General features: G+C 71.1%; 63 protein-coding genes, 2 tRNA genes, 1 other RNA gene and 1 riboswitch. Of the genes, 15 read left to right on the forward strand and 51 right to left on the reverse strand.

Annotated elements, in window-relative coordinates; genetic code table 11:
- Nucleotides 1-607 precede the first annotated feature (607 nt).
- Genes IEX47_RS15950 through IEX47_RS15960 form a run of 3 tightly spaced genes read left to right on the forward strand, consistent with a single transcriptional unit; the run spans nt 608 to nt 3,553 of the window.
- On the forward strand, nt 608-2,188 hold the full coding sequence (locus IEX47_RS15950; RefSeq protein ID WP_188785014.1) for a replication initiator: 1,581 nt from the start codon (nt 608-610) through the stop codon (nt 2,186-2,188).
- A complete protein-coding gene (locus IEX47_RS15955; RefSeq protein WP_188785015.1) occupies nt 2,175-2,378 on the forward strand; it encodes a helix-turn-helix transcriptional regulator in 204 nt (67 codons plus the stop codon). Before IEX47_RS15950 ends, IEX47_RS15955 begins: the two co-directional genes overlap by 14 nt.
- A complete protein-coding gene (locus tag IEX47_RS15960; protein ID WP_188785016.1) occupies nt 2,378-3,553 on the forward strand; it encodes a site-specific integrase in 1,176 nt (391 codons plus the stop codon). The genes IEX47_RS15955 and IEX47_RS15960 overlap by 1 nt, the downstream gene beginning before the upstream one ends.
- A gap of 88 nt (nt 3,554-3,641) precedes the next feature.
- Here IEX47_RS15960 and IEX47_RS15965 read toward each other — a convergent pair.
- Nucleotides 3,642-3,714 (reverse strand) — tRNA-Lys (locus IEX47_RS15965).
- Nucleotides 3,715-3,847: 133 nt separating this feature from the next.
- Here IEX47_RS15965 and IEX47_RS15970 point away from each other — a divergent pair.
- Nucleotides 3,848-4,678, forward strand: coding sequence for an SDR family oxidoreductase (locus IEX47_RS15970; RefSeq protein ID WP_188785017.1), 831 nt, complete (start codon nt 3,848-3,850; stop codon nt 4,676-4,678).
- Between the two features lie 67 nt (nt 4,679-4,745).
- Here IEX47_RS15970 and IEX47_RS15975 read toward each other — a convergent pair whose 3' ends face one another.
- The 9 genes from IEX47_RS15975 to IEX47_RS16015 are packed head-to-tail and all read right to left on the reverse strand — an operon-like array spanning nt 4,746 to nt 13,156.
- A complete protein-coding gene (locus tag IEX47_RS15975) occupies nt 4,746-5,045 on the reverse strand; it encodes a GroES family chaperonin (RefSeq protein ID WP_188785069.1) in 300 nt (99 codons plus the stop codon).
- Nucleotides 5,046-5,086: 41 nt separating this feature from the next.
- The gene (locus IEX47_RS15980; protein ID WP_229662935.1) at nt 5,087-5,338 is read right to left on the reverse strand and encodes a DUF3618 domain-containing protein; all 252 of its coding nucleotides are present in this window, start codon (nt 5,336-5,338) and stop codon (nt 5,087-5,089) included.
- Between the two features lie 30 nt (nt 5,339-5,368).
- Nucleotides 5,369-6,508, reverse strand: coding sequence for a glycosyltransferase (locus IEX47_RS15985; RefSeq protein ID WP_229662936.1), 1,140 nt, complete (start codon nt 6,506-6,508; stop codon nt 5,369-5,371).
- Nucleotides 6,505-7,665: an acyltransferase family protein gene (locus IEX47_RS15990; protein ID WP_188785018.1), complete on the reverse strand. Its 1,161-nt coding sequence runs from the start codon at nt 7,663-7,665 to the stop codon at nt 6,505-6,507. Before IEX47_RS15990 ends, IEX47_RS15985 begins: the two co-directional genes overlap by 4 nt.
- Nucleotides 7,662-8,885: an acyltransferase family protein gene (locus tag IEX47_RS15995; RefSeq protein ID WP_188785019.1), complete on the reverse strand. Its 1,224-nt coding sequence runs from the start codon at nt 8,883-8,885 to the stop codon at nt 7,662-7,664. Before IEX47_RS15995 ends, IEX47_RS15990 begins: the two co-directional genes overlap by 4 nt.
- Entirely contained in the window at nt 8,882-10,255 is a 1,374-nt protein-coding gene (locus tag IEX47_RS16000; protein ID WP_188785020.1) for a hypothetical protein, read from the reverse strand. Before IEX47_RS16000 ends, IEX47_RS15995 begins: the two co-directional genes overlap by 4 nt.
- The gene (locus tag IEX47_RS16005; RefSeq protein WP_188785021.1) at nt 10,252-11,352 is read right to left on the reverse strand and encodes a glycosyltransferase; all 1,101 of its coding nucleotides are present in this window, start codon (nt 11,350-11,352) and stop codon (nt 10,252-10,254) included. The genes IEX47_RS16000 and IEX47_RS16005 overlap by 4 nt, the downstream gene beginning before the upstream one ends.
- Complete coding sequence (locus tag IEX47_RS16010) at nt 11,349-12,542, reverse strand: lipopolysaccharide biosynthesis protein (RefSeq protein WP_188785022.1); 1,194 nt, start codon at nt 12,540-12,542, stop codon at nt 11,349-11,351. Before IEX47_RS16010 ends, IEX47_RS16005 begins: the two co-directional genes overlap by 4 nt.
- Complete coding sequence (locus IEX47_RS16015) at nt 12,539-13,156, reverse strand: YveK family protein (protein WP_188785023.1); 618 nt, start codon at nt 13,154-13,156, stop codon at nt 12,539-12,541. The genes IEX47_RS16010 and IEX47_RS16015 overlap by 4 nt, the downstream gene beginning before the upstream one ends.
- A gap of 143 nt (nt 13,157-13,299) precedes the next feature.
- On the opposite strand from IEX47_RS16015, the gene bcp reads away from it, so the two are divergent.
- The 3 genes from bcp (at nt 13,300) to IEX47_RS16030 (ending at nt 14,448) form a co-directional block, all read left to right on the forward strand.
- Nucleotides 13,300-13,776, forward strand: a complete 477-nt coding sequence (gene bcp / locus IEX47_RS16020) for a thioredoxin-dependent thiol peroxidase (protein WP_188785024.1) — start codon at nt 13,300-13,302, stop codon at nt 13,774-13,776.
- A gap of 59 nt (nt 13,777-13,835) precedes the next feature.
- Nucleotides 13,836-14,351, forward strand: a complete 516-nt coding sequence (locus IEX47_RS16025; RefSeq protein WP_188785025.1) for an HNH endonuclease signature motif containing protein — start codon at nt 13,836-13,838, stop codon at nt 14,349-14,351.
- A 15-nt stretch (nt 14,352-14,366) separates the two neighbouring features.
- A tRNA-Leu gene (locus tag IEX47_RS16030) sits at nt 14,367-14,448 on the forward strand.
- A gap of 65 nt (nt 14,449-14,513) precedes the next feature.
- On the opposite strand, the gene IEX47_RS16035 is transcribed toward IEX47_RS16030, so the two are convergent.
- The 7 genes from IEX47_RS16035 to IEX47_RS16065 all read right to left on the reverse strand — a co-directional run bounded on the left by IEX47_RS16035 (nt 14,514) and on the right by IEX47_RS16065 (nt 20,634).
- Complete coding sequence (locus IEX47_RS16035; protein ID WP_229662937.1) at nt 14,514-15,083, reverse strand: 1-acyl-sn-glycerol-3-phosphate acyltransferase; 570 nt, start codon at nt 15,081-15,083, stop codon at nt 14,514-14,516.
- 24 nt (nt 15,084-15,107) lie between these two features.
- Nucleotides 15,108-16,745, reverse strand: a complete 1,638-nt coding sequence (gene abc-f, locus IEX47_RS16040; RefSeq protein WP_188785026.1) for a ribosomal protection-like ABC-F family protein — start codon at nt 16,743-16,745, stop codon at nt 15,108-15,110.
- A gap of 4 nt (nt 16,746-16,749) precedes the next feature.
- Complete coding sequence (locus IEX47_RS16045) at nt 16,750-17,376, reverse strand: non-canonical purine NTP pyrophosphatase (RefSeq protein WP_188785027.1); 627 nt, start codon at nt 17,374-17,376, stop codon at nt 16,750-16,752.
- Nucleotides 17,369-18,079 (reverse strand): ribonuclease PH, encoded by a 711-nt coding sequence (rph, locus tag IEX47_RS16050; RefSeq protein WP_188785028.1) that lies wholly within the window; start codon nt 18,077-18,079, stop codon nt 17,369-17,371. Before rph ends, IEX47_RS16045 begins: the two co-directional genes overlap by 8 nt.
- A complete protein-coding gene (locus IEX47_RS16055; protein ID WP_188785029.1) occupies nt 18,076-18,873 on the reverse strand; it encodes an SGNH/GDSL hydrolase family protein in 798 nt (265 codons plus the stop codon). The genes rph and IEX47_RS16055 overlap by 4 nt, the downstream gene beginning before the upstream one ends.
- Nucleotides 18,874-18,943: 70 nt before the next feature.
- Complete coding sequence (locus IEX47_RS16060; protein ID WP_188785030.1) at nt 18,944-19,732, reverse strand: ABC-2 transporter permease; 789 nt, start codon at nt 19,730-19,732, stop codon at nt 18,944-18,946.
- Nucleotides 19,729-20,634 (reverse strand): ABC transporter ATP-binding protein, encoded by a 906-nt coding sequence (locus IEX47_RS16065; RefSeq protein WP_188785031.1) that lies wholly within the window; start codon nt 20,632-20,634, stop codon nt 19,729-19,731. The genes IEX47_RS16060 and IEX47_RS16065 overlap by 4 nt, the downstream gene beginning before the upstream one ends.
- A 129-nt stretch (nt 20,635-20,763) precedes the next feature.
- Here IEX47_RS16065 and IEX47_RS16070 point away from each other — a divergent pair, with 129 nt between their 5' ends.
- Nucleotides 20,764-21,909 carry a sensor histidine kinase gene (locus IEX47_RS16070; RefSeq protein ID WP_188785032.1) on the forward strand — a complete coding sequence of 382 codons (1,146 nt, stop codon included), beginning with the start codon at nt 20,764-20,766 and terminating at the stop codon, nt 21,907-21,909.
- Nucleotides 21,906-22,565 carry a response regulator gene (locus IEX47_RS16075; protein WP_229662945.1) on the forward strand — a complete coding sequence of 220 codons (660 nt, stop codon included), beginning with the start codon at nt 21,906-21,908 and terminating at the stop codon, nt 22,563-22,565. Before IEX47_RS16070 ends, IEX47_RS16075 begins: the two co-directional genes overlap by 4 nt.
- A 7-nt stretch (nt 22,566-22,572) precedes the next feature.
- Here IEX47_RS16075 and IEX47_RS16080 read toward each other — a convergent pair whose 3' ends face one another.
- The 7 genes from IEX47_RS16080 to IEX47_RS16110 form a co-directional block, all read right to left on the reverse strand.
- Complete coding sequence (locus tag IEX47_RS16080; RefSeq protein ID WP_188785034.1) at nt 22,573-23,331, reverse strand: MBL fold metallo-hydrolase; 759 nt, start codon at nt 23,329-23,331, stop codon at nt 22,573-22,575.
- A 71-nt stretch (nt 23,332-23,402) separates the two neighbouring features.
- Entirely contained in the window at nt 23,403-24,365 is a 963-nt protein-coding gene (locus tag IEX47_RS16085) for a PLP-dependent cysteine synthase family protein (protein ID WP_188785035.1), read from the reverse strand.
- 43 nt (nt 24,366-24,408) lie between these two features.
- Nucleotides 24,409-24,687, reverse strand: a complete 279-nt coding sequence (locus tag IEX47_RS16090) for a MoaD family protein (RefSeq protein WP_188785036.1) — start codon at nt 24,685-24,687, stop codon at nt 24,409-24,411.
- Between the two features lies 1 nt (nt 24,688).
- Nucleotides 24,689-25,129, reverse strand: coding sequence for a M67 family metallopeptidase (locus IEX47_RS16095; RefSeq protein WP_188785037.1), 441 nt, complete (start codon nt 25,127-25,129; stop codon nt 24,689-24,691).
- A 67-nt stretch (nt 25,130-25,196) separates the two neighbouring features.
- Entirely contained in the window at nt 25,197-25,784 is a 588-nt protein-coding gene (locus IEX47_RS16100; protein WP_188785038.1) for a DUF2017 domain-containing protein, read from the reverse strand.
- Complete coding sequence (gene clpS / locus IEX47_RS16105; RefSeq protein WP_188785039.1) at nt 25,781-26,071, reverse strand: ATP-dependent Clp protease adapter ClpS; 291 nt, start codon at nt 26,069-26,071, stop codon at nt 25,781-25,783. Before clpS ends, IEX47_RS16100 begins: the two co-directional genes overlap by 4 nt.
- A 97-nt stretch (nt 26,072-26,168) precedes the next feature.
- Nucleotides 26,169-27,464: a choice-of-anchor P family protein gene (locus tag IEX47_RS16110; RefSeq protein ID WP_188785040.1), complete on the reverse strand. Its 1,296-nt coding sequence runs from the start codon at nt 27,462-27,464 to the stop codon at nt 26,169-26,171.
- 197 nt (nt 27,465-27,661) lie between these two features.
- Between IEX47_RS16110 and nemA the strand changes: the two genes are divergently transcribed.
- From nemA to IEX47_RS16130, 4 genes are all read left to right on the forward strand, one after another.
- A complete protein-coding gene (nemA, locus tag IEX47_RS16115) occupies nt 27,662-28,759 on the forward strand; it encodes an N-ethylmaleimide reductase (RefSeq protein WP_268238992.1) in 1,098 nt (365 codons plus the stop codon).
- Nucleotides 28,760-28,897: 138 nt separating this feature from the next.
- Nucleotides 28,898-29,707, forward strand: a complete 810-nt coding sequence (locus tag IEX47_RS16120) for an ABC transporter substrate-binding protein (protein ID WP_188785042.1) — start codon at nt 28,898-28,900, stop codon at nt 29,705-29,707.
- A gap of 10 nt (nt 29,708-29,717) precedes the next feature.
- A complete protein-coding gene (locus IEX47_RS16125; protein WP_188785043.1) occupies nt 29,718-30,512 on the forward strand; it encodes an amino acid ABC transporter permease in 795 nt (264 codons plus the stop codon).
- 1 nt (nt 30,513) lies between these two features.
- The gene (locus tag IEX47_RS16130) at nt 30,514-31,263 is read left to right on the forward strand and encodes an amino acid ABC transporter ATP-binding protein (protein WP_188785044.1); all 750 of its coding nucleotides are present in this window, start codon (nt 30,514-30,516) and stop codon (nt 31,261-31,263) included.
- Nucleotides 31,264-31,326: 63 nt separating this feature from the next.
- On the opposite strand, the gene IEX47_RS16135 is transcribed toward IEX47_RS16130, so the two are convergent.
- From IEX47_RS16135 to IEX47_RS16145, 3 genes are all read right to left on the reverse strand, one after another.
- Nucleotides 31,327-33,141 carry a DEAD/DEAH box helicase gene (locus tag IEX47_RS16135; protein WP_444544085.1) on the reverse strand — a complete coding sequence of 605 codons (1,815 nt, stop codon included), beginning with the start codon at nt 33,139-33,141 and terminating at the stop codon, nt 31,327-31,329.
- The gene (locus IEX47_RS16140) at nt 33,138-33,416 is read right to left on the reverse strand and encodes a DUF3039 domain-containing protein (protein WP_373289243.1); all 279 of its coding nucleotides are present in this window, start codon (nt 33,414-33,416) and stop codon (nt 33,138-33,140) included. Before IEX47_RS16140 ends, IEX47_RS16135 begins: the two co-directional genes overlap by 4 nt.
- A 166-nt stretch (nt 33,417-33,582) precedes the next feature.
- Nucleotides 33,583-34,128, reverse strand: a complete 546-nt coding sequence (locus IEX47_RS16145) for a hypothetical protein (RefSeq protein WP_188785045.1) — start codon at nt 34,126-34,128, stop codon at nt 33,583-33,585.
- Nucleotides 34,129-34,286: 158 nt separating this feature from the next.
- Between IEX47_RS16145 and IEX47_RS16150 the strand changes: the two genes are divergently transcribed.
- Nucleotides 34,287-35,015 (forward strand): TetR/AcrR family transcriptional regulator, encoded by a 729-nt coding sequence (locus IEX47_RS16150; RefSeq protein WP_188785046.1) that lies wholly within the window; start codon nt 34,287-34,289, stop codon nt 35,013-35,015.
- Here the strand turns inward: IEX47_RS16150 and IEX47_RS16155 are convergent.
- The 12 genes from IEX47_RS16155 to ftsE all read right to left on the reverse strand — a co-directional run bounded on the left by IEX47_RS16155 (nt 35,002) and on the right by ftsE (nt 44,060).
- Entirely contained in the window at nt 35,002-36,003 is a 1,002-nt protein-coding gene (locus tag IEX47_RS16155; protein WP_188785047.1) for a DUF3048 domain-containing protein, read from the reverse strand. The two genes, IEX47_RS16150 and IEX47_RS16155, sit on opposite strands and share 14 nt — an antisense overlap.
- Nucleotides 36,004-36,121: 118 nt before the next feature.
- Nucleotides 36,122-36,610: a C40 family peptidase gene (locus IEX47_RS16160; protein WP_188785048.1), complete on the reverse strand. Its 489-nt coding sequence runs from the start codon at nt 36,608-36,610 to the stop codon at nt 36,122-36,124.
- A gap of 2 nt (nt 36,611-36,612) precedes the next feature.
- Nucleotides 36,613-36,769: riboswitch (cyclic di-AMP (ydaO/yuaA leader) on the reverse strand.
- Nucleotides 36,770-36,960: 191 nt separating this feature from the next.
- Nucleotides 36,961-37,713: an SDR family NAD(P)-dependent oxidoreductase gene (locus IEX47_RS16165; RefSeq protein ID WP_188785049.1), complete on the reverse strand. Its 753-nt coding sequence runs from the start codon at nt 37,711-37,713 to the stop codon at nt 36,961-36,963.
- 81 nt (nt 37,714-37,794) lie between these two features.
- Nucleotides 37,795-38,199 (reverse strand): HIT family protein, encoded by a 405-nt coding sequence (locus tag IEX47_RS16170; protein WP_188785050.1) that lies wholly within the window; start codon nt 38,197-38,199, stop codon nt 37,795-37,797.
- Nucleotides 38,200-38,217: 18 nt separating this feature from the next.
- Nucleotides 38,218-38,820: a transglutaminase-like domain-containing protein gene (locus tag IEX47_RS16175; protein WP_229662938.1), complete on the reverse strand. Its 603-nt coding sequence runs from the start codon at nt 38,818-38,820 to the stop codon at nt 38,218-38,220.
- Between the two features lie 94 nt (nt 38,821-38,914).
- Nucleotides 38,915-39,287: a transfer-messenger RNA gene (ssrA, locus tag IEX47_RS16180) on the reverse strand.
- A gap of 80 nt (nt 39,288-39,367) precedes the next feature.
- Complete coding sequence (locus IEX47_RS16185) at nt 39,368-39,622, reverse strand: hypothetical protein (protein WP_188785051.1); 255 nt, start codon at nt 39,620-39,622, stop codon at nt 39,368-39,370.
- A gap of 22 nt (nt 39,623-39,644) precedes the next feature.
- Nucleotides 39,645-40,559 (reverse strand): amidohydrolase family protein, encoded by a 915-nt coding sequence (locus IEX47_RS16190; RefSeq protein WP_188785052.1) that lies wholly within the window; start codon nt 40,557-40,559, stop codon nt 39,645-39,647.
- A 6-nt stretch (nt 40,560-40,565) separates the two neighbouring features.
- Nucleotides 40,566-41,045 (reverse strand): SsrA-binding protein SmpB, encoded by a 480-nt coding sequence (smpB, locus tag IEX47_RS16195; protein ID WP_188785053.1) that lies wholly within the window; start codon nt 41,043-41,045, stop codon nt 40,566-40,568.
- Between the two features lie 86 nt (nt 41,046-41,131).
- Entirely contained in the window at nt 41,132-42,400 is a 1,269-nt protein-coding gene (locus IEX47_RS16200) for a murein hydrolase activator EnvC family protein (protein WP_188785054.1), read from the reverse strand.
- A gap of 52 nt (nt 42,401-42,452) precedes the next feature.
- Nucleotides 42,453-43,361 (reverse strand): permease-like cell division protein FtsX, encoded by a 909-nt coding sequence (gene ftsX, locus IEX47_RS16205; protein WP_188785055.1) that lies wholly within the window; start codon nt 43,359-43,361, stop codon nt 42,453-42,455.
- A gap of 9 nt (nt 43,362-43,370) precedes the next feature.
- Complete coding sequence (ftsE, locus tag IEX47_RS16210; RefSeq protein WP_188785056.1) at nt 43,371-44,060, reverse strand: cell division ATP-binding protein FtsE; 690 nt, start codon at nt 44,058-44,060, stop codon at nt 43,371-43,373.
- A gap of 128 nt (nt 44,061-44,188) precedes the next feature.
- Between ftsE and IEX47_RS16215 the strand changes: the two genes are divergently transcribed.
- The gene (locus tag IEX47_RS16215) at nt 44,189-44,830 is read left to right on the forward strand and encodes a hypothetical protein (RefSeq protein WP_188785057.1); all 642 of its coding nucleotides are present in this window, start codon (nt 44,189-44,191) and stop codon (nt 44,828-44,830) included.
- 60 nt (nt 44,831-44,890) lie between these two features.
- On the opposite strand, the gene IEX47_RS16220 is transcribed toward IEX47_RS16215, so the two are convergent.
- The 12 genes from IEX47_RS16220 to ligD (IEX47_RS16275) form a co-directional block, all read right to left on the reverse strand.
- Nucleotides 44,891-45,532, reverse strand: a complete 642-nt coding sequence (locus IEX47_RS16220; protein WP_188785058.1) for an alpha/beta fold hydrolase — start codon at nt 45,530-45,532, stop codon at nt 44,891-44,893.
- 29 nt (nt 45,533-45,561) lie between these two features.
- Nucleotides 45,562-46,674, reverse strand: a complete 1,113-nt coding sequence (gene prfB / locus IEX47_RS16225) for a peptide chain release factor 2 (protein ID WP_188785059.1) — start codon at nt 46,672-46,674, stop codon at nt 45,562-45,564.
- 160 nt (nt 46,675-46,834) lie between these two features.
- Nucleotides 46,835-47,269 (reverse strand): pilus assembly protein TadG-related protein, encoded by a 435-nt coding sequence (locus tag IEX47_RS16230; RefSeq protein ID WP_229662939.1) that lies wholly within the window; start codon nt 47,267-47,269, stop codon nt 46,835-46,837.
- Nucleotides 47,266-47,730 carry a TadE/TadG family type IV pilus assembly protein gene (locus IEX47_RS16235; protein WP_188785060.1) on the reverse strand — a complete coding sequence of 155 codons (465 nt, stop codon included), beginning with the start codon at nt 47,728-47,730 and terminating at the stop codon, nt 47,266-47,268. Before IEX47_RS16235 ends, IEX47_RS16230 begins: the two co-directional genes overlap by 4 nt.
- Complete coding sequence (locus IEX47_RS16240) at nt 47,727-48,116, reverse strand: TadE/TadG family type IV pilus assembly protein (protein WP_188785061.1); 390 nt, start codon at nt 48,114-48,116, stop codon at nt 47,727-47,729. The genes IEX47_RS16235 and IEX47_RS16240 overlap by 4 nt, the downstream gene beginning before the upstream one ends.
- The gene (locus IEX47_RS16245; RefSeq protein ID WP_308423286.1) at nt 48,091-48,303 is read right to left on the reverse strand and encodes a hypothetical protein; all 213 of its coding nucleotides are present in this window, start codon (nt 48,301-48,303) and stop codon (nt 48,091-48,093) included. Before IEX47_RS16245 ends, IEX47_RS16240 begins: the two co-directional genes overlap by 26 nt.
- 50 nt (nt 48,304-48,353) lie before the next feature.
- Nucleotides 48,354-49,286: a type II secretion system F family protein gene (locus tag IEX47_RS16250; RefSeq protein ID WP_188785062.1), complete on the reverse strand. Its 933-nt coding sequence runs from the start codon at nt 49,284-49,286 to the stop codon at nt 48,354-48,356.
- On the reverse strand, nt 49,283-50,134 hold the full coding sequence (locus tag IEX47_RS16255; RefSeq protein WP_188785063.1) for a type II secretion system F family protein: 852 nt from the start codon (nt 50,132-50,134) through the stop codon (nt 49,283-49,285). The genes IEX47_RS16250 and IEX47_RS16255 overlap by 4 nt, the downstream gene beginning before the upstream one ends.
- 1 nt (nt 50,135) lies before the next feature.
- Nucleotides 50,136-51,431, reverse strand: a complete 1,296-nt coding sequence (locus IEX47_RS16260; protein ID WP_188785064.1) for a TadA family conjugal transfer-associated ATPase — start codon at nt 51,429-51,431, stop codon at nt 50,136-50,138.
- Between the two features lie 163 nt (nt 51,432-51,594).
- Nucleotides 51,595-52,842, reverse strand: a complete 1,248-nt coding sequence (locus IEX47_RS16265; RefSeq protein WP_229662940.1) for a mechanosensitive ion channel — start codon at nt 52,840-52,842, stop codon at nt 51,595-51,597.
- A gap of 118 nt (nt 52,843-52,960) precedes the next feature.
- Complete coding sequence (gene ligD, locus IEX47_RS16270; RefSeq protein WP_188785065.1) at nt 52,961-53,863, reverse strand: non-homologous end-joining DNA ligase; 903 nt, start codon at nt 53,861-53,863, stop codon at nt 52,961-52,963.
- Complete coding sequence (gene ligD, locus IEX47_RS16275; RefSeq protein WP_229662941.1) at nt 53,860-54,759, reverse strand: non-homologous end-joining DNA ligase; 900 nt, start codon at nt 54,757-54,759, stop codon at nt 53,860-53,862. The genes ligD (IEX47_RS16270) and ligD (IEX47_RS16275) overlap by 4 nt, the downstream gene beginning before the upstream one ends.
- Nucleotides 54,760-54,777 lie beyond the last annotated feature (18 nt).

The following is a 54,777-nucleotide window of genomic DNA, read 5'->3' on the forward strand; positions in this document are numbered from 1 at the left end:
TCACCGAGGAGGTCGCCATCAGCGCCTAGCGACACGCCCGACGGAGGATTCGTTTCGTACACCACGCCTAGGGACTTGACCCGTCGTAGCCGGCCTCCGCCTCGTCCGACCAGTCCTGGATCTGCTCCTCGGTGACCGGGACGCCCTTGATCGTCTCCATGCATAAATCGTAATACGAAATTCCGACCGGTCAAGGCTGCCGCCAGCGGAGTTATCCACAGGGCACCGGCGCCCGATCATGGACCGATGTCGAGGGCCCGTGCTTTCCTCTTCGGGCAGGGATCACCACACACAAGAAAACTGATGGCCTACATGGCAGAGGGGTCGGCTCCCTCACCCCGGGTAAGAACGCCCAGACAAAAACTGATAGCCGCTACCAAACACACACACCAAGCGAAGCAGCACCGATCCCCGCGCAAGCCCCACCGAAAACTACCGGTCGGGCTTGGCCTGCCCTTGGCGTTGGAGCGGTCGCTACGCCTCGGGATCCCCCACCCCACGAGAGGAAGCGGACCGCACACCAGGTCCCACCACGAACCGGGTGTGCCGCACGAGGTCGACCGCCGTAGTTCGTGCGGCACACCCTCCCAAGGGTGGTGAACAGCCAATGGGCACCGCAGCACGCGCCAACCTGCTCACCCTCATCCCCCGGCTCCTGCCCGACGCCATCCCCGACATGCGTAGCGAGCCGATCCCGGACCTTCCCCCGGTCACCGACCGGCAACGCCAGCAACTGCTCGCCGAGCTCCGCTCCCCGGGCAACAACGACTTCGCCGACGCCCTCGCCGCCACCGGCAACTGCTCCCGCCCGATCCGGCTGATCGGCTCCTCCATGCGGGTCGACACCACCACCGGCGAGATCGTCTCGAGCTTCGCCAGCGCTGAGCAGCCCCTCAGCGTCCTGCACGTCCCGTGCCGCAACCGCCGCGCGTCGAAGTGCCCCTCCTGCTCCCGCACCTATGCCGGTGATGCCTACTGGCTGTTCCGCACCGGCATCTCCGGCGGGAAGACGATCCCGCCGCGGGTGCGGGACAACCCGCTGGTCTTCGCGACCTTCACCGCCCCCTCCTTCGGCGCCGTCCACGGGCACCGCGACGGACCGTGTCGCCCCCGCCGAGGCAACCAGATCTGCGAGCACGGCCGGCCGATCGGCTGCTCCCGATGGCACGCGAAGGACGACCCGCAGGTCGGGCAACCACTTTGCGCGGACTGCTACGACTACACCAGCCACCTTCTGTGGCAGTGGTGGGCACCGACCCTGTGGCAGCGGTTCAACGTGGCGATCAAGCGGACCATTGCCAAGCACCTCGGCGTGCCGGGCTCGATGTTCACCGAGCACGCGTACGTGAACTACGCCAAGGTCTCCGAGCTCCAGGCCCGCGGGGCCATCCACTTCCACGCCATGGTCCGCCTCGACGGACCCAAGAGCGCCCGGGGCTACGAACCCGCCCCCGACAGCGTCGACGCCCAGGTCCTCGCCCGACTCATCAAAGAAGCCGCCGAGTCCGTGCGCCTGGAAGTGCCCGGGGCCACCCCCGACGACGTACGCCGCGTCCTCTGCTTCGGGGCGCAGCTCGACGTCGTCGAAGTCCACCCCGGCAGGCGCGAGGACGCCCCGGACGAGGCGATCACCGATGACCACGTCGCCCGCTACCTCGCGAAGTACGCCACCAAGTCCGTCGCCGACTGCACCGTCGTCGGGAACGCCCACCACGCCCGGCTGCGGGCCACCGCGTACGCCCTGGCCGAACGCAGCACCGACGCCACACCGGCATGGGAGGCCATCGGACAACCGGCCCCGTACGAGCGGATGAACCGCGCCGCGCACGAGCTCGGCTTCCACGGCCAGTTCGCCACCAAGTCCCGCATGTTCGGCCTCACCTTCACCCAACTCCGCACCGCCCGCCGCCGCGTCCGGATCCTCGAAGAACGCGCTCGCGCCACCGGTGAAGTCCTCGACCTCGCCGCCCGCGAAGCCGAGCTCTACGCCCGTGATGCCCTCGACGACGAGACCACCGTGGTCATCTCCCAATGGACCTACGCCGGCACCGGCTGGGCCAACGAAGCCCAAACCCTCCTCGCCAACGCCTCCGCCGCCGCAGCCCGCGAATACACACGGGAGGAAGCAGCAGAACGCAGGAACCAGTCCACCAACTCTCGGGGAGATCAGCACCATGAAGACGAATGAGCACGATGACGACGACCGGCTGTGGTCGGTCACGGACGTCGCCAGGTACCTCGGCGTCTCGAAGAACACGGTCTACTACTGGCGGTCGGAGGGCCTCGGGCCCAGGTCGCGGCGGATCGGGAAGCACGTCCGCTACCGGCGCGAGGACGTGATCGCGTGGGTCGACGCCCAGCCCGAGCGGGTGGCGTGATGACCCGCCGACGGATGCAGCCCGGCGAGAAGGGCGAGATCTACTACGAGCCGGTGCCGACTGGCTGGAAGGCCGCGCAGTACTTCCGGGACCACTCCGGTCGTCGACGTCGTGGCACCGGGATCGGGTCGACCAAGACGATCGCGCGGCGGAACCTCCGCGCCAACATCGAGGCTTCCATGGCGGTCGGTGGCGGCGGCTACCTTCCGACGACGAAGTTCGAGGTCGCGGTGCGGGACTGGCTGGCCACCATCCAGGCCGCTGCCGAGAAGGGCTCCCGCTCCCCCACGACGTACGACACGTACGAGCGCAGCGTTCGGGTCCACGTCCTGCCGGCGCTGGGCCAGGTCCGGCTCTCCGACCTGACGACCGGCACCTTCGACCGGTTCCTCGCGGACCTGCACCAGCGGACGGGCTTCGCGACAGCCAAGACGGCACGCACGGTGCTCAACGGAACGTGCGGCCTGCTCATGCGCCGCGACGTCCTGCGGACGAATCCGATGCGCGACGTCGGCCGCATCGAGAAGGGCGAGTCGTCCGCTCCTCGTGCGCTGACGCTCGACGAGGTCCATGCGCTGCTCGACGTCTTCGACGCCAGCGACTACGCCGGCCGCAAGGACCTGCCGGATCTCGTGAGGTTCTTGATGGCGACAGGAGTGCGGATCGGGGAAGCGCTCGCGATCCGCTGGGCCGACGTCGACCTCCAGGCGGGCATCGTGATCGTCGAGGCGACCGTGGTCCGGGTGCGCGGCCGGGGGCTCGTGCGGAAGTCGACCAAGTCCGACGCCTCCGACCGCACCCTCCGTCTGCCGGAGTGGGCGGTCGAGCTGCTGCAGCGTCGGTTCACCGGTCAGGACCTGCTCGCGCCGGTCTTCCCCGACAGTCGCGGCGGGTGGAGGGATCGCAGCAACGTCGGCCGCGACATCCGCGTCGTGCTCCGTGACTCGGCGTACGGCTGGGTCCGCTCACACACCGCCCGGCGCACCGTGGCGACGATCCTCGACCTGCAGGGGATGAGCGCCCGTGCGATCGCCGACCAGCTCGGACATGCCCGGCCGTCGATGACGCAGGACGTCTACATGGGCCGACGGGTGGTGTCAGGAGCCGCGAGCCATCTCGAGGGCCTGGCGCCGGTCGTCCAGATGCCGCCGAAGAGCGCCGAAGACACCGCATGACGCGCGCCAATGTGACCACTTATGTGACCACCGCAGCGGAAATGACTGAGGGCCTGACCGCATTTCTGCTGGTCAGGCCCTCGTCTTGTACGCCATCAGGGACTCGAACCCCGAACCCGCTGATTAAGAGTCAGCTGCTCTGCCAATTGAGCTAATGGCGCCCGTTGAAGCGAGGTAAACATTAGCAGCGGACGAGCGCGGGGTGAAATCGGGGTCGCGTTGCCTGCATCACTGCGCCCGAGAGCCTCGCCACGTGCGCCCCCGCGCCCGCCCGCTGGCCCCTACGATCACGGCATGAAGAACGTCGAAGGCAAGATCGTCCTCATCACCGGCGCCGCGATGGGCATGGGCAAGCTGTACGCCGAGCGCGCGGTCGCCGAGGGCGCCCTCGCGGTGGTCCTGTGGGACATCAACCGCGCGGCCCTCGCCGAGACCGCCGACCAGCTGCGCCAGGCCGACGGCACGACCGAGGTCCACACCTACCTCGTGGACGTCTCGGACCGCCACGCGATCGAGGCCAACGCCGCGCTCGTCCTCGAGCAGGTCGGCACCCCCGACATCCTGATCAACAACGCGGGCGTCGTGCGGGGCAACAAGTACTTCTGGGAGACCGACAACGCGGCCGACACGGAGTTCACGATCCGGATCAACACCCTCGCGCCGATGTTCATCACCCGCGCGTTCCTGCCCGCGATGATCGAGAGCGGCCGCGAGGGCCGCCTGGTCAACGTCGCCAGCTCCGCCGGCTTCGTCGGCAACCCCCGCATGGCTGCGTACGCCGCGTCGAAGTGGGGCGCGATCGGGTTCTCCGACTCGGTCCGCCTCGAGCTCGACCAGGCCGGCCTCAAGCAGCTCAAGGTCACCACGGTCTGCCCCTACTACGTGAAGACCGGCATGTTCGAGGGCGCGAAGTCCGGCCTGCTGGTCCCCCTCCTCGAGCCCGACCACGTCGTCGACGAGGTGTGGAAGGCGATGCGCAAGGGCACGCCGTTCGTGGTGCTGCCCAAGACCGTGCTGGTCAACGAGGCGATCAAGGGCCTGCTGCCGACCGGCCTGCGCGACCTCTTCGTCGGCAAGGTCATCGGCATCCACAAGAGCATGGACGAGTTCAAGGGCCGCGACTGACCCGGGCGCTCCAACGACGAACGCCGCGTCCCGGTCCGGGGCGCGGCGTTCTGTGTCGTGCGTGGGGTCAGAGGTAGAGGCCGGTCTCGGCCTCGCCGAGTCGGTCGGCAGCCACGGCGTGGACGTCCTTCTCGCGGAGCACCACGTAGAGCTCGCCCTGGACCTCGACCTCGGCCTTCTCCTCCGGGTCGAACAGGACGCGGTCGCCCGGCTCGACGGACCGCGCGTTGGGACCGACGGCGGTCACGCGCGCCCAGGCGAGGCGGCGGCCACCCATCGCGGCGGTCGCCGGGATGACGATGCCGCCCGAGGAGCGCCGCTCCCCCGCGTCACGGTCGATCTCGACAAGGATCCGGTCGTGGAGCATCTTGACCGGCGTCTTGTCGCCGGCCGGGATGGCCGACGGGGTCACCGGTTGCTGAGCTTGCGGATCACCACGAAGGCGGCGACCACACCGGCGACGCCGCCGACGACCTTCAGGATGTTGTCCGTGCGCGGGGCGCCGGTCTCGAGGTCGACGAAGGTCGCCTTGACGGCCGTCGCCTGGCGGTTGGCGATCGTCTTGGGGTGGGCCCGGTAGACCAGCTGGTCGATGGTGCCGGCGAGGCGCTCGCGGGTCGCCTCGATCTCCTGCTCGATCTGGCTCATGTCGTTGGTCACGCGAGGAGGTTACTACGCGGGTCCAGAGGCTCAGGTGCGCGGCGAGCGATCGGCGACGACGGCGTCGACCGCGTCACGGAGCGCCTTGACGAAGACGTCCTCGCCGTAGCGGTCGGCGTGGTCGCGGATCGCGTCGGGGTCCCACGTGGCGGCGTCGACGGCGGCGAGGCCGACCCGCACCGCCTCGGCCGTCGGCTGGTCGACGAACACGGCGGTCACGCCCTCGACCTGCGTCTCCAGGAACCCTCCCCAGCGCAGCACGATGCTCGGCCGGCCGAACGACGCCGCCTCCAGCGGGGTGAGGCCGAAGTCCTCGTAGCTGATCGCGATGAGCGCCGTGCAGCCCCGGTAGAGCCAGGCGAGCTGCCCGTCGGAGATGTTCTGCAGGAAGAGGATGTTGTCGCCGGCGAGCTCGCGCAGCGCATCCTCCTCGGGTCCGCGGCCGACGATGACCAGGCGCCGGCCCGGCTCCTCGGCGTACGCCGCGACGACGGAGCGGACGTTCTTGTAGGGCAGCAGCCGCGAGACGCAGAGCTCGTAGGGCCGGCCATCGAGCCACGCCTCCACGTCGGCCATCGGCTCGGAGGCATGGGAGCGGGTGTCGGGCCAAGGCGCGGGCAGGACCGTCGAGTCCAGGCCGTACGCCGCGTGGATCCGGTCCTGGACGAGGTTCGAGATCGCGATGTACGCCGCCGCCTCGCGCGCGGACCGCCGGTCCCACAGCTTCAGCAGCGGGCGCAGCACGAACAGGATCAGCGACTCGAGGAAGCCCGGGTGGTCGCCGAGGTAGCGCGAGGACTGGTGCAGCCAGCGGGCCGGCGTGTAGCAATAGACGAGCTTGCGGCCGCGGGTGCGCATGCCGTGGGCCCAGCCACTGCTGCTGACCAGCACCACGTCCGCGTCGATCTCCATCGACGAGGCCGCGAAGGGCAGCAGCGGCAGCGCCGCCCGGTGGTTGTGGCGGAAGAAGGCGAAGCGGTTGAGCCACGAGGTGCGGACGTCGAGGTCGGCGTACTCGGGGAAGGTCTCGGCGGGGTCGTAGAGCGTCGTGTGGACCGTCGCCCCCGGGAAGGCGCGCGCCATCGCGAGGACGACGCGCTCCGCCCCACCGCGCTGGGTGAGGTAGTCGTGCGCGATCGCCACCTTGAGCGAGGATCCCGTGTTGGTCACGCGGTGAGGCTATCGGTCGTGTCGCGCACAGGTCGCGGTGTGGGCCGCGGGCCCGCATAGCGGCGGATCGCCTTGCGGGCGGGCTCCTCCACGAGCACGTGGGCCAGCCAGCCCGTGACCACGAGCAGCACGATCACGCCGAGGAGCGCGAGGCCCCGGCCCGGGCGCCCCCACTGGTCGGCCTGGAGCCGCGCCAGCAGGGCGTAGCTCGCGATCAGCACGAGGAAGTGCGAGAGGTAGATGCCGTAGGAGATCTTGCCGAACCAGTGCAGGAACCGGCCGCCGACCACCTTCGCGAAGCCGCCGGTCGCGCACGACGCCGCGAGGATCAGCAGGACGAGGAGCGGGTAGAGCGGGACCGTCGGGTGGAACGTCGTGCCGAGGTTCATGCCGATGCAGCCCGCCACGGCGGCGACACCGGCGAAGAGGGCGATCCGGTCCCAGTGGCGCGACGTGCGGACGTGGTCGGGCAGGTCGCGCCAGACCAGCGCGATGATGCAGCCCGAGCTGAAGGTGACGGCCATGCGCAGCCACGCCTGGGTGTGCGACCACTCGTACATCTGCATGCCCTGGTAGCGGACCCAGAGCACCGAGGCGCCGCCGACCAGGATCACCGTGAGCAGGCCCAGGCGCACCCACTGGCTGCGCAGCCGCAGCAGGACGAGGGCGAGCAGCGGGAACGCGACGTACGCGCCGGCCTCGGGTGAGAGCGACCACGAGGGCAGGTTGATGACGGTGTTGGGGGCGATCTCGTGGACCAGGAAGACGTTGGCCAGGACGTTGCGGACCCCGAGGTCGCCCTCGACGCCGTAGCCGATCAGCGCGCGGATCACCCGGTCGTAGACCAGGATCGCCGCCAGCATGGTCACGTGGAGGGGCCAGACGCGAGCCACGCGCAGCACCAGGAAGCGGCGGGTGCCGGCCCAGCTCGGACGCGAGAGCATCGCCAGGTAGTTGCGGGTCAGCAGGAAGCCGCTCATCACGTAGAAGAGCTCGACGCAGATCATCAGGCCGGAGAGCTCGAGGGTGAGCCCCTTGGCAGCGGGGTGCAGCAGGATCAGGGTCGGGAGCAGGTGCACCGACACGACCGCGATCGTCGCGAAGCCGCGCAGGCCCATCAGGGCCCGGATCTCGTCCTGGATGCCGGAGTCGCTCACTGGCGCGCCGCCCAGGCGAGCGCCGGCTTCTCGACGGCGTGCCAGGTCAGGGTCGCGAGCAGGACCGAGCCACCGAGGACCAGCAGCGGGGCGACCACAGCGGTCGTCGCGTCGTCGCCCCCGAGGAGCCGGACGTGGGAGTCGATCCGCGCCAGCGTCAGGATCACCGGGTAGTGCCAGAGATAAGCGCCGTACGAGACCACGCCAAGATGAAAACACACCCGGTTGTCGCACAGGGCCGCAATGCGTGAGGAACGTCGCCGGGCAGCCGGTTCGGCGACGAGCACGAGCAGCGCTGCGGCCGCGAGGGCCATCGCGCTGCCCACGAACCACGGGTGCGGCCCGGTCACCAGGTGGGTCAGGACCGCACTCGCGACGAGCATCGCGCCGCACCCCGCGAGGACGGACGCGCGGGAGAAGCTGCGGAAGCGGCCCTGCTCCAGCGCCACGACGAGGACCGCCACGAGCACGCCCGCGCCGAAGTTGTCGGCGACGCCTGCCGCGCTCCGGCTCAGCACCGCGACGCCGTGGGGGCCGAACTCCGCGACCACGCTGGGCAGCCCGCTGGCGCGCCACCAGTGCTCCGCGACGAGCCGCGTGACCCAGCCGAGCAGCAACAGCGCGGCACCGAGGAACGCCGCACGTCGCAGCACACGCTCGGCTTGACGCGCCATCCGCTGCAGGACCAGCGCGCTGACGAGGGGCACCACCAGGTAGAAGCAGAGCTCGGCCGTGAGGGACCACGACGGGTTGATGCCGGTCTGCAGCGTGGCCGGGAAGAGGCTGTGGACGAGGAGCAGGTTGGCCGCGAGGTCGCCGGGGTCCGTCATCCGGCCCGCTCCCGTCGCCGTGCCCGGGACGCCCGTCGTCACCGCGTTGCCGAGGTACACGGCCGCGGCCGCGTCGCTGAGCAGGAAGACCACGACGTACGCCGGGTAGATGCGCGCCAGCCGCCGTGCGGCGTAGCGGCGCAGGTCGACCGGGGGTGTCTCCCCCGCTGCTGCACGCAGGAACGGCAGCGTGATCACCAGGCCGGAGAGCGCGAAGAACAGGACCAGCCCGCCGGCCATCACCTGCAGCACCGGGGCGGGGACGGTCCGCGGCGTCCAGTTGACCCAGGTGTGGGCCAGCACGACGCCGAGGAGCGCGAGTCCGCGCAGTCCGGTGACGCCGGTGATGCGGGTCGTGACGCGGGGGTGGGCCGCGCGGCTCTCGGTCACGGTCCGTCACCGGAGCGACGGGCCAGCGAGAGGCCGATGAGGAGCGAGAAGACAGCCGTGGCCGGGGCCTGCGTCACGACCGGGTAGTCGAGCTGCAGCGCGACCAGGCAGAAGGCGGCGACGCCGCAGGCGAGCACCACCTCCTCGAAGCGGCCGCGGTCGACCACCAGCAGCCGCAGGACCAGGGCGACGAGGACCAGCCCCGTGACGCCGGCCAGCACCAGGCCACCGCGGTAGAGGGTCAGCAGCGGCGCGTTGGCGACCACGTTGACCTTCCACGCGACGGCGGTGTCGCGGAACTCCATCCGGTCCCAGCCCAGGCCCCACCACCAGTGCCCGGCGACCGCGTCGGCGAAGCCCCCGAGCGCCTGTCCACGCGCCGTCGAGCCGGTGTCGTAGGGCGTGAACGAGGTCAGCAGCCGCTCGCGCAGCACGGGGACCGCAAGCAGCAGCACGGCCGCTCCCACCCCGGCGGCCACCACGAAGCCCCGCTGCCTCCCCCGCGCGACGAGCGCGACGAGACCGATCGCGACGAGGGCCGTGCCGAGCGCAGAGCGGCTCAGGGTCAGGGCCAGCGCGAGGCCGATCACCGTCACGAGGACGGCACGCAGGGCACCGCGCGACGTCGCCAGCGCGAGCAGCAGGGCGACCGCGAGGACCAGGCCGGCGATGTTCGGCTCCACGAAGGTGCCGGTCAGTCGCAGCGACTCCCCCTCGACGCCGTGGACGAACTGCGCGTTGCCGCCCTCGGGGCGGTAGCCGACCACGCTCAGCCGGGCGAGGAGCCGGCCGTCGGGGTCGATCCGCAGTAGAACGATGCCGATGAGCGAGGCGGCCGCCGCACCCGCGACGAACGTCCTCACGACGACCCGCCGGCCGGCGGCGGTCAGGTGGCGCACCGGCACGACGACGGCCGTGGCGACCAGCCACGCGGCGTACTCGAGGAGCGCGCGGGGGCTGGGGTCGGTGACCAGCACCGAGACCAGCGCGACCACGGCGACCACGCCCAGCACCGCCTCCGGCCACCCCGGACGCAGGCGTACGCCGGGCAGGAAGGCGAGCGCGACCCAGATGCCGACACCGAGCACGAGGACGAGGGGCGCCTCGAGGCCCGGGAGCTTGGCGTAGGGGGCGAAGCCCAGGACGAAGGCGAAGGCACCCAGGGTGATGCGCGGGTGGACGGTGGTGATCCAGCCGGCCACCAGCGCGAGGAGGGCCGCCACGATGCCGATGCGGACCGACGTCGACCCGGGGATGAAGGCCCCGACGAGGACGGGGACCCCGAGCACGATGACGGCGAGCACGGCGACGTCGCCGCGCGAGCGGGGGCGGAGACCGGCGAGGCTCCGGGAGACCGACGGCGTGCTCATGCGCCGAGCCAGTCGAGCACGGCGTCGCGGCCCCGCCGCGACGTCCACAGCGCCTCGTTGGTCGCGTGGAGGCGGGCACCTTCGGCGGCCGCTGCGTCGGCGTCCAGCAGGAGTGCGCGGCACCGCTCGACGAACCGGTCGTCGTCGACGGCGTCGAGGCCGAGGAGGCCCTCGACCGAGCCCACCCCGGCCGGGCTGGTCACCACGGGCAGCCCGCGTGCGGCCGCCTCGAGCACCTTCACGCGTACGCCGCCCCCCACCGCCACCGGGGCGACCATCGCCCGGCAGCCGGCGAGCAGCGGAGCGACGTCGGGGACCTCGCCGTGGTCGCGGACGCCCGGCAACGTGACCGAGGGTCCTTCGGGGCGGGGTCCGACGAGCCAGAGCTCGGCTCCCGGGATGCCCCGCGAGATCGAGGGCCACCAGGCGAGCATCCGGTCCACCGCGCGGGCGTTGGGCGGCCAGTGCCGGTTGCCCAGCAGGACCAGGCGCGGCGCCGAGCCGGCGACGTCGGCGGGCGGCGCAGGCGGCAGCGTGAGCGGCAGCCAGTGGGCGTCGACGCCCTCGGCCCGCCGTGCCGCCATCTCCGCGGCGTCGTAGCCCGCGACCGCGCGGGCGACATGGGCGATGCGTCGTTCGTCGCGCTCGATCCGGCGGGCCTCGAGGCGGCCGGCGAGACCACGCGAGCGCCAGACCGGCGCCTCGCTCACCTCGGTCGACACGAGCAGCCGGCCGGGGTCGGCACCGGACCGGAGGTACGGCTCGGCCAGGTAGGAGTGGACCGCGACGACCCGGTCGGCGGAGCAGTCACGCACCGCCTCCACCAGGCCGTCGACGTCGAACCGCTCGTGCACCAGGCTGCGGCGGCGTACGACGGAGCGCACCGCGGTGCGGGCCAGGGCGACCGGTGGCTTCGGGACGCGCACGACGCCGGGGTCGAAGCGCCCGGGCTGCTCGCTGAGGCAGATCAGCTCGGTGTCGTGGCGCTCCTCCGCGATGCTGCGCAGCAGCCCGAAGAGGGTGACGTCACCGCCACGCGCCGTCGCCGGGTCCTTGCCCAGCAGGAACGCGAGCCGCGGACGCGCAGGCGCGCTCACGCAGCCGAGGTCCTTCGCGTGAGGTCGCCGTAGACCGCCGTGGCGTAGGCACCCGACATGACCAGGTCGGCGCAGAGGAACGCGATCGCCGCGCCCGGCTCGCCGAGGTCGCGCAGCAGGAGCAGCACGCCCACCTTGACCGTGAGGCTGACGGCCGTGACGACCAGACGGAAGCGGTCGCGGTGCTGGAGGACGAGCACGACGGTGGCGACGGAGCTCAGGGTGCGCAGGAAGCTGACCGGCGCGAGGAGGCCGAAGGTGACCCACAGCGAGCTGTCGGCGCCGACCGCCCAGAGGCTGGCCGAGAGGACGGCGAGGACCGTGCCGGTCGCGCCGGCGAGGACGAACCCCGTGCGCAGCTGCGGCCCCGCGCTCACGTGACCACGCGAGGCCCGCAGGTCGCTGTGGAACGTCGTGCCGAACGACTGACCGAGCGCCGCGAGCGACCAGACCACCGTGGCACCGAACGAGTAGTAGCCGGCCTGCGCGGCGTGGCCGGTCGCGCCGAGCAGCAGTACCTCGACGTGGACGTAGGCCACACCCAGCACGGACTCGCCGAGGATCACGAACGAGCGCGTGTTGATCTCCGGGAACGACGGCCGCGCGTGGGTCATCGACTGGAGCCCGAGCAGGACCGGGAGCGCGGTGCCCGTGAGGTAGAGCGCGGCTGCGAGGCCGATGTCGGGGTGGTGCGCGAGCAGCAGGTAGCTGCTGCCCATCACCATGCCGAGGACCTGGCGGATCGCGTCGGAGCGCTGGGCCCGGTCGGGCTGGCCGTCACGGATCAGGGAGCTGCGGGCTGCCTGGAACGCCACGTCGCTGCCGGCCTTGATGATCGCGAAGCCGCCGACGAGCGAGAACGGCCAGGCGATGACGCCGGCCATGATCAGGGTGAAGCCGAAGATCGCCCGGGTCGTGCGCTCGCGCAGGAAGACGTCACGCGTGACCCGCGGGCCCCGGGTCGTGAAGTAGCTGTCCAGGGGCACACCGAGGAGCGAGCCCGCCGCGAACGACATCGCGTAGGTGCCGTAGGTCTCGATGCCGAAGGTGTGGGCGATCAGCACCGCCCAGACGAAGACGAGGGAGCGGGAGGAATACATCCACCCGGAGGCCTTCAGGGTGCGCGCGACACGGGTGCCCTGCTGGGTCACGGAGTCGACGGGAGGACGCACCTTGACGCCGATGTTCACGCCGGCTCCGGGTCGCGCAGGAGGTGGCGCACCGTCACGGCACCCACCCCGACGAACGCGCCCAGCAGCAGGCCGATGAGCAGGTCCACGGGAACGTGGCGGGAGGAGACCGCGTCGGCGAGCGCCGGGGGCCCGACCACCACGCCGCGTACGCCGGGGTCGTGGGCCGACGCGCCGGCGTTCTCCAGGGCGAGGACCTCGGTGATCAGGCGGCTCGCGACGGCGTCCGCGATCGCGACGGCCTCGCGACGGTGGGTGGACTCCACCTTCACGCCCAGCAGGGTGTCGATCTGGCTGGTCTGGACGGTGATCTCGCGGGCCAGCTTGCGCGGCGTGGTCTTGAGGCCGAGGTCCTCGATCACGGGCGCGAGCACGGCGGACGAGGTGGTGAGCCCCTTGTAGGTCTGGATCCGCGACTGCACGTAGCTGCCGGCGTACGCCAGGTCCTGGCCGGTGTCGACCCGGGAGGCACTGAAGAGGATCTTCGCGGTGGAGGTGTAGCGCGGGGCGCCGAGCAGCAGCACCGCGCCGGCCGAGGCCACGCCGAGGAACATCGCCAGGAGGATGAGGAGCCAGTGCCGGACGAGCACGCCGACGTACGTGCGCAGCTCCACGTCCACCTCCTCCTCGCCCGCCTTGCGCGGGCAAATACCCCCGTCGCGGACGTTACCGCAAAGGATGTTGCTGGTGTGACGATGCCGCGGGCTCGGCGTGACGCGGTTGGCAGGCCCGGAAAACCGGCCGCTACGGTGACGCCATGACCGCGACCCGACTCTCGCCCGGCGACGTTGCCCCCGACTTCACCCTCCCGACCGACGACGGCTCGACCGTCACGCTCTCGGACCTGCGCGGGCGCAAGGTCATCGTCTACTTCTACCCCGCCGCGATGACGCCGGGCTGCACGAAGCAGGCCTGTGACTTCAGCGACAACATCGCCTCGCTCAAGGCAGCCGGCTACGAGGTCATCGGCGTCTCCAAGGACAAGCCGGAGAAGCTCGCGAAGTTCCGCGAGCGCGACTCCCTCACGATCACCCTCGCCTCCGACGTCGACCTCGAGGTGCACAAGGCCTACGCGGCGTACGGCGAGAAGAAGCTGTACGGCAAGCTCGTCGAGGGCGTCATCCGCTCCACGATCGTCGTCGACGAGGACGGCAAGGTCGCCGTCGCGCAGTACAACGTGAAGGCCACCGGCCACGTCGCCAAGCTCCGCCGCGACCTCGGCCTCGACGCCTGATCCACAGGTGGTGCGCCGACGCGGACCGCTTGTCGGTACCGACGCCTAGCGTCATGACCATGAGCGGATCTCGGCCGTATCGGAAGTACACCCCGGAGCTCCTGGCACCCCTCGTCGCGCAGTCGACGTCCGTGGCAGGGGTCCTGCGCTTGCTGGGACTTCGCCAGAACGGCGGCGCGCACGCGCACATCAGCCGCACTATCAAGAGGTTCGGTCTCGATACCTCACACTTCGTGCTCCACAACCCGTCTTCGCAATCGCACCGACGCCGAGCAGCACACGAAGTCCTCGTCCGGCTTCCGGAAGACTCCCGGCGGGCCAAGCCGCCTCAGTTGAAGCGTGCCCTGATGGAGCTAGGGGTGCCCTACGAATGCGCATGCTGTGGCAACGATGGAGCCTGGCGAGGGCTCCCCCTGACGCTCGAGATCGACCACATCGACGGCGACTTCCTCAACAACGTGCCTGAGAACCTTCGGTTCCTCTGTCCCAACTGCCACCGGCAGACACCCAACTTCGCCGGCAAGAGCCGGGGCAAGTACGTCGGCCGGCAGAAGCCTCTTCCAGGGACGGCCTAGACTTCTCGCCGCTCAGCCGAAGTGGCGGAATTGGTAGACGCCCGCGACTTAGGATCGCGTGCCTTCGGGTGTGGGGGTTCGAGTCCCCCCTTCGGCACAACAACGGGTGGACTTCTCGTCACATGCTGACGAGAAGTCCACCCGTTGTCGCGTTACGGGCTCTCAGTCCTCGAGCTCCTCGCGCAGGCGCGGCTCGGTGCGGTTGGCCGGCCTGATGCCCTGCTTGTCGGCGTAGAACGCCCGGACGACGTCCATGTCCGCGGAGACGTCGCCCGACGGCGTGAACGTCGGGCCCATGCCGAGCGTGCGCGTCGGACCGTCGACGAAGCCCATCGACACCGGCAGCCCGGTCTGCTGGGAGATGCGCAGGAAGCCCGGCTTCCAGAACTCCCCCTTGGAGCGCGTGCCCTCGGCGGCGATGCAGAGCAGGAACGAGTCATGCCCCTCGGCCTCGGCGAGGAGCGCGCGGATCGTCTCGCCCGGGTTGGCGCGGTCGAGCGGGATGCCGCCGAAGGCTCGCAGCAGCGGCGCCATCGGCCCCTTGAAGAACGACTTCTTCACCAGCACCTGCGGCTGTACGCCGCTGCTCCAGGCGATCGCCAGCATCGCGATGAAGTCCCAGTTGGACGTGTGCGGAGCGCCCACGAGGATGCCGCGGCGAGGCACCTCGCCGACGAGCTTCCAGCGGGTCAGGCGGAGCAGGGTGCGGGCGAGCTTCTTGCGGATCAGCACGGGGTCCCCTTCGGGGTCGGGTTCTCAGAGCGGGGCGACGCGGCCGGCCTCGACGGACCAGCGTTCGTCGAGGGCGACGTTGTCCAGGAGCCGTCGGTCGTGGGTGACCAGCAGCAGGGCGCCGGCGTAGGAGTCGAGGGCCTGCTCGAGCTGCTCGATGGCGGGCAGGTCGAGGTGGTTGGTCGGCTCGTCGAGGACGAGGAGGTTGACCCCCCGCGCCTGCAGCAGTGCGAGGGCCGCGCGCGTGCGCTCGCCGGGCGACAGTGCCGCCACGGGGCTGGCCACCTGGGCCGCCTTGAGTCCGAACTTCGCGAGCAGCGTGCGGACCTCGCCCGACGCCATCGACGGCACGGCCTTCTCGAAGGCGTCACCGAGCGGCAGCGCCTCGTCGAGACCGGTGCGGGCCTGGTCGATCTCGCCGATCGCGACGCTCGCCCCCAGCGAGGCCGAGCCGGACGTCGGGGCCACCCGGCCCAGCAGCAGGCGGAGCAGCGTGGACTTGCCGGCGCCGTTGGGGCCGGTGATGCCGATGCGATCGCCGGCGTTGACCTGCACCGAGGCGGGGCCGAAGGTAAAGCCGCCGAGCTCCAGCGTCGCCTCGTTGAGGGTCGCGACCACGGACGACGACCGCGGCGCGGCGGCGATCGAGAACTGCAGCTCCCACTCCTTGCGGGGCTCCTCGACCTCCTCCAGGCGCGCGATGCGCGACTCCATCTGGCGGACCTTCTGCGCCTGCTTCTCCGACGACTCGCCCTGCGCCTTGCGCCGGATCTTGTCGTTGTCAGGGCTCTTCTTCATCGCGTTGCGGACGCCCTGGGAGCTCCACTCGCGCTGCACCCGCGCCCGCGCGACGAGGTCGGCCTTCTTGTCCGCGAACTCGTCGTACGCCTCACGGGCATGGCGCCGCGCGATCGCCCGCTCCTCGAGGAAGGCGTCGTAGCCGCCGTCGTAGACGGCCACCTTGTTCTGGGCGAGGTCGAGCTCGACGATCCGGGTCACGCAGCGCGCGAGGAACTCGCGATCGTGCGACACGAGTACGACGCCCTGCCGCAGCCCTGTCACGAAGCTCTCCAGCCGCTCCAGGCCGGCCAGGTCGAGGTCGTTGGTCGGCTCGTCGAGCAGCACGACGTCGAAGCGCGACAGCAGCAGCGCCGCGAGGGCTGCACGCGCCGCCTGTCCTCCGGAGAGGGAGGTCATCAGGGCGTCCGCACCGACGTCCAGGCCGAGCTCGGCGAGCACCGCCGGCACCCGGTCCTCGAGGTCGGGAGCGCCCGAGGCCATCCAGTGGTCGAAGGCGCTCGCGTAGGCGTCGTCGGCGCCGGGCACGTCGGAGCCGAGCAGTGACGCCGTGCGCTCCATCTCCTCCGTTGCCGTGGCGCAGCCCGTGCGACGCGCGATGTAGCCCAGGACGGTCTCGCCCTCGATCCGCTCGTGCTCCTGCGGGAGCCAGCCGACGAAGGCGTCGACGGGCGCGGTCGCGACGGTGCCGGCCAGCGGCTCGTCGACGCCGGCGAGGAGGCGCAGCAGGGTGGACTTGCCCGCCCCGTTGGCCCCGACGACCCCGACGACGTCACCGGGCGCGACGGTCAGGTCGAGCCCCTCGAAGAGTGTGCGGTGGGCGTGGCCGCCGGCGAGTCCGCGGGCGACGAGGGTGGCGCTCACGGTCCTACCGTCCGGCCAGGACGTCGACGACGCGCGGCGCCATGGCACGCAGCGCCTTGCCCCGGTGGGAGATCGCGTCCTTCTGCTCCGGGGTGAGCTCGGCCGACGTGACGTCACACCCGTCGGGCACGAACAGCACGTCGTAGCCGAAGCCGCCGGTGCCGCTGAGCGACCGCGCGACGCGGCCGTGCATCTCGCCGGTCACGACCTCCTCCGCCACTCCCCCGTCAGCCGCGGCGTCGGGCCAGGCGAAGGCCAGCGCGCACGCGAAGTGCGCCGCCCGTCGCTCGTCGGGCACGTCGGCGAGCTGGTCGAGCAGGAGCGCGTTGTTGCGGTCGTCCGACTTCGGCTGACCCGACCAGCGCGCGGAGAGCACGCCCGGCATGCCGTTGAGCGCGTCGACGCAGATGCCGGAGTCGTCGGCCAGCGACGGCAGGCCCGTCGCGAGCACGCCCGCACGCGCCTTCAGCAGGGCGTTGCCCGCGAAGGTCGGGGCGTCCTCCACCGGCTCGTCGTACGCCGAGACGTCGTCGAGGCCGAGCACCGCGATGCCCGGGACGAGCGGCTCGAGGATGCGCCGCAGCTCGCCGAGCTTCTTGGCGTTGCGCGTCGCGAGGAAGACCTCAGGCACCGAGCGCCTCGCGCTGCAGCCGGGTCAGATCGGCGCAGCCCTTCTCGCCGAGGGCCAGGAGCGCATCGAGCTCGGCGCGGTCGAAGGCAGCGCCCTCGGCGGTGCCCTGGACCTCGACGAACTTGCCGTCGCCGGTCATCACGATGTTCATGTCGGTCTCGGCGCGGACGTCCTCCTCGTAGGGCAGGTCGAGGCGCGGGACGCCGTCGATGATGCCCACGGAGACCGCGGCGACCGAGCCGGTGAGCGCCTTGTCCACGCCGAGGGTGCGACAGGCGTCGGCCAGGGCGACGTACGCACCCGTGATCGCGGCCGTGCGCGTGCCGCCGTCGGCCTGGAGCACGTCGCAGTCCAGGTTGATGGTGTTCTCGCCGAGCGCCTGGTAGTCGATGACCGCGCGGAGCGAGCGGCCGACGAGGCGGGAGATCTCGTGGGTGCGACCGCCGACGCGGCCCTTGGTCGACTCGCGCTGCGAGCGCTCGTGCGTCGAGCCGGGCAGCATGGCGTACTCAGCCGTGACCCAGCCCAGGCCCGAGCCCTTGCGCCAGCGCGGAACGCCCTCGGAGGCCGACGCGACGCAGAGCACGCGGGTCTTGCCGAACTCGACGAGCACCGAGCCGGCGGGGTGGTCGAGCCAGTTGCGGGTGATCTTGATGTCGCGGAGCTGGTCGTTGCTGCGGCCGTCGGCACGGAGGGAGGTCATGCGCCCGAGACTATCGGGACCCTCTGACGTCCCAGCGGCGCGCGTCCACGGGCCTCGACCACCGCCATCCGCGCAGCCCACGGCCCGAGGTCCCGCGCGCGGCGCCCGCACCACGGCACCCCCTCGGTCACCATCCAGTGCAGGTCGCTGCGCCAGGTCGGCACCGCTCCGCCCTCGCAGGCGTCCCCGGGCAGGTCGTGGAGCCAGCCGAGCTCGTTGAGCCGCTCGCCGAAGCACCTCGCCAGCGACCGGTGGCCCCGCTCGGAGGGATGGAGCCGGTCGACGGACCAGAACGCCCGCTCGAGCACCTCGGGCCGCTCCCCGAGATCGACCTGCACCCCGCCGTACGCCGCGTGGATCTCGGCGTACACCTCGTTGAGGAAGGCGATCCTCGCGTGCAGCGGCCGCCGCAGGACGCCGGGGAGGCCGAACACCCGGCCGTGGTCGTGGAAGCGCACGGTCAGCAGGAGGGCACCCGTCCCGTGGAGGGCCGCGGCCGTCTCGAGGAGCTCGCGGCGGATCCGCTCGCGGTCCCACGTCGAGCGCATCGTGTCGTTGACGCCGACGATCAGCGAGGCGACGTCCGGCCGGTGCGCGAGGGCCTCCGGCAGCTGCTTCGTGCGTACGTCGGAGACCACCGCCCCGCTGACCGCGAGGTTGCAGAACGACACGTCGTGGCGCGATCCGAGCGCGTCGGCCAGGAGGCGCGCCCACCCCCGCCAGCCGGCCGGGACGGCATCGCCGACGCCGTGGGTCACCGAGTCACCGAGTGCTGCGAAACGCACGTACCCCATGCCGCCAGCGTGGCGGCACGGGGTACGTGTGGGAGGGGTACGGGTGGCGCGTCGCGCAACCCTGGATGAACTACTTCACCTCGGTGCGCTGGATCCGCCAGATGCCGGCCACGAACGGCACGACCACCCACAGCAGCGTCGCGGTCGCAAGGTGTCCCCACTGGTCTCCGGTGGGCGCCGCCGTGTCGTAGAGGATGCCCTTGGCGGTGCCGAAGTCGATCCACTGCAGCTTCTCCGTGCCGCTCGTCCAGACCTGCGCGACGATGCTGACGACCATCGGCACCGCGAAGTAGGCCACGATGGCGAAGGCCGTGCTGAGCAGCAGCGCCCCGAAGGCGAAGCCCTGCAGGGCGCCGAGGAAGATCGCGAGGAAGACCCGGCCCAGCCAGGCGACGGTCACGCCGTCCCAGCCGTGGCCCGTGAGCGGCGTGAGCACGGCGGCGATGGCCACGGCGATCACGAGCGCCCCCACGACGAAGCCGAGGGCGGCGACCAGCTTGGCCGCCACGATCCGGCCCCGGTGCGGGGTCAGCGTGAACGTCGCCAGGCCGGTGCGCTGGCCCCACTCCTGGGTGACCAGGAGGATCGCGAGCACGGGCAGCAGGAAGCTCTGCGGCACGCCCGACATGGCCAGCAGCTCGGAGAAGCCGAGGTCGTCGCGGTTGCCCCAGATCAGCACGCCGCCGTTGACGGCGACCGTCACGATCGCGACGACCGCGAGCAGCCACAGGCCGGCCTTCGTGTCGGCCATCTTGCGGAGCTCCACCCCCACGAGCCGCCCGAACGACGGACGCCGGTCGCGGTTGTCGTCGGCGGCGTGGGCACCGCCGGGGGCGGTGAGGTCGAGTGCGTGGCTCATGCCATGACTCCTTCGGTGAAGGTCTCGCGCTGGGTGTCCGCGGTCAGCTCGAGGAAGAGGTCCTCGAGGCCGCCGTCGGCGGGACGGAGCTCGATGAGGGTGATCTGGTGCTTGGCGGCCAGGCGGCCGATCGCGACCGCCTCGGCGTCACCGCGGAAGCCGTCGCCCACCGGGGTGAGCGCGATGCCCTCCTCGGCCGCGACCCGGGCCAGCTCCTCCTTCTCGACCGCACGGACGTAGGTGCCCGCCCCCGCGACGAGCTCGGAGGCCGTGCCCTGCGCGACGATCTCGCCCCGGCCGATCATGACGATGTCGTCGGCGATCAGCTGCACCTCGGTGAGGAGGTGGCTGGAGAGCAGCACCGTGCCCCCGCGATCGGCGTAGTCACGCAGCAGTCCGCGCATCCAGCGGATGCCCGCCGGATCCAGTCCGTTGGCCGGCTCGTCGAGAATGAGGATCTCGGGGTCTCCCAGCAGCGCGTGCGCGATGCCGAGGCGCTGCTTCATGCCGAGCGAGTAGTTCTTCACGCGGCGCTTCGCCTCAGCGGGCGTGAGGCTGACCATCGCCAGCACCTCGTCGACGCGCTCCTTCGGCAGCCCCATCGTCTGCGCGGCGATCACGAGGACCTCGCGACCGGTGCGGCCGCCGTGCTGGGCGGACGCGTCGAGCAGGACCCCGACGCGACGGCCGGGGTTCGGCAGGTCGGCGTACCGGCGGCCGTCGAGGGTGACGGTGCCACTGGTCGGGGCCGTGAGGCCGACCATGACCCGCATGGTGGTGGACTTGCCCGCTCCGTTGGGCCCGAGGAAGCCGGTGACCCGGCCTGCGCGCGCCACGAAGCTCACGTCCCTGACCGCGACGAAGTCGCCGTACGTCCGGGTGAGGTTCTCGACCTTGATCATGCAGCCAACCCTGCCCGGCCGACGGTGGCCGGACATCGGTCCCGGGTCGCGACCGCGCCCCTACCAAAGTCATCGCCCGTACGCCGCGGGTCGGGTCCCCGGGGGCTTCCGCTCCCCTAGCCTGAACGCGTGCCCACCGAGACGCCTGCGCCGCCCCTCACCTGGCGGTCCCATGCCTGGCGCTACGCGCTCTGCCTGGCGATCTCGGCGATCGGCTGGGGCAGCGTCTTCGACAAGCAGTGGCACGAGCACCGGGGCCTGTGGTGGCTCGACCTCGGCGTCGGGTGCCTCGCGTACGTCGCGGTGGCGTTCCGCCGGCGCAGCCCCCTCTCCTTCGCACTCCTGCTCAACGCCGCCGCAGCCGTCTCGGGCCTCGCCGCCGGCCCCGCCGTCCTGGCCGCGGTGTCGCTGGCCTCGCGCCGGGTCTACCGCGAGATCGCGCTCGTCGGCCTGGTCAGCTTCAGCGCCGGGATCTCCTTCACCAAGATCGAGCCGCAGCAGCACCAGGACTCGTGGTGGCTGGACCTCGTCGTCAACCTCGTCGCGACCGTGGCGATCCTCGGATGGGGCCTCTACATCGGCTCGCGCCGCGAGCTGATCGCCCGCCTGCAGGCCGAGGTCGCCCAGGCTGCCGCCGAGCAGGAGCGGCGCTCCGACCAGGCCCGCACCGCCGAACGCGGCCGGATCGCGCGGGAGATGCACGACGTCCTGGCACACCGGATCTCGCAGATCTCGATGCAGGCCAACGCGATCATGTTCCGCGAGGACCTCTCCGCCGGGCAGATCCGGGAACACGTCGGCGTGATCCAGGCCAACGCCGCCGAGGCGCTCGCCGACCTGCGCTCCGTGCTCGGTGTGCTCCGCGACCCGGCCAGTGGCGCACCGCTCGACCGCCCGCAGCCGACGTTCGCCGACCTGACCGAGCTCGTCGCCGGGGAGGTCGCCGCAGGCGCGAGCGTCACCCTGCGCACGGACGTCCACGGCGACGTGCCCGAGCTCGCCGGCCGCACGGCGTACAGGATCGTGCAGGAAGCGCTCACCAATGCGCGCAAGCACGCGCCCGGCGCCACCGTGCAGGTCGACGTGAGCGGTGGCCCGGCCGACGGACTCACGCTCGTCATCCGCAACCCCCTCGGCTTCTCCTCCCGTACGCCGGGCGCCGGCCTCGGCCTCGTCGGCCTCCGCGAGCGCGCCGAGCTCGTGGGCGGCACACTGGACGCGGGCAGGGAGCTGTCCGCGTGGGTGATCAGAGGATGGATCCCGTGGGAGAAGTGATTCGCGTGGCGCTCGTCGACGACGACGCGCTCGTCCGGTCGGCGCTCGGCCTGATGATCGGCGGGCAGCCCGACGTCGAGCTGGTCGGCGAGGGCAGCAACGGGGCCGAGGCCCTCGAGCTCTGCGCGAAGCAGTCGCCCGACGTGGTGCTGATGGACATCCGCATGCCGGTGATGGACGGCCTCGAGGCAACCCGCCACCTCCACGCCCGCCCGTCTCCCCCGCGGGTCATCGTGCTCACGACGTTCGACGCGGACGACTACGTCACCACGGCGCTCGCTGCCGGCGCCGACGGCTTCCTGCTGAAGGACACCCCGCCGGCCGACATCGTGGCGGCGATCCGCCAGGTGGCAGCCGGTGACCCCATGCTCTCTCCCTCAGCGACCGCGTCGCTGATCCGCCGGCTCCGCGCCGACAGCAGCAACCCCGCCGAGGCACGCGCCGACGCCGCCCTCAGCCGGCTCTCCTCGCTCACCGAGCGGGAGCACGAGGTCGCGCTCGCCGTCGGCCGCGGGCTCTCCAACGCCGAGATCGCGAAGGAGCTCTACCTCTCCGTGCCGACGGTCAAGGCGCACGTCGGCCGGCTCTTCGACAAGCTCGGCACGACCAACCGCGTGCAGATCGCGATCTGCGTCCACGATGCCGGCCTGCTCTGAGGCCGGCTCAGACCTCGTAGACCGCGCCCTTGGTGGCGAGGTGCAGCGGACCGGACCAGACCTCCTGGGCCTCGGCGACCGCGGTGCAGGTGTCGTGCCAGGCCGGGATGTGGGTCAGCACGAGCGTGTCCACGCCTGCCTTGAGCGCGACCTCCGCCGCCTGCCGGCCGGTCATGTGGATGCCCGGAGGGTTCTCGTCGCACTCGCGGAAGGCCGCCTCGGCGAGGAAGAGGTCCGCGTCGCGGGCGGCGTCGACGAGCGAGTCGCACACGTCGGTGTCGCCGCTGTAGACGAGCACCCGGTCGTCGGCCTCGACGCGCAGCGCGTAGGCCTCGACGGGGTGGAGGACGGGGATCGCGGTCACGGTGAACGGGCCGAACGCGACCGGGCCGTCGTACACGAGGAACTCGAACTCCTCGTTCATCCCCGGGTCCTCGTCGAGGTCGTAGGCCTTCGCCATCCGGCGGTCGGTGTCGTGCGGGCCCCAGCAGGGGATGCGCGGCGCGGGACCGGTCGGGTGGTACTTGCGCATGACGTAGTAGCCACAGAGGTCGAGGCAGTGGTCAGCGTGGAGGTGGCTGACGAAGACGGCGTCGATGGTGAGCGGGTCGACGTGGTTGTGCAGCTCGCCGAGAGCGCCGCTGCCGAGGTCGAGGAGGATGCGCCACGTGCGGCCGGCCTGGTCCTCAGACTCGACCAGGTAGCAGCTCGCGGGAGCCTCTGGCCCGGGGTAGGAACCCGCGCAGCCGATCACCGTCACCTTCACGGGAGACCACGTTACGGCCTGTTCAGGTTTGTGCGCCGCAACTTGCGAGCCGCGTCACGCAGAGATGGGCGTCACGCCCAGAGCTGGCCCTCGAGCCGGTCCTCGGCCTCGTCGATGGTGCCCTCGTAGGCACCGGTGGAGAGGTACTTCCAGCCACCGTCCGCGACGACGAACGCGATGTCCGCCTTCTCCCCCGCCTTGACCGCCTTCGCGGCCTGGCCGAGCGCGGCGTGGAGGATCGCGCCGGTCGAGATGCCGGCGAAGATGCCCTCCATCTCGAGAAGCTCGCGCACCCGGCGTACGGCGTCACGGGGGCCGACCGAGAAACGGGTGTCGATGAGCGAGGCGTCGTACAGCTCGGGGACGAAGCCCTCGTCGAGGTTGCGCAGGCCGTAGACGAGCTCGCCGTAGCGCGGCTCCGCCGCGACGATGCGGACGTCGGGCTTGGCCTTGCGGAAGAAGCGGGAGACGCCCATGAGGGTGCCGGTCGTGCCGAGGCCCGCGACGAAGTGCGTGATGGACGGCAGGTCAGCGAGGAGCTCCGGGCCGGTGCCGAGCTCGTGTGCGAGCGCGTTGGCGTCGTTGCCGTACTGGTAGAGCATCACCCAGTCGGGGTGCTCGTCGGCCATCCGCTTGGCGACCCGGACGGCCTCGTTGGAACCACCCGCGGCGGGCGAGGAGTGGATCTCGGCGCCCCACATGCGCAGGATCTGGCGACGCTCCTCGGAGGTGTTCTCCGGCATCACGAAGACGGTGCGGTAGCCCTTGAGCTTCGCGGCCATCGCGATCGAGATGCCGGTGTTGCCGGAGGTCGGCTCGAGGATCGTGCAGCCGGGACGCAGCAGGCCGGACTTCTCGGCCTCCTCGATCATCTTCAGGGCCGGGCGGTCCTTGATCGAGCCGGTCGGGTTGCGGTCCTCGAGCTTGGCCCAGATGCGGACGTCGTCACCGCCGCCGACCATCGCGGAGAGCCGCGGCAGCCCCACCAGGGGGGTGTTGCCGACGGAGGCGAGGAGGTTGTCGTAGCGGGCCATGGCTCGATTATCGCGGTGCAGAGAGTGCGCGGAGCGCGCAGTCTCAGGCAGCGCCTCCCGCAACGGCGGGGAGGACGACGACCTGGTCGCCGTCGGAGAGGGCAGCCTCGAGGCCACCGATGAAGCGGACGTCCTCGTCGTTGATGTAGACGTTGACGAAGCGGCGCAGGTCGCCGTTGTCGATCAGGCGGTCCTTGATGCCCGTGTGGCGGGCCTCGAGGTCGTCGATCAGGGCCGCGAGCGTCGCACCCTCGGCGTCGACGGCCTTCTCGCCGCCGGTGTAGGTGCGCAGGATGGTGGGGATCCGGACCTCGATGGCCATGTCAGTTGCTCCTCGCGGGCAGTTGGGCGACGACGGTGACCTCTTCCTCGGTCACCTCGCCGTCGATGATGCGATACGACCTGAACTCCACGGGGCCCTCGTTATTCCCGTGCTCACGCGTGCTGACCAGCACGTAGTGGGCGTTGGGCTCGCTGGCCAGGCCGATGTCGGTGCGGCTGGGGTACGCCTCCGTCGCGGTGTGCGAGTGGTAGACGATCACCGGCTCCTCGTCGTTCGCCCACATCTCCTTGTAGAGCGCGAGGAGCTCGGTGGAGTCGAACTCGTAGAACGTCGGGCTGCCGGCGGCGTTGATCATCTCGATGAAGCGCTCGGGGCGGTCGCTGCCCTCAGGGCCGGCGACGATGCCGCAGCACTCGTCCGGGTGATCCCGCTTGGCGTGCGCGACGATCGCGTCGTACGTCGCCTGGTCGATGGTCAACACGGCGCACAGCCTAGGCGAGGACGGTGCCCGGACGCTCATCGAGGCGGGTGCCGGATCGGTCACGCGGTCAGGCGGAGAGCGCCTCGACGAGGGTCTCCTGCAGGTAGCCGACCCAGTCGTAGATGTCGTGGGCCTGCGCGGCCGGGTCGTCGTCGGGCAGCGCGGCCCAACGCTCCTCGTCACCCTCCTCGACACCCAGGCGCGTCGCCAGCGCGAGCCGGATGTCGGTGAAGGACTTCAGCCAGGCCATCGCCTCGCCCTCGTCGAGCTCGACGTCGACGTGGACCGCGTCGTCGACGTCGTCGGCCGGCAGGCCGGACTCCTCGAGCGCCTCGATGATCGCCCGGGCGCCACGCGCCTTGCCGTCACGCAGCGCGCCCTCGGTGAAGCGGCGGAACTCCCCCGCGGCTTCCTCGTCCTCGACGTACGCCGTGGGGAAGAGGCGCTGCAGGACGGGGTCCTCGGGAGCCGTGGTCGGGCCCGTGAAGTCGAAGAGCCGCGCCATCGGGTCGTCGTGCTCGACCGGCGCCGCCACCTCGCTGTGCAGCAGCTCGACGAGCTGGGAGGCGAGCGAGCGCAGCAGGTCGGCCTCGGAGCCGGTGAACTCGGCGATCACCCGGCCGCTGCGGCGGTGCTTGTGGAACCCCTCGGTCACTGCTTCTCCATCGTCGCCCACAGGCCGTACTCGTGCATCGCCTGCACGTCGCGCTCCATCTCCTCGCGGGTGCCCGTCGAGACGACCGAGCGGCCCTCCTCGTGGACCTGGAGCATCAGCTTCTCGGCCTCCGCCTTCGAGTAGCCGAAGTACTTCTGGAAGACGAAGGAGACGTAGGACATCAGGTTGACCGGGTCGTTCCAGACCACCGTCACCCAGGGCCTGCTGAGGAACGTGATCTCGTCGGGGACCGTCTCGGACCCGACCTCGGGGCTTGCGGTCGACACGGCCCCATCGTTCCACAGCCGTGGCCCGCCCCCGAACGCCGTACGCCGCCCCCACGCGGTGGCGCGGGAGCGGCGTACGAGGAGGTGGTGCGGCGGGTCAGCCGGCCGAGACCACCCAGGCGTTGGCCGTGGCGACCTCGATGCGCGAGCCGATCGGCAGGCCCAGGCCGGCACCGATGACCTTCACGTCGAGGGCCCGGACGGTGATGCCCGTGGCGGTGCGCACCTGCTCGTTGATCGTCACGGTGACCAGGCCGAGGACGCTGATCTTGGTGTTGGCCGCGACGTTGAGCGGGATCGCCTTGCCGGCGATGACCAGGTTGACCAGGTTCGACTGGCCACCGCGGGCCACGGTGCCACCGGTGACGACGGAGGCCTGGGCCTTCGACGTGACGGCGTCCGCCTTGATCAGGCCACCGAGCAGGTTGAGCGACTGGACACCCGAGGACACCGTCGAGCGCGAGGCGTCAACGGTGCGCGAACCGTTGACCGTCGAGGAGACGGTGCCCGAGTTGAGGAGCGTGCCGACGTGCACGCCGACGGTGTTGTTGGTGAGGTTCTGGCCCGCGGTGCCGCCCTGCGGCATCGTCGCCAGGGCCGTCGGGCCCGAGGTGACGGTCGGGGTGCCGTTGATGACGGCGACGACCTGGGTCGCGTAGCCACGGCCGCCGACCGGCGCGCCGAGCGAGGCGGTGGGCAGGACCGCGGCGGCCGCGGTCGGGGCGACGTCGATCACGGTGCCGGCACCGTAGGAGCCGAGCGCGGAGAGCAGCGTGATCTCGATGCCGGCGCCGACCTCACGGGCGGCGTTGTCGGAGATCTGCGTGGCGACGGCCTTGTTGATGACGACCTTGGCGATGCCGGGGACGTTGACGGTGAAGTTCTTGCCGGGGTTGAGCGGGATCGTCGCGTCACCGACGGCGAGGTCGACGAACTTCGCGGCGCTGGCCGGCGTGGCGATGCCGTTGACGACGGAGACGGCGCTGGTGCTCTCGACCGCGGTGGCCTTGACCAGGCCGCCGAGCAGGTTGAGTCCGTCGACGCGGGCCGTCGAGACGATCCGCTTGCCGCCGGTGATCGCGGTGGTCGCGACCGACGTGCTGATCACGCCGGTGGTGGCGATGCCGGGCAGGTTCACCGTGGCGATCGAGTTGCTGGCCGTCTTGCCCGTGTCGGGCGTGTTGAGGCCGCTGGCAGCCGTGGGGCCGGACTCGACGATGCCACCGAGCGCGACGATGGTCGTGCCGGCGGCCGTGCCGACGAGGTTCTGGTTCGTGACCGCAGCCTGGGCCGGCGTGGCCGCCAGGACGGCAGCCGAGGCGACGGCGGAGGCGAGGACGGCGACCGCGCCGGCGCGCGCGGCGCGACGGGTTCCGAGAAGCGTGGTGCTCATGAGGACTCATTTCAAAGAAAAAAGGGGCGCTGCCCCGCTGCAGTACACCGAGGAAACGCGGCACCGCCCGTTCCATGACGGCGGATTTTGGTGACGCCTCACACATTTCCCGCAGCGGCACCGGTCCGGGGCCGCCCGCGCGGCCGGGCGCGGTGCTCCGGGGGAATGCCGAGCGCCCACAACCCGTTGCCGCCACCGTGACCAGCCGACTCTTCCAGCCCCTGACCGTCGGAGCCGTCGAGCTCCCACACCGCGTCGTGATGGCGCCGCTGACCCGGATGCGCGCGACGCAGCCGGGCGACGTCCCCAACGAGCTGATGGCGGAGTACTACGCCCAGCGTGCCGGCGCCGGGCTCCTCATCACCGAGGGCACCCAGATCTCCCCCCAGGGCAAGGGGTACGCCGACACCCCGGGCATCTACAGCGACGAGCAGGTCGCGGGCTGGCGTGTCGTCACCGACGCCGTGCACGCCGCCGGCGGTCGCATCGCCCCGCAGCTGTGGCACACCGGCCGCGTCTCGCACGACTCCCTGCACGAGGGCGGCGCGCTGCCCGTCTCGGCCAGCGCCATCCCGTTCCGCAACCGCACCTCGCTCAAGGACGCCGACGGCAACGTCTACCGCGCTGACTGCCCGACCCCGCACGCGCTGACCGTCGAGGAGATCGCCGGCGTCGTCGAGGACTACCGACGTGCCACCCGCAACGCCCGTGAAGCCGGCTTCGACCTCGCCGAGATCCACGGCGCCCACGGCTACCTGCTCCACCAGTTCCTCTCCGCCGACAGCAACCAGCGCACCGACGAGTACGGCGGCTCGCTGGAGAACCGTGCCCGCCTCATGCTCGAGGTGCTCGACGCGGTCATCGACGCCTGGGACGCCGAGCACGTCGGCATCCGGATCTCCCCCATCGGCTCCTTCAACGGCCTCGAGGACCCCGAGGGCGCGGAGGCCGGCCTCTACCTCGCCGAGCAGTTCGCCCGGCGGGGCATCGCCTTCCTCCACCTCTCCGAGCCCGACTGGGCCGGCGGGCCCGAGCTCACCGACGAGTACCGCAAGGAGCTCCGCGCGGCGTTCCCCGGCGTGATCATCGGCGCCGGCGCGTACGACGTGGCGAAGGCGGAGCGCCTGCTCGACGCCGGCTTCATCGACGCGGCGGCGTTCGGCCGGGCGTACATCGCCAACCCCGACCTCCCCGAGCGCCTGCGCACCGGCGCCGCGCTCAACGAGCCTGACCAGGCGACGTTCTACGGCGGCGGCGCGAAGGGCTACACCGACTACCCGGCCCTCGAGGACTGACCGGCCCGACGGACGGGGCGTCCGGGTGATCCACCCGGACGCCCCGTTCAGCCTCGTCACACAATTGTCTCGGAAACGAGACATGTGTCCCGGGCAACACCCTGCCGTACGGAAAAGTCGGGGCCTTAGGCTGCCGGGATGAAGAACACTCGACTCGCCCGCGTGGCTTCCACCCTCTCCCTTGCCGTGGCGCTCACCGGCCTCGCCGCCTGTGGCTCCTCGTCCGACGACTCCGCCAAGGGCGGCCTGGACCTGATCAAGGCCGGCACGCTGACGGTCTGCTCGGACGTCCCCTACCCGCCGTTCGAGGACTTCGACAAGTCGACGCCCTCCGGCTTCACCGGCTACGACATCGACATCGTCAGCGCGATCGCCAAGGAGCTCAAGCTCAAGCTCGTCGTCAAGGACTCCGACTTCAGCGCGCTCAAGAGCGGCCTGGCCCTGAACTCCGGGCAGTGCGACGTCGCAGCCAGCGCCATGTCGATCACCCCCGAGCGCGAGAAGCGCCTCGGGTTCAGCGACGGCTACTACGACTCCGAGCAGTCCCTCCTGGTGCCGACGGGCTCGCCGATCAAGGCCATCGGTGACCTCGACGGCAAGAAGGTCGCCGTGCAGAAGGGCACCACCGGCGAGGAGTACACCGCGAAGCACGCCCCCGGCGCCAAGGCGATCTCCTTCCCCAGCGACGGCCAGATGTACGCCGCCATCAAGGCCGGCCAGGTCGACGCCATCCTGCAGGACCTCCCGGTCAACCTGGACCACCAGAAGGACCCGAAGGCGCCGGGCAAGTACACCGTGGTCGAGACGTACAAGACCGACGAGCAGTACGGCTTCGCGATGAAGAAGACCAACACGGCCCTCATCGACGCCGTCGACAAGGCCCTGAAGGACCTCCACGACAACGGCGACTTCCAGAAGATCTACGACACCTACTTCGCCACGAAGTGACGCGTCACCGATGCCTACCCTGACCCGCACGCAGCGGAAGAAGGCCGCACACCTCGGGGTGTACGCCGTCCTCGCGCTGCTGGCGCTCCTCGTCGCCCTCTTCGCCGACTGGCCTCTGCTCAGGCTCAACTTCGCCGACGGCGAGACGTGGCGCGCACTGTGGCCCGACATCTTCCTGGTCGCGGCCCGCAACACGCTGATCTACACGGTGCTCGCCTTCACGGGCGGACTGGCGCTCGCACTGGTGCTCGCCCTCATGAAGCTCTCGGACGTGCTCGGTCTCCGGCTCATCGCAACCGCCTGGATCGAGTTCTTCCGGGGGCTTCCCGCCCTGGTCGTGATCCTCTTCATGGCGCTGGGCGTGCCACTGGCTTTCGGCTGGACACCGCCCGGCGGCACGATGGGTGCCGGCATCCTGGCGCTCGTCTTCGTCTCGTCCGCCTACATGGCCGAGACGCTGCGGGCCGGCATCCAGGCCGTCCCGCACGGGCAGTCGGAGGCGGCCCGGTCCCTCGGCATGAGCTCGACCTGGACCTTCGTCTCGGTCGTCCTCCCTCAGGCGATCCGGATCGTCGTCCCGCCGCTGACCAACGAGGTCGTCCTGCTCCTCAAGGACACCTCGCTGCTCGCGATCGTGGGCCAGCAGCAGAGCCAGCTCGACCTGACGTCGTTCGGCCAGAACGGCCTGACGACGTACTCCAACCCGTCGCCACTGCTGGCGATCGCGCTGGTGTACCTGCTGATCACCCTGCCACTGACGCGCCTCGTCGCGTGGCTCGAGGCACGACAGAAGAGGGCGCGCTGACATGGCTGACACGACCCCCGCCACCCGTGCCATCGAGGTGCGGAATCTCCACAAGTGCTACGGCGACAACGAGGTGCTCAAGGGCATCGACTTCCACGTCGACGCCGGCCAGGTCGTCTGCGTGATCGGCCCGTCGGGCTCGGGCAAGTCCACGCTGCTCCGGTGCGTCAACCGGCTGGAGGAGCCGACCTCCGGCCAGGTCATCATCGAGGGCATCGACATCACGGACGAGAACACCGACCTCGACGCGGTCCGCTCGCGGATCGGCATGGTCTTCCAGCAGTTCAACCTGTTCCCGCACATGAGCGTGCTGCGCAACCTGACCATCGCCCAGCAGCGCGTCAAGAAGCGGAGCAAGGACGAGGCTGTCGCGATCGCGAAGGCCAACCTGGAGAAGGTCGGGCTCCTCGGCAAGGCCGATGCCTATCCGGCGCACCTCTCGGGCGGCCAGCAGCAGCGCGTGGCGATCGCCCGGGCACTGTCGATGAACCCCGACATGATGCTCTTCGACGAGCCGACGTCCGCGCTCGACCCCGAGCTCGTCGGCGACGTCCTGCAGGTCATGAAGGACCTCGCCGCCGAGGGCATGACGATGATGGTCGTGACCCACGAGATGGGCTTCGCCCGCGAGGTCGGCGACAAGCTGGTCTTCATGGACGGCGGCGTGATCGTCGAGGAGGGCGACCCGCGCCAGGTGCTGGGCAACCCGCAGCACGAGCGCACCCAGGCGTTCCTCTCCAAGGTGCTCTGACCCAGCCACGCACGAACGCCGCCTCCCGGTCTCCGGGAGGCGGCGTTCGTCGTACGTCGGGGGTCAGCGGCCGTTGATCGCCCAGTCGCGGATCTTGTCGATGCGGGCCTGCAGCTGGTCGACGGTCGCGACCGCGGACGGCGGACCACCGCACTCCTTGCGCAGGGCGCTGTGCGTGACGCCGTGCGGCTGCCCGGTGCGGTGGTACCACGCGGCGACGAGCCCGTTGAGCTCCCGCCGGAGTACGCCGAGGCGCTCGTGCGCGACCGCCCGGTCCTCGTCGCTCACGCCCGATGCCCGCTGCGCCTTCTGCTCCTGCTTCTGCTTCTGGGCCCGCTCCGACTGGCGCGACTGCAGCAGGTCGCGCACCTGGTCGGGCTCGAGGAGGCCGGGGATGCCGAGGAAGTCCATCTCCTCGTCGGAGCCCACGTGCACCTCGCCGGAGTGGCCGAACTCGCCGCCGTCGTACAGCACGCGGTCGAAGGTGGCCTCGGAGCCGAGCGCCTCGAAGTTGCCGAGCAGGTCGTCGGAGGCGCCCTCGGCGGCGTTGGCCTGGTCGATCAGGCCCTGCTCGGCGGCGAAGATGTCGCCCTCGTCGTTGACCTTGCGGCCCAGGACGTGGTCGCGCTGGACCTCCATCTCCGAGGCCAGGCCGAGGAGGTTGGGCACCGACGGCAGGAAGACCGACGCGGTCTCGCCGCGCTTGCGGGCGCGCACGAAGCGGCCGACCGCCTGCGCGAAGAAGAGCGGGGTCGAGGTGTTGGTCGCCCAGACGCCCACGGCCAGGCGCGGCACGTCGACGCCCTCGGAGACCATGCGCACCGCGACCATCCAGCGCTGCTCGCCCTCGGAGAACTGCGTGATCTTCTTCGAGGAGGCCTTCTCGTCGGAGAGGACGACGACGGGGGCCTCCCCCGTGATCGCGCGCAGCAGCTTGGCGTAGGCGCGCGCCGCGGTCTGGTCCGACGCGATGACGAGCCCGCCGGCGTCGGGGACGTGGCGGCGTACCTCGGAGAGGCGGCGGTCGGCGGCCTCGAGCACGGCCGGCATCCAGGAGCCGGCCGGGTCGAGGGCCGTGCGCAGCGCCTGCTGGTGCATGTCCTTGGTGAGGGGCTCCCCCAGGCGCGCGGTGATCTCGTCACCCGCGCGGGTGCGCCACTGCATCTCGCCGGAATACGCCATGAAGAGCACGGGGCGGACGACGTGGTCGGCGAGCGCGTGGGCGTAGCCGTAGGTGAAGTCGGCCTTCGACTGCGGGATGCCGTCCTCGTTGGGCTCGTAGCTCACGAACGGGATCGGGTTCACGTCGGAGCGGAACGGCGTGCCGGTCAGCGCGAGCCGGCGGGTCGCCGGGTCGAACGCCTCACGGACGCCCTCTCCCCAGCTCAGCGCGTCGCCCGCGTGGTGCACCTCGTCGAGGATGACGAGGGTCTTGAACCGCTCGGTGCGGATCCGCATGGCGAGCGGGTTGACCGCGACGCCGGCGTACGTCACCGCGATGCCGAGGAAGTCGCTGGAGGTCTTGCCCTGCCCCGCGGAGTACGCCGGGTCGATCGGGATGCCCGCGCGGGCGGCGGCCTCCGCCCACTGGACCTTGAGGTGCTCGGTCGGCGCCACGATCGTGATCCGGTCGATGACCCGGCGGCCGAGGAGCTCGGCGGCGACGGTGAGCGCGAAGGTCGTCTTGCCGGCGCCTGGCGTCGCGACCGCGAGGAAGTCGCGGGGCTGCTCGTCGAGGTACTTGCGCATCGCGGCGGCCTGCCACGCACGCAGCGACGTCGCCGTGCCCCACGCAGCACGGTCCGGCCACGCCGGCGTGAGCGCGCCGGGGGCCTGGGGAACCGCGTCGAACAGGTCAGCCTCGGGGCTACCCGTCAAGATGCGTCCCCGCCCTCGCCCGATCCGTTGTCGCCGCCGTTGAGCGACTCCCAGATCTCCTTGCACTCCGGGCAGACCGGGAACTTCTCCCCCGCCCGGTTGGGCACCCAGACCTTGCCGCAGAGCGCGACCACGGGAGTGCCCATGACCATCGCCTCGGTCAGCTTGTCCTTCGGGACGAAGTGGCTGAACCGCTCGTGGTCACCGTCCTCGACCGACAGCGTCTCGCGGTCCTCGACGACGTCGAGCTGGGTGAATCCGATGGGCGTGCTCACGGGGCGATCCTATGCGACGGACGGAGACGCGCCGACCAGCGCGGCGTTCTCCCGGAGGCGGAAATGACGATCCCCGGGGGCCGGCGCGAGGGAGGGAGGACGTGGCCCGAAGGCCACGGGGAGGGTGCGCCAGCACCCGGGGGACGTCAGCTTGCAGGGCGGAGCGTCAGGCGATCGCCGAGGTGCGCGACCGCGTGCCCGCCTTGATCCGCTCGAAGAGCGTCGGCACCGGCTCGGGGACCCAGTTCGCGCCGATCTCGAAGCCCTCACGGGCCTTCGCCTCGACAGCGGCACCGACACGGGCACCGTGCTCGGCGAGCTGGTAGGCGGAGATCCGGCCAGAGTTCAGTGCAAGGAGCTCGCGCTCCTTCTCCCGGCTCCGCTCGAGGATCTCGACAACCTCGTCGTCGCCCTCGGCCAGCGCCTTGTCGAGCACCAGGCGCACGCCCGGGATCTCGTCGGCAGCGCCGCGCCATGCCTCGATGGTCGCCTGCTCGAGGTCGAGCGGCTGCTCCTTGGCGATGGTCTCGGTGTGGCCGGACAGGCGCGTGTGCCACCGCAGCGACAGTGCACCCAGGAGGTCCAGCTCGTCACGGAAGACCTGCTCGACGCCGGCGACGTACATCGGGAGCTCGCCGTCGCGACGGACGTCGGCTTCCTTGATCACGGCCTGGAGGACGTCCCCACGGCGGTGAAAAGCTTCCCAGTTCATGGTGAGCTCCTTTCACTCATCCTGTGCCCGGAGGGCGACTGGGTCGTCGCATACCGCCGGTACGTAACGACCGTACGTTGCATACCGGCGGTATGCCAACCAGCAGCGCGGTGATGCGTGACACGTCACGGTGATGGCCGTCACCTAGACTCCCCCGCATGAGCAAGACCGAAGGTTCCGGGAGCGACCGACGGCCCAAGCTGGCGATGCCGCGCGTACCGTCCGTGCCGGGCGTTCCCGGCCTCAGCCGCCGCCAGCAGTACTCCGCGGCGACCCGCAAGGCCCTCATCAAGGCCGCCGGCCAGCTCTTCGCCGTGCGGGGGTACGCCGCCACCTCGCTCGACGCGATCGTCACCGAGGCCAAGGTGACCAAGGGCGCGCTCTACCACCACTTCTCCGGCAAGCAGGGCATCTTCGAGGCGGTCCTGGTCGACCTCGAGGACCAGGCCGCGCGCCAGATCGGCAAGGCGATGAAGGGCGTCAAGGACCCGTGGGACCAGGCGCGGGCCGGCCTCATGGCGTTCCTCGAGGTGCTGCGCGAGCCTGCCTACAGCCGCCTCGTGGTCCACGAGGCGCCGACCGTCCTCGGCCCGCGAGCCACGGACCGCGAGGACCGCTCGACGTTCGCGGTCATCCGGCAGGTGGTCAGCAGCGTCCTCAGCGGCGAGGCGAGCGACGACGCGAGCGGGGTCGACCCGCAGATGCAGGAGACCTTCTCGCGGATCTTCTTCGGCGCCCTGGCCGCGGCCGGCGACGCGATCGTCGAGAGCGCCGACCCCGCCGCCGCCACCCAGCGGGTGGAGGCGGCGTTCGGCATGCTCTTCGACGGCATGCGCACGCTCGCCGGCACCGCCCGCCCGGAGGCGGACTCCGTCAGCGGAAGGTGACGCCGCCGCCGTTGATCGGCACCAGGTGGATCCAGGTGTGGCCGGCGGGGACCTTGAGCTGACCCTGCTTCGTCACGAAGGTGACGGTGTCGCCCACCTTCGGCTTCTTCCACATGGCGCGGACCGCCTTGCCGTCGTGGAAGATGATCGCCTGGCCCTTGCCCTCGAAGTGCGAGACCGGCACGGGGTTGCCCGCCGGGTCGAGGTACGGCGCGGTCGAGGTCGTCACCATGCAGGTGATCACGGTGTCGGCCTTGAAGACGTCGCCGTCGGGCATGTAGCCGTTCTGCAGGATGTACTTCTTGCCCATGAGCTGCCAGTGGGCCGTACGGCCACCGGACATCCGGGCGTCGATCGTGGTCGCGTGCTTGCCGGGCCGCAGCGCCTTCGACGTGCCGAACGGGAGGTAGTCGACGGGCCGGGCCGGCTGCTTGGCCTGGCGGGCCAGCTGCTTCAGGTTCGCCACGACGCTGTGGAGCGTGTCGTGCGAGCCGTCCAGGAGGCGCTGCAGCGCGGGGTTGGAGCCGAACTGGACGTACTTCTGACCGGCGCGGCGCAGGCCGTCGAGGGTGACGGGCGCAGCGCCCGAGGTGACGATCTCGGCACCGAGCGGCTTCGCGACGCCGATGTCGGTGAGGCGCATCGACCGGACCGGGCCGACCTTGCGCGGCAGCTGCGACTGGAAGAAGGCCGCGAGGCGCGTGATGCCGCCCTCGACCAGCTCCTCGACGACCAGGTCCGCCTTGCCCAGGCCGTACTGCGGCGCGCTGGCGTTGCTGTTGTCGATCTTGACGATGTACGCCGGCGACTTCGGCGAGCGCCCGGCGGGAACCCTGAGTCCGGTCAGCGGCCAGGTCTCCGGAGCGGGGGCCGCTGCGGTGGACGAGGCCTCGCTCGACTTGGAAGGCTTGTCAGTGCCCGTGTCTCCCCCTCCGCAACCGGCGAGCACCAGGCTCGCGGCGAGGGTGGCGGCAACGGAAAGGCGCATGCGGCGCACAGGAGTCTCCTTCTGCAGTGAAGTCGTGCTCCTCGAAGTCTGGAGCCGCGCCTCCGCCCAGCGGCGGAGGCGCGCCCTCGGACCCCGAGATCGAGTGGTGCCGCTTGGTTCAGCGCAGGGTGCCGGCGAACCAGCCAGCGGTCCACGGCCGGCGGATCCGGACGTGGTCACCCGACTTGGGAGCGTCGATCATGCGACGGTAGCCGTCCTTCCAGCCCAGGAAGATGGCCACGTGGTAGACGTCGCCGCCATAGGTGAAGAACATCAGGTCGCCCGGCTTCATGTCGGACTTGGCGATGCGGCGGGCGTAGCCGGCCTGCGCGTCCGAGGAGCGCGGCACGGAGATGCCGGCCTTGCGCATGGCGAAGTAGACGAGGCCGGAGCAGTCGAAGCGGCCGGGGCCGGCGTAGCCGTAGCCGTAGGGGTCGCCCTGCTGGTTCTTCGCGATCTGGACGCCGTCGAGCACCTTGGCGTAGCGCGTGGTGATGGCATCGGCCTTCGGCGCCGTCGACACGGTCGTGGCCACCAGGCCGAGGCAGAGGACGAGCAGGACGAACGGCAGCATGACGTAGCTGCGCATGCGAGAGATCGCAGGCATGAGTGATTCCTTTCCCACGCCTGTGAGGTGAGCTGTCGGGTTGGAGCTGGAAAGTGCTCCGCCACTGCTGTGGCTTCACCCCGAGCGGTCCGGAGACCGCGTGGAACCTGTGGGTCCCCCACTCCTGCCCAGATCTCTTGATCACGGGGACGCTTCCGGCCGGGCAGGACTCGGCGATGGCCGGAGCGTTGTGTTCTGTTGTCGGGCGTCGACGGTACGTAGCGTGAGCGCTACTCGCCAGTCGGGACCCCTCCTTTGGTATGTGATCCCTCTCGCGTGACGCACACAGCCCCGCCCGACGACGTCGGACGGGGCTGCATAACTGCTGGTCAGAGCGGCTTCGAGGCCGATCAGTGGATGGCGGCGCCGCCACACACGTTGAGCGTCTGGCCTGTGATGTACGACGCCTCGTCGCTGCAGAGGAACGCCGCGGCGGCCGCGATGTCCTCGGGCTGGCCGACGCGGCCGACCGGGTTGTGGTCGGCGTTGAGCTTGAAGAACTCCTCAGGCTCCATGCCCAGGCGGCGCGCGGTGGCCTCGGTCATCTCGGTGACGATGAAGCCGGGGGCGATCGCGTTGACGTTGATGCCGAACTTGCCGAGCTCCTTGCCCAGGGTCTTGGTGAAGCCCTGGACGCCGGCCTTGGCGGCCGAGTAGTTGGCCTGGCCGCGGTTGCCGTAGGCCGAGATGCTCGAGAGGTTGAGGATCTTGCCGTAGCGCTGCGCGGTGAAGACCTTCTGCGCGGCCTGGCTCATCAGGAACGCACCCTTGAGGTGGACGTTCATCACGAGGTCCCAGTCGACGTCGGTCATCTTGAAGAGCAGGTTGTCGCGCGTGATGCCGGCGTTGTTGACCAGCACGTGCAGCCCGCCGAGCTCGGCGACGGTGCGGTCGACAGCGGCCTCGACGGCAGCACGGTCGGCGACGTCGCAGCCGATGCCGATCGCCTTGGGGAGCTTCGCGGCAGCAGCCGCGGCGTCCTCCTCGTTGAGGTCGACGATCGCGATCGCGGCGCCCTCCTCCGCGAACCGCTGTGCCATGCCGAAACCGATGCCGCGCGCGGCACCGGTGATCAGGACGACCCGTCCGTCGTAGCGACCCATGCTTCTCCTCCAGGTTCTCGGTGGTCGGCAGGCTCTCGGTGGGCGAGCCTGTCGAGACCCGGCCACCCTAGCCCCGGCCGGTCACAGCGCGGCACGCAGCCTTTCGGCGTACGCCGCGGGCTCGCCGTCGGCGTAGCGGTGCCGGGGCCAGAAGAAGCCGCGCAGGCCGTCGCCCTTCGTCCGCGGCACCACGTGGCAGTGCAGGTGCGGCACCGACTGGGAGACGGTGTTGTTCATCGCGACGAAGGAGCCCTGCGCCCCGAGCCCCTCGACCACCGCGGTCGCGAGGCGCTGGGCAGCGGCCAGGAACGGGTCGCGCAGCTCCGCCGGCAGGTCGGGCAGCGTCACGTGGTGCGCCTTCGGCACGAGGAGGACGTGGCCCTTGAAGACGGGCCGCCGGTCGAGGAAGGCGAGGAGATCATCGGTCTCGAGCACGACGTCGGCCGGGGTCTCCCCCGCCACGATCGAGCAGAACACGCAGTCCATGCCCTCGACCGTAGCGGCTCAGACGTGCGTGGGCAGGCCGGCGTCGTACAGCGCCAGGATGTCGTCGGTGGACTGCAGGACCTCGACCACGACCGGGGCCGGAGTGACGTGGAGGGTCGGGTAGTCGACCTCCCCCGCCGCCGGGTCGACCGCGAACGCCAGCCGCTCCTCGCCGAGTGAGAACTGCGCGTCGACCCCCTGCTTGTTGCCCCGCGGATCCTGCCGGTGCCACGCTCCCTCGAGGTGCACGGCCACGAGTCCGTGGAGGACGTGGCTCTCTCCGTGCGCGAGCCGCTGGTAGGCGAGTGCGGCCGGCACGCCCTGCGACCGGAGGACCGCGGCGAGCAGGTGCGCCTTGGCGTAGCAGAGGCCGACACGGTGCTCGAGGACCTCCGAGGCCCTCAGCGTCACGCGCGGATCGCCCACGTCGTACGAGTGGCCGACCTCGTCGCGCACCCAGGTGAACGCACGCTCGGCGAGCTCCGCGTCCGTGTCCGAGCCGGCGCGTAGCGACTCCCCGAGCATGACGACCGCCGGATGCCTCGACTCGACCACGGCGTCGTCGCCGAGGCAGCGGGCCGGGTCGAGCGAGTCGAGTGGCGGCGAGGAGGCGTGGGACACGCGCCCACGGTAGGGGCCGGGAAAGCAACAAGGCGAAGGCTTTTCGTCCGCGGGGGACGAAGAGCCTTCACCTTGCTGTAAGAGGGCTGTCTCGCAGTGGAGCTGCGGGGAATCGAACCCCGGTCCTCGAGCGTCGATCCAGGTCTTCTACGGGCGTAGTCCGCGGTATGCGCTTTTCTCGGCCCCGGCGCTTGCACGGACACGTGCGCCGACGGGCTCAGTCGGGATTAAGTCCCGATCAACCCTCCCGACGGAGGTTGATCAGCAAGTCCTCTAGATGAGGCCAAGGTCCGGGACGAGGACGGATGCCCGGCTTGACCCTTCGATCACTGCTCAGGCAGCGAGAGCGAAGTCGTTGCGGTTAGAGTTGGCAACTATTGGTTTCCAGCGATCGTTAACGAGATAACGCTGGCTTCTCGACCCGCTTCCCCTGGAACTAACGTCCCAAGTCGAAACCGATCAGCCCCTCTTGATTTTTCAATGCTGACCCCGCGCGGCGACGCCAACGTGATCAGTCTAGTGGTCGCAACCGAGCGGCGACGACCGCTTATTCCGCGTCGAGCCGCTCGAGGCTGCGCACACGCAACGTGCCGACCTCGAGCTCGTCGATGACGAGCTTCCGGATCCGCGACTCGGTCACCGTGAGCCGGCCGATCGCGACGGCCCCGAGCGCGACCGCGCCGACCGCCAGGGCCCCGACGGCGAGGGCGCCGAGCGCACCTGCGCCGGTGGCGCCGAGCCCGACGGCACCGGTCGCGAGCAAACCGCCGCCACGGATCGGGACGTCTCGTGAGATCTCCATGCGACCGATCCTGTCACCTGCATCAGGCGCCGAACAGGCGTACGCCGTTCTCCCAGCAGACCGCCCGCAGCCAGGCGTCGCCGAGGCCGAGCCGCTCGAGTGCGAGGACCTGGTGCGCGTAGGGATACGGGATGTTCGGGTAGTCCGAGCCGAAGAGCACCTTCTCCGGCAGCGCCGCGAGCCGCGGGAGCAGTGCCCGCGGGAAGGCACCCTCACCGTTGTCGAAGAAGTCGGTGAAGAGCATCGTCGTGTCGAGGTGCACGTGGGCGAACTCCTCCGCGAAGCCGATGAACTCGGCGTACTCGGGGGCACCCATGTGGGCGAGCACGAGGGTGAGCGCGGGGTGTCGCCGCAGCAGCTCCGCGACCGGCGCGTGGCCGGTGTGCTCGCCGGGCATCGGCCCGGACCCCGCGTGCAGGACCACGGGTACGCCGGCGGCCTCGACCAGCGGCCACACCCGCTCGAGCTCCGGGTCCAGGACGCTGAACCCACCGACCTGGACGTGGATCTTGAAGATCGCCACGCCCTCCGCGAGGCGCTTCGCGACGTACTCCTCCGCCTCGGGCTCGGGGTAGAAGGTGGCCGAGCGCAGCGCACCCGGCGTGCGGTCGGCGAACTCCGCGCACCACGCGTTGAGGAACTCCGCCATGCCGGGCCGGTGGGCGTAGGTCAGTGCCGGGAAGCGCAGCGTGCCGAAGGAGCGCAGCGTCTCGACGAGCTCCTCCTCCGACGACCGGTAGAGGATCGGCCAGTCGCGCCCGATGAACGGACCGGCCGTGTCGAACGCCGCGCGGATCTTCTCGAAGACCCGCGGCGGGTGGAAGTGCGTGTGCACGTCGAAGAGCCCGGGCACACCGAGCCGGTCACGGAAGGCGGCGAGGTCGACGACGGGGTAGGCGTCGGCCGGGCGGGGCGAGCCGCCCTCGTGGTCGCACACGCCGGGTCAGTCCTTGTAGCCCTTGAGCCGACGCTGGACGGCCTGCTCCTTCTCGCGGTTGGCCTGCCGCTCGGCGAGGCTGTGCCGCTTGTCGTACTCCTTCTTGCCGCGCGCCAGCGCGAGCTCGACCTTCGCGCGGCCGTCCTTGAAGTAGAGGCTGAGCGGGACCAGCGTGTAGCCCTTGTCGCCGAGCTTGCGCTCCATGCGGGTGATCTCGGCGCGGTTGAGCAGCAGCTTGCGACGGCGGCGCGCGGCGTGGTTGGTCCACGTGCCGTTGAGGTACTCCGGGATGTGCACGCCGAGCAGGAAGACCTCGCCGCCGTCGATCTCGGCGAAGCCGTCGACCAGCGAGGCGCGGCCCTGCCGCAGCGACTTGACCTCGGTCCCCATCAGCACCATGCCGGCTTCCCACGTCTCGTCGATGTGGTAGTCGTGCCGCGCCTTCTTGTTCTGCGCGATGGGCTTGGTGCCCTGTTCCCTGGCCATTCGGTCATTCTCTCAGCACGGGCCAGCGAGTTTCGCGACGGCCCGCTCGCGACGGGACCGCGCGCACTGGATCCGGGTGGTCGAGGTCAGAGCCACTTCATCGGGTCGACGTCGACGCCGTTCTCCTTGACCGTCCAGTGGAGGTGGCAGCCGGTCGCCCAGCCGGTGTCTCCGACGTACCCGATGGTCTGGCCGCGCCGGACGTGCTGGCCGACGCCCACGATGTAGCGCGAGGCGTGGCTGTAGCTCGTGGAGAGGCCCACGCCGCCGTGGACGCCGAGGTCGATGAACATGTAGTTGCCCGACGGGTCCCAGTCGCCGCCACCACGGGCGACGACGACGCCGTCGGCGGGCGCGCGCAGCGGCTGGCCGCACCCGACGCCGAAGTCGATGCCGTTGTGGAACATGCGGGTGTGGAAGATCGGGTGGATCCGCCAGCCGAACGGCGAGGTGATCGGACCGCTCGCCGGTGCGGAGAGGTAGCCGGGCCCGTCGGCGTAGTTGCCTCCGTGCTTGCGGATCTCGGCCGCGGCCCGCCTCCGCAGCATCGCGGAGATGTGGTCCTCCTTCGCCTTGAGGTGGGCGAGGGCGGCACGGTCGGCGGCCTTGGCGCGCGCGGCGCGGTGCTGGATCGCGGCGCGCCGGTCGACGAGGGACTGGACCTTGGCGGTCTCGGCGGCGGAGCGCTTCTCCAGCGCCGCCTTCTCCTGAAGGTTGGCGGCGGCAGCCGCGCGGCTGGCGGCGACCTCGGCCTTGCGGGTCTCCACCTGCTGCTCGCGTGCGGCCAGCTCACGCTCCGCGGTCTCCAGGCCAGTGAGCACGGCATCCTCACGCGCCGTGTAGGACTCGTTGAACGCGATCGCGCGCGTCATGTCACCCGGGTCGCCCGCATCGGCGACCGCGGCGAAGCCGAGCAGCCGCGGGTCACCCTGCTCGTAGACCGACGTCACGTACGCCGCGATGGCGTCCTTCTGGTCGGCGACCCGCTGGCGGCCGTCAGCGAGCTCCTGCTGCGCGACCGCGAGGTTGTGGACGGCCGTGGCGAGGGCGGCCTGCATCTTCTCGTCGCGCACGCGCGCGGCGTGCAGCGCCACCCGCGTCGCGTGCAGCCGCGACGTGGCGGTGTGCAGCGAGGCCTCGGCGTGGTGCAGCGCCGCGGTCGCCCGCGCCGAGGCCGCGCTCGAGTCCTCGAGCTCGGACTGCGCGTGGGTGACCTGGCGGTGGACCTGCTTCTGCTTGTCCTTCAGGTCGTCCTTCGCGGACGCGAGTGGGGTCGTGAGGGCCATCGTGGCGACCGAGGCGAGCAGGAGCGCGCCGAGCCGTCGATGGTTGGCAAAGGGGAAGGGGCCAGCCACGGGTGGAACCTTTGTTCGGGGAAGAGAACAGTTCGACGGTAGGCGACGCGGGTCAGACCTTGAGGTATTTCCGCGTCAGCAGGAGTGTCGGCGCGACCGTGAGGATCGGGCCGAGGATCGCGGCGGCCGTGACCGCCATGCGCAGGTCGGTCCAGTCGACCCACGGCATCAGGCGCAGGTCGCTCACACCACGGATGATCGCGAAGTACTCGAACGACGTGAGCGCGATCGCGGCCAGCGCAACGCCCGCCACCGCCGTGATCAGCGCCTCGAGGAGGAACGGCAGCATGATGTAGAGCGTGCCGGCGCCGACGAGTCGCATGATGCCGATCTCCCGCCGTCGCGCGTACGCCGTGAGGCGGATCGTGTTGGCGACGAGCAGCAGCGCGGCCATCAGCAGGATGCCGGCCGTGAGCAGCGAGCCGATCTGCATGCGGTCGAGAATCTTGAAGATCGGCCCGACCAGGCCACGCGAGTCACGGATACTGTCGACACCGTCGAGGCCCTGGACCGCGCTCATGATGCCGGCGGCCTTGTGCCGGTCCTTGAGGTCGATCCAGACCGACTCGCGCAGGTCGTCGGGGCCGAAGTCGGCCGGGAGCTTGGTCTGGTACTGCTGGCCGAAGAGGCGCTTGGTCTTGTCGTAGGCGGTCTGCTGCGACTCGACGTGGTAGCCCTTGGCCTCCGGGTTGGACTCGACCACCTTGATGATCGCGGCCTTCTGCGCCGGGCTCACCTTGCCGGTGCAGGTGCTCGCCTTGGAGGCGTCGTTGCAGAGCCAGACGACGACCTGGTTGATCTTGCCGAAGTGCTCCTCGGCGTGGTCGGCCTGGAACTTCAGTAGCGCGCCGAGGCCGACGAGGGTGAGGGAGACGAAGAGCGTGAGCACGACCGCGAGGTGCATCGAGACGTTGCGGCGCAGGCCCTGCTTGAGCTCGGTGAAGACATAGGTCATCTGCATGGGAAGGCCTCAGTTCTCGTAGCCGTAGGCGCCACGAGCCTCGTCACGGACGACCTTGCCGTCGGCGAGCTCGATGACACGCTTGCGCATCTGGTCGACGATGCCGGCGTCGTGGGTCGCCATGATCACGGTCGTGCCGGTGCGGTTGATCCGGTCGAGCAGCTTCATGATGCCGAGCGACGTGGTCGGGTCGAGGTTTCCGGTCGGCTCGTCGGCGATGAGGATCATCGGCCGGTTGACGAAGGCGCGCGCGATCGCCACGCGCTGCTGCTCACCGCCGGACAGCTCGTCGGGCATGCGCTCGGACTTCTCCGAGAGGCCGACCAGCTCGAGCGTCTCGGGGACGAGGCGCTCGATGTCCGAGCGCGACTTGCCGATCACCTGCAGCGCGAACGCGACGTTCTCGGCGACGGTCTTGTTCTGGAGGAGGCGGAAGTCCTGGAAGACGGTGCCGATCTGGCGGCGCAGCCGTGGCACCTTCCACCCCGCGAGGCGGTTGAGGTCCTTGCCGGCGACGTGCACACGGCCGTCGGTCGCCTGGCTCTCGCGCAGGATGAGGCGGAGGAACGTCGACTTGCCAGATCCCGAGGCGCCGACGAGGAAGACGAACTCGCCCTTCTCGATGTCGACCGACACCGTGTCAAGCGCGCTGTGGGACTGGCCCGGGTAGGTCTTGCTGACCTTCTCGAAGCGGATCACCGGACGGAGTCTAGGCGAGCGGTCCACCGGATCCGGGGACCTGCGTGTCGCACCGCCACGCTGGCCGGGCTCCCGGGTGGTCCCGGGTCGGGCCGCCGCTGACGTGCCCGCGCCCTAGGCTGGGCGCCATGCCTCGTCGTCGCCGCCCCGTGCTCGTCCGCGTCCCTGCCGCGCTGGCGACCGCGCTCATGGGTGCCGTCCTCGCGGGCTGCGGTGGCGGGACCGCCGCTCCCCCGGCGCCGCCGAAGCCCACCCCCCTCGCGTCGTACGACGGCACGGTGGCCCAGGTCGGGCGGGCGCCCTTCTGCTCGCGCGTCCCGGACCGGGCCGTCCTCGAGGCGGTCGGCACGAAGGTCACCACGTCGCACTACGGCAACGGCCAGCGGTTGCCCGGGACCGAGGACGTCTCCCACGAGTACGGCTGCGTCTTCACCGGCAGCGACGTCGTCGCGCGCGGCTGGGTCTTCGTGCCGCCGGTGACGCCGGCCCGCGCCGCGCAGCTCGTGACCGCCGCGCGGAAGGTGCCCGGCTGCCGGCCGGTGCCTGCTGCGAAGTTCGGCTCCCCGGCCGTCGGCACGCTCTGCCACGGAGGCGGCCACGCGACGGTGACCTACCGCGGACTCTTCGGTGACGCCTGGCTCGCCTGCTCGCTCGCGGAGCCGACCACCCGGCCTGCCGCTGCCCGGGCTGCCGCCGAGAAGGCACTGGTCGCCAGGGCCGGCATCTGGTGCGTCCGGGTGGCGACCGCCGCCAGCGCCTCCGCCTCCTGACGCCGAGGCGGCAGCGGGTGCGTGCCGAGGCGGCACATGTGGTGCGGCCGGGTCAGCTCGTCACGGGAGCCAGCTGAGCACGGCCTCGGCGAACTGCTCCGGCGCGCGCCGGTGGACGTGGTGACCCGCGTCGATCGCGACCAGGCGGCAGTCCGGGATCCGGCGTACGACGTCGGCGACGCGGTCCGCGGGCAGGTGCGAGCGCGCGCCACCGCTGACCACGAGTGTCGGCGCGGCGATCCGGGCGAGCTCCCGCCACGCGCCCTCGTCGTACGTCGACGCCTCGGTCATCAACGCCGGCACGGCCGCCCAGTCGAAGTCGAGCGCACGGTCGGGGCGCTGGGGCACGGGGCGCGTGCGCGGGAACGGCGGGATCACGTCCTCGACGACGAGGCGGCCGACGAGGTCGGGGCGGTGGGCCGCGATCCGGAAGGCGATGCTGCCGCCCATCGAGTGGCCGACCAGCACGACGTCGCGCAGCCCGAGCGCGTCGAGCCATCCGCAGAGGTCCGCCTCGATCAGGTCGTGGCTGTAGGCGCCCGGCCAGTCGCTCGCGCCGTGGCCGCGCACGTCGACGGCGTACGTCGTGAAGCGCGCGGCGAGCGCGTCGCGCACGGGATCCCAGCTCGCGGCGCTCTCCCCCAGCCCGTGCAGCAGCACGAGCGGCGGACCGTCGCCGCGCACGTCGTACGCGAGCGTCACCTCACCGACGGTGACCCGCCGCAAGGGCGTCAGTCCTGCTCGACGCCGCCGCGACGCCAGCGGATGCCGGCCTCGATGAAGTCGTCGATGTCGCCGTCGAGCACCGAGGCGGGGTTGCCGGACTCGTGGCCGGTGCGCAGGTCCTTGACCAGCTGGTACGGGTTGAGGACGTAGTTGCGCATCTGGTCGCCCCACGACGCGGCGACGTCGCCCTTGAGGTCCTTCTTGAGCGCGGCCTCCTCGGCCTTCTTCTTCGCGAGGAGCTTCGCCTTGAGGACGACCATCGCGGAGGCCTTGTTCTGCAGCTGCGACTTCTCGTTCTGGCAGGAGACGACGATGCCGGTCGGCAGGTGCGTCAGGCGGACCGCGGAGTCGGTCGTGTTGACGGACTGGCCGCCGGGGCCGCCGGAGCGGAAGACGTCGACGCGCAGGTCGTTCTCGTCGACCTCGATGTTGTCGGTCTGCTCGAGCACCGGCACGACCTCGACGGCGGCGAACGACGTCTGGCGGCGGCCCTGGTTGTCGAACGGCGAGATGCGCACGAGGCGGTGCGTGCCGGCCTCGACCGACAGCGTGCCGTAGCCGTACGGCGCGTGGATCGCGAACTCGGCCGACTTGATGCCCGCCTCCTCCGCGTAGGAGACGTCGAAGACCTCGACCGGGTACTTGTTGCGCTCGGCCCAGCGGGTGTACATCCGCATCAGCTGCTCGGCGAAGTCGGCGGCGTCGACGCCACCGGCGCCGGCGCGGATGGAGACGATCGCCTCGCGGGCGTCGTACTCACCGTTGAGCAGGGTGCGGACCTCCAGGGCCTCGACGGACTTCTTGATCCGCTCGAGGTCGGCGTCGGCCTCGGCCAGCGTCTCGGCGTCGCCCTCCTCCTGGCCCATCTCGACCATCAGCGCGAGGTCCTCGATGCGCTCGGCGAGGCCGGTGAAGCGCTCGATCTCGCCGTTGAGGGCGGAGAGGCGACCGGTCACCTTCTGCGCGCGCTCCTGGTCGTCCCACAGATCCGGGGCAGCGACCTGCTCCTCGAGCTCCGCCTTCTCACGACGGAGCCCACCCAGGTCGAGCACCTGCTCGATGGTGCTCATCGTCGCCTGGAGCTGCTTGATCTCACTGTCGAAGTCCGTGGCTGCCACGAGGAGCAAGGCTACGCCACTCCGGACGCCGACCGGACGGGGGCGTGGAGCCGGAAATGGAAGGTCCCCGCAAAGGTCTCGGGTCCTCTGCGGGGACTGGCTCCATTGTGGGGCCGCCGTGTCCTCGGCGGGACCCCAAATCGGGCCTTCGTGACGGATGTCACCCCGGGCCGAGCGCGAGCGTTGCGGAGCCGGAGGCCGAGACGCTCGCCGCCGTCAGGCCCTGCACCGTCAGCGGCAGGTCGAGCGGCGCGCGCAGCCGGACCACGACGCGGTCGCGGACGACGTCGACCACCGCCACCAGCCCCGGGTGGTCACGCACCGCGCCGGTCACGCTGAGGTGCTCGGCGACGCTCGCCCGCGCCGTGCGGACGTCGAGCGGCGCGGTGCGCCCCAGCCCGCCGTCGTACGCCGGGGTGCCCTGCACCTGGTCCGCCGCAGCGAGGGCGGCACCATCGGCCAGGGTGGCCAGGGACTCGCGCTGGAGGTAGGCGGCCGAGGCGTCGACCGTGACGCCGACCGCCATCAGCAGCACCAGCGCGAAGCCGATGATGAGCACGGTGACCTGACCGGCCTCGCCGCGAACCCGGCTCACGGCCCCACCTCGCGGTACCGCCCGATGGGCACGCGGTGCTCCGACGCGATCGCGAAGCTGGGTGCGCCCCCGCCGAGGGCGGCCGGAACCAGCGGCAGGACGACGCGCGAGGAGACCCGCACGATGATGGTGCTGCCGCGGCGGTGGCACGGCGGCGCCGGCTCACAGGTGACCCGGACGTCGAACGGCTGGTCGACGCCCTGGTCCGCGAGCGCGACCTCGACGGCCCTCCGGGCGCGGGCGAGCCCTTCGGCGTCGGTGTCGGCGAGCGCGTAGGCCCGGCCGGCGGCGCGGGAGGCCGCGGATGCTCCGAACGCAGCGCCCTGCACGTCGAATACGGCGAGCAGGATGTAGACGAGCGGAACCAGCAGGAGCATCCCCAGCCAGACGAACTCGACGAGTGCGCTGCCGTCCTCGTCGTGCCTGCGCCGCCTGACCGGGCTCACCCACCCGTGCCTCATCGGGGCTCCTCGATCGCATGACCGGTCAGGACGAGCCGGGTCGCCGGGCCCCACAGGCCGAGCGGTGGAACGACCGCCACCACGCGGACCTCGACGCCCGGCTGGCCGTCGACGGCCGTCGGGCGCGCGGAGACGTCGCGCGCGAACCTCGCCGAGAGTGCCCCGGCGATCTGCTCGCGCGTGCGGCGCACACCATCAGCCGGGCCGGAGTCGACGGTCGCCGCGAGCCGTGCGCCGTCGGACGCCGCGGCCGTCAACATGTTGCGGACGTGGAGCACGAGCGCAAGCTGGAGGATCCCCAGGACCAGCGGGAGCAGCACCACCGTCACGAGGACGAAGTCGACGACCGCAGCCCCGGCTTCAGCCGCTGACCTGCGCGAGTGCATTGCTCAGCATCTGCTGCAGCTGCGGCCCCGCGAAGCGCCACAGCATCGTCACCAGACCGGCCGTCATGATCGTCACGAGCACCCAGCCCGGTACGTCGCCGCGCTCGCCGCGGTCGCGGCCCACGCGCTCGCGCCGCGGAGCCGGCGCACCGGTCACCACCGCCAGACACCACACCCACATCGTCATCTGCTTCACCCGAGATCCTTCCGTTGCCCCGGAGGGCGCTTGTGTGCCCCTCAGGGCGTCATCAACGTCAGCCCGGCAGCGCCGGGCCACAGAGCAAAGACCACGGTCACCGGCAGCACGAGGAAGACCACCGGGACCATCATCAGCACCTCACGCCGCGCAGCCGACTCGATCAGCTCGCGCCGCCCGGCCTCGCGCACATCGGCAGCCTGCGCGTGGAGGATGTCGGCGAGCGGCGTGCCGCGCTCGACGGCGACCGCGATGCCCTCGGCGAACCGCGCCACGAGTGGCACACCCGTCCGCGCCGCGAGCTCGTCGAAGGCGGTGCTGACCGGGGTACCCGTGCGCACCGCGGCGAGCACGTGGCCGAGCTCGTCGGCGAGCGCACCCGAGCTTCGCGCGACCACCCGGGTCAACGCCGCGACGGGCCCCTCCCCTGCCGCGACCGCGAGCGCGAGGAGCTCGGCGACCGCCGGGAACTCGACCAGCACCGCACGCTCGCGCCGCCGCACCTGGGCCGTGAGCCGTTGGTCGCGCAGCACCACGCCGCCCGCGAAGCCCAGCGCACAGATCAGCAGGAGCGGCACGACGTCGCCGGTCGTCGCGCCCTTCAGCGACTCGAGCAAGGAGTACGCCGCGGCGAGGGCGAAGCCGACGAGCCCCCACACGACCTGCTCCACCCGGAAGTCGGCAACCGTGCCGGGCAGGCCAGCCCGCTCCGTGCGCCGGCGCACGGTCGCCGCTCCGCCGAGCACGGACTCGAGCCGTGCCGCAGCCGCGGCGAGCGCCGGGCCAGCCAGCGACCCGGCCAGCCCGCGAGAGGCCCCACCCACGCGCATCTCCACCCGGCGTACGTCGCGCAGGTAGGGCAGCACGCGGACCCGGAGGTCGACCCGGCGCAGGGCACGGACGCGGACCGCGACGAGCATCAGGCCCAGCCCGGCGACCGCGCCGAGCACCGCTCCCCCGAACGCTCCCGTCATGCCATCACCCGGCGCTCGTTCGGGAGCCGCCCGATGCGGATCATCACGCGATAGGCCACGAGGCAGCAGGCCGCGCCACCGAACACGACGAACGCGCCGCCGGCCGAGGAGTAGCGGGCGATGACGTCGGGCTGGAAGGAGAGCATCAGCAGGACGACCCACGGGGCCGCCACAGCCAGGCGGGCGCCGGAGACGGTCCACGCCTGGCGCGACTCGAGCTCCGAGCGCGTGCGGGCGTCCTGCCGGAGGAAGGAGGAGAGGTTGCGCAGCAGGCGGCCGAGGTCGCCGCCACCGACCTCGCGCGCGATGCGCAGCGCCTCGACGACGCGGTCGCCGACCGGGTCGGAGAGGCGTGCCTTGAGCCGGTCGAGCGAGTCGGCGAACCGGCCGCTCACCTGGTAGTCGAGCGCGAACGCCGCGAACGCCGGCCTCAGCGCCGTCGGCCCCCGCGTGCCGAGGGCGCTCAGCGCCTCCGGCAGCGACATGCCCGCCCGCACGGCGCTGGCGAGGTTGTCGACTGCCTCGGGCCAGACCTCCGCGAACTCGCGCTGCCGACGCCGCGCCCGTCCGGCGAGGACGGCCCACGGCAGGTAGCCGGCGATCAGCGCGAAGACGAGCGCCACCGGCCACGCACCGGCGATCGCCATCAACGTCACGCCCGCCACGAGCCCACAGACGACGCTGAGGAGCACGACCGAGCGCGAGGAGACGCCCTCGAGCCCCGCACGCGCGAGGAGCTGCGCAACCCGCGGCGAGCGACGCGGGCGCACCCGCGGCTGCGGCGCCTGGAAGGACGACCAGATCAGCAGCAGCCCGATGCCGACCCCGAGGCCGACCAGCGCGCCCACCTCAGTGCCCCGCCAGCAGCGCGTGGACGTCGATGCCCACCCGCGCGAAGCGCTCGAGGTGGGGCGGCATGCCACCCGTGCACCGGAGCTCGCGGTCGTCGCGCACGAAGACCGGCTCGGTCTCGATGACGCCCTGCTCCACCCGCCCGGGCACGGCGACGATCTCGCGCACACGGCGTACGCCGGTGTGGTCGATGCCGAGGTGGACGACGAGGTCGATGCTGCTCGCGACCGCAGGCGTGACGAAGCCCGCGTGCACGTTGGGGCCGGCCAGCAGCGGCAGCGCCGACAGCTTCACGAGGGCGTCGCGCGCGGTGTTGGCGTGGATCGTGCACATGCCCGGCAGACCGGAGTTGAGCGCCAGCAGCATGTCGAGGCTCTCCTCCGCACGCACCTCGCCGACGATGATCCGGCTGGGCCTCATCCGGAGTGACTCCTTGACGAGGTCACGCAGCCGGATCTCGCCGGTGCCCTCGAGGCCGGTCTGGCGGGTCTGGAGGGCAACCCAGTCCGGGTGCGGGAAGCGGAGCTCGAAGACCTCCTCGGCCGACACGATGCGTTCGGTGCCGGGAATGGAAGCCGCGAGGCAGTTGAGGAAGGTCGTCTTGCCCGCCTGTGTCGCACCGGCCACCAGGATGTTGAGGCCCGCGCGCACGCTCGCCTCGAGGAACGCGGCCCCCTGGGCACTCAGGCTGCCGAGGTCGACGAGGTCGCCGAGCCGGGTCGCCCGCAGGGTGTGCTTGCGGATGTTGACCGGCGAGAAGCCGCGGGCGATGCCCTCGAGCACGACATGCAGCCGGTTGCCGTCGGGAAGCATCGCGTCGACGAACGGCTGACTCATGTCGATGCGGCGCCCGCTCGACTTGAGCATGCGCTCCACCAGCTCACTCACCTCGGCACGCGTGAGGACGGTCGGCGTCAGCTCGTGGCGGCCGCGGCGGGCGACGAACACCTGGGAGGGCTCGTTGATCCAGATCTCCTCCACCTCCGGGTCGTCGAGGTAGGGCTGGAGGGCACCGAAGCCGGAGACCCGCGCGACGACCTCGGCGATCACGCGCCCCGGCTCCTGCACGCGCGCGACCTGCCCGGTGAGGCTGCGCTCATCGTGGAGGCGGACCGCGTCCTCCGCCAGCCGGCGTACGGCGCCGGGCTCGTGCTGCGGGTCGACTCCCTCCGCGCGGACCCTCTCGCGCACACGCTGGTCGATCTGCTCGACGAGCGCGCGATGGGCGCCGGCGTCGGCACCCGACGGCGCGGTCGGCGCAGCGCCGTCCTGGGTGGCAGCAGGCGTCACCATGTCGAAATCCCTCTCCCGAGTTGAGGTCTCTGAGGGGGTTCTTACGCTGCCGCAAGCATCGTTGTCCACCGCCGGTCCAGCGACCCTGTGGACGACCGGCGGGCACGCCCACAAACGCACGACGCCCCCGGGAGGACCCGGGGGCGTCGCAGGAGCGGGCAGGTCAGACCTGGGGGCCGCTGTTCTGGTTCTGCATCTTGGCGAGCTGGCGAGCGGCCGCCTCTCGGCCACCGAGGCCGAAGGCGAGGGCCGCAGCCGCCGCACCGCCGACCACGAGCGCGCCGAAGGCGAGGTTGATGATCGAGTCGGCCAGGCCCATGTACTTCAGGCCCATCGCGCCGAAGAGCACCAGCGTCGCGATGCGCACGATGTGGCTCGCGCTGCCGCCGACGACCTTGGCCAGCACCGAGGCGACCACGAAGCCCGCCGCGATGATCGCGCCGCCGAAGACGACCTTGCCGCCGAGCTCCAGGATCTGCTGCAGGAAGCGGGTGATCTCCGGGAAGCCGAGCAGCCGGGTGGCCGCCACCGCGAAGACCAGCACGATCGCGATCTGCACGATCTTGGTGATGACCGGGACGGCGCTCTTGCCGGCCGGGAGGACCTCCATGTCACGCAGGGCCCGGTCGATGCCGAGGCCACTGAGCAGCTCGCTGAGCAGCGACGTCACGAAGCTCGCGATCAGGACGCCGATGGCGAGGAGCACCGCGCCCGCGATGACGTTGGGGATCGCGTCCATGATCTTCTGCAGCATCTCGGTCGCAGGCTCGGAGATCGCCTTGATGTCGAGGATCTGCAGGGCCGAGATGGCGACGACCAGCATGATCATCGAGTAGAGGACCAGCCCGATCATCTTCACGATCGACTGCGCCGTCAGGCCACCCTGGGCCGCCGGGGCGGAGTGCCCGGGCACGGTGGCGGCGTGGGCGGGAGCGCCGGGAGCCGCGCCGACACCGGCGGCGTTCTCCAGGGTGTCCTTGCCCTTGCCGAGCCACTTGTCGAACGGCACGGCACCCAGCGCGGTCTCGACGAGCTGCCTGACGATCTTGGCGATGATCGCGCCGACCACGAAGACCAGGCCCGCGCCGATGATGTTCGGCAGGAACGCGAAGACGCCGTTCAGCATGTTCTGCACCGGCGCCAGCACCTGGGTCAGGCCGAAGAGCTGCAGCACCGCCATCAGGCCGAAGAGCCACACGAGCAGTGACGCGATGGAGCCCAGCGACTTGCCGAGGCTCTCCCCGTCCGCGCCGGCCTTCTGCAGCGCCGGCACCTTGTCGACCAGCTTGGCGAAGAGCTTCGCCACCACCTTCGCGATGATCCACGTGATGATCAGGATCGCGAGCGCGATCCCGACCTTGCCGAGTGTCCCGACCACGTCGTAGCGGTCGTTGAATTCCTGAATGTCCACGAGTTCTCCTAGCCCGAGAGGGAGCACTTCCTTGGGGAGACCTTTGCGCACTGGTCTAGACCAGCGATAGTGCCCCTTTCCGATGTGGGCATGCCCGCACCGGCGGAAGGCGAGCGACTCAGCGGAAGAGATCGCCCTTCTCGGCGACGCGCGCCAGCACCTCGTCGTACCGGAACTGGTCGAGCGCGAACTCGTCGGAAGCCCCGTCCTCGACCTCGTCCCAGGTGATCGGCGTCGCGACCGTCGGGCGCTCCCGTCCGCGCAGCGAGTAGGGCGCGACCGTGGTCTTGGAGCCGGAGTTCTGCGACCAGTCGAAGAAGACCTTCCCCGTACGCCGCGCCTTGGTCATCGTCGCGGTGACCAGCTTCGGATGGGCTGCCTGGAGCTCCTCGGCGATCTCCTTGGCGAGGCCGGTCGAGTCGTCCGACGAGAGCGAGCCGTCCAGGGGGACATAGAGGTGGAGGCCCTTCGAGCCGCTGGTCACCGGCTTCGCCACCAGGTCGCGCGCAGCCAGCACATCGCGCGCGAGCAGCGCCACCTCGCAGCACTGCATCAGACCGGCCCCCTCCCCCGGGTCGAGGTCGACGACCAGGCGGTCAGGATTCGTGGGCTCCCCCGATGCGTCGACCTTCCACTGGTGCACGTGGAGCTCCAGCGAGGCGAGGTTGACCAGGTAGACCAGCGCCGCCAGCCCGTCGATGACCGGGAAGTTGATCTCCCCCGCGTCGCTCGACGCCCGCGAGCCGGTCGTCGGCACCGAGACGGTCGTGAGCCACGAGGGAGCGCCGGCCGGCGCGTTCTTCTCGAAGAAGCTCCCCTTCGCGACGCCGTGCGGCCAGCGGATCCGCGTGACGGCCCGGTCGGCGATGTGCGAGAGCAGCACGGGAGCGATGCGCACGTAGTAGTCGAGCACCTCGCCCTTCGTCGTGCCCGTCGCGGGGTAGAGCACCTTCGGCAGGTTGCTCAGCGTCAGCCGGCGGCCGTCGACCTCCGTGACCACCTCGGTGCCTGCAGGCCTCATGACTGATGCTCCAGGTCGGCCGGGACGAGGTCGCTCCGGACCCCTTGGTACGACGGCTGCCGCAGACGACCGTCGCGCGTCATGCCGAGCGACTCGACGTCCACGACCACGACCGGCTCGACCCAGTGCGTGTCGACGGTGTCGGCCTTCGCCATCGGCGTGACGAAGGGGCTGTCCGCGCGGCCGATCTCCACCAGCGTCGGCAGCAGCGCGATGCCCGCGCGCCCGGCGAGCCCGCTGCCCACCCGCCCGCGGAAGACCAGGCCGTCGGCTGTCGGCTCCCCGACGAGCAGCGCGCCGAGCCGCGCGTCGCTGCCCTTCTCCCCGCGCCAGCCACCGATGACCACCGACCGCCGCGGCCGGTGCGGGAACTTCAGCCAGTCGCGGCTCCGCACGCCCGGCCGGTACGGCGCAGACCGCAGCTTCGACACGATGCCCTCGAGCCCCTGGGCCCCGGTCGCCTCCAGCAGCATCTCCCCGTCGTCGTACGTCGGAGGGACGAGCCAGGCGTCGTCGCCGAGGTGCAGGGACTCGAGCTCGGCGCGGCGGGCCTCCCAGGGCAGGTCGACCAGCGACCGGCCGTCGAGCGCCAGGAGGTCGAAGACGTAGAGCCGCGCCGGGCCACCGCGCTGCAGCGCCCCGAACGAAGGCCGCCCGAGCTCGTCGGGCGCCGCGAGCTCGCCGTCGAGCACCATGTCGCGATCCAGCGACGCCAGCCCGGCGAGCTGGGGGAACTCCCGCGTCCGCTCGTTGCCGTTGCGCGTCCACACCGTCAGGCCCCCATCCCCGACGCGGACGATCACGCGGATCCCGTCCCACTTCACCTCGTGGACCCAGTCGGATCCATCGGGGACGCGGTCGCCCTTGGTGGCGAGCATCGGCGGCACGAACGGCATGCTCACCATCTTCTCGGA

Source organism: Nocardioides phosphati, from assembly GCF_014646375.1.
GTDB lineage: Bacteria > Actinomycetota > Actinomycetes > Propionibacteriales > Nocardioidaceae > Nocardioides > Nocardioides phosphati.

Coding starts and splice junctions, on each gene's coding strand:
- IEX47_RS15950 (WP_188785014.1), top strand. CDS start 608: ATGGGCACCGCAGCACGCGCCAACCTGCTCACCCTCATCCCCCGGCTC.
- IEX47_RS15955 (WP_188785015.1), top strand. CDS start 2,175: ATGAAGACGAATGAGCACGATGACGACGACCGGCTGTGGTCGGTCACG.
- IEX47_RS15960 (WP_188785016.1), top strand. CDS start 2,378: ATGACCCGCCGACGGATGCAGCCCGGCGAGAAGGGCGAGATCTACTAC.
- IEX47_RS15970 (WP_188785017.1), top strand. CDS start 3,848: ATGAAGAACGTCGAAGGCAAGATCGTCCTCATCACCGGCGCCGCGATG.
- IEX47_RS15975 (WP_188785069.1), bottom strand. CDS start 5,045: ATGCTCCACGACCGGATCCTTGTCGAGATCGACCGTGACGCGGGGGAG.
- IEX47_RS16000 (WP_188785020.1), bottom strand. CDS start 10,255: ATGAGCACGCCGTCGGTCTCCCGGAGCCTCGCCGGTCTCCGCCCCCGC.
- bcp (WP_188785024.1), top strand. CDS start 13,300: ATGACCGCGACCCGACTCTCGCCCGGCGACGTTGCCCCCGACTTCACC.
- IEX47_RS16025 (WP_188785025.1), top strand. CDS start 13,836: ATGAGCGGATCTCGGCCGTATCGGAAGTACACCCCGGAGCTCCTGGCA.
- rph (WP_188785028.1), bottom strand. CDS start 18,079: ATGACCTCCCTCCGTGCCGACGGCCGCAGCAACGACCAGCTCCGCGAC.
- IEX47_RS16055 (WP_188785029.1), bottom strand. CDS start 18,873: ATGGGGTACGTGCGTTTCGCAGCACTCGGTGACTCGGTGACCCACGGC.
- IEX47_RS16060 (WP_188785030.1), bottom strand. CDS start 19,732: ATGAGCCACGCACTCGACCTCACCGCCCCCGGCGGTGCCCACGCCGCC.
- IEX47_RS16065 (WP_188785031.1), bottom strand. CDS start 20,634: ATGATCAAGGTCGAGAACCTCACCCGGACGTACGGCGACTTCGTCGCG.
- IEX47_RS16085 (WP_188785035.1), bottom strand. CDS start 24,365: ATGGCCCGCTACGACAACCTCCTCGCCTCCGTCGGCAACACCCCCCTG.
- IEX47_RS16090 (WP_188785036.1), bottom strand. CDS start 24,687: ATGGCCATCGAGGTCCGGATCCCCACCATCCTGCGCACCTACACCGGC.
- IEX47_RS16110 (WP_188785040.1), bottom strand. CDS start 27,464: ATGAGCACCACGCTTCTCGGAACCCGTCGCGCCGCGCGCGCCGGCGCG.
- IEX47_RS16120 (WP_188785042.1), top strand. CDS start 28,898: ATGAAGAACACTCGACTCGCCCGCGTGGCTTCCACCCTCTCCCTTGCC.
- IEX47_RS16125 (WP_188785043.1), top strand. CDS start 29,718: ATGCCTACCCTGACCCGCACGCAGCGGAAGAAGGCCGCACACCTCGGG.
- IEX47_RS16130 (WP_188785044.1), top strand. CDS start 30,514: ATGGCTGACACGACCCCCGCCACCCGTGCCATCGAGGTGCGGAATCTC.
- IEX47_RS16145 (WP_188785045.1), bottom strand. CDS start 34,128: ATGAACTGGGAAGCTTTTCACCGCCGTGGGGACGTCCTCCAGGCCGTG.
- IEX47_RS16150 (WP_188785046.1), top strand. CDS start 34,287: ATGAGCAAGACCGAAGGTTCCGGGAGCGACCGACGGCCCAAGCTGGCG.
- IEX47_RS16155 (WP_188785047.1), bottom strand. CDS start 36,003: ATGCGCCTTTCCGTTGCCGCCACCCTCGCCGCGAGCCTGGTGCTCGCC.
- IEX47_RS16160 (WP_188785048.1), bottom strand. CDS start 36,610: ATGCCTGCGATCTCTCGCATGCGCAGCTACGTCATGCTGCCGTTCGTC.
- IEX47_RS16165 (WP_188785049.1), bottom strand. CDS start 37,713: ATGGGTCGCTACGACGGACGGGTCGTCCTGATCACCGGTGCCGCGCGC.
- IEX47_RS16170 (WP_188785050.1), bottom strand. CDS start 38,199: ATGGACTGCGTGTTCTGCTCGATCGTGGCGGGGGAGACCCCGGCCGAC.
- IEX47_RS16185 (WP_188785051.1), bottom strand. CDS start 39,622: ATGGAGATCTCACGAGACGTCCCGATCCGTGGCGGCGGTTTGCTCGCG.
- smpB (WP_188785053.1), bottom strand. CDS start 41,045: ATGGCCAGGGAACAGGGCACCAAGCCCATCGCGCAGAACAAGAAGGCG.
- ftsX (WP_188785055.1), bottom strand. CDS start 43,361: ATGCAGATGACCTATGTCTTCACCGAGCTCAAGCAGGGCCTGCGCCGC.
- IEX47_RS16215 (WP_188785057.1), top strand. CDS start 44,189: ATGCCTCGTCGTCGCCGCCCCGTGCTCGTCCGCGTCCCTGCCGCGCTG.
- IEX47_RS16235 (WP_188785060.1), bottom strand. CDS start 47,730: ATGAGGCACGGGTGGGTGAGCCCGGTCAGGCGGCGCAGGCACGACGAG.
- IEX47_RS16240 (WP_188785061.1), bottom strand. CDS start 48,116: ATGCACTCGCGCAGGTCAGCGGCTGAAGCCGGGGCTGCGGTCGTCGAC.
- IEX47_RS16245 (WP_308423286.1), bottom strand. CDS start 48,303: ATGACGATGTGGGTGTGGTGTCTGGCGGTGGTGACCGGTGCGCCGGCT.
- IEX47_RS16250 (WP_188785062.1), bottom strand. CDS start 49,286: ATGACGGGAGCGTTCGGGGGAGCGGTGCTCGGCGCGGTCGCCGGGCTG.
- IEX47_RS16260 (WP_188785064.1), bottom strand. CDS start 51,431: ATGGTGACGCCTGCTGCCACCCAGGACGGCGCTGCGCCGACCGCGCCG.
- ligD (WP_188785065.1), bottom strand. CDS start 53,863: ATGAGGCCTGCAGGCACCGAGGTGGTCACGGAGGTCGACGGCCGCCGG.
- ligD (WP_229662941.1), bottom strand. CDS start 54,759: ATGCCGTTCGTGCCGCCGATGCTCGCCACCAAGGGCGACCGCGTCCCC.